Source organism: Streptomyces sp., assembly GCF_036566765.1.
In the GTDB taxonomy this organism is placed as follows: domain Bacteria; phylum Actinomycetota; class Actinomycetes; order Streptomycetales; family Streptomycetaceae; genus Streptomyces.
Genome location: NZ_DATCVQ010000709.1, coordinates 1 through 55,150 on the forward strand (window position 1 = coordinate 1; position 55,150 = coordinate 55,150).

Sequence of the window (55,150 nt, forward strand, 5' to 3'; positions counted from 1 at the left end):
GATGTGTCGGGGCACCGGTTCACGCCGAAGTGGCGGAATCTTTTCAGTCTTTCGGCCGGATGGCCGGGAGTCGTCCGCGGGCGGTCAGCCGTTGGGGCGCTGCAGCCGGGCAACGAACTTGTACCGGTCGCCGCGGTACACCGAGCGCACCCACTCGACGGGCTCGCCCTGGGCGTCCAGCGAGTGGCGGGACAGCATCAGCATGGGCAGACCCACGTCGGTGCCGAGCAGGCCGGCCTCGCGCGGGGTGGCGAGCGAGGTCTCGATGGTCTCCTCGGCCTCGGCGAGGTGGACGTCGTAGACCTCCGCCAGCGCCGTGTACAGCGAGGTGTACTTCACCAGCGAGCGGCGCAGCGCCGGGAAGCGCTTGGCCGACAGGTGGGTCGTCTCGATCGCCATCGGCTCGCCGCTGGCCAGCCGGAGCCGCTCGATCCGCAGCACCCGGCCGCCGGTGGAGATGTCGAGCAGGCCGGCGAGGGTGTCGTCGGCCGTGACGTACCCGATGTCGAGGAGCTGCGAGGTGGGCTCCAGGCCCTGGGCCCGCATGTCCTCGGTGTACGAGGTGAGCTGAAGGGCCTGCGAGACCTTGGGCTTGGCCACGAACGTGCCCTTGCCCTGGATCCGCTCCAAGCGGCCCTCGACGACCAGTTCCTGCAGGGCCTGGCGCACCGTGGTGCGCGAGGTGTCGAACTCCGCGGCGAGCGTGCGCTCGGGCGGGACCGGCGTGCCGGGCGCCTGGGTCTCCGTCATCTCGAGCAAGTGTCGCTTGAGCCGGTAGTACTTGGGCACGCGCGCGGTCCGGGTGGCGGCGCCGCCCTCTGTCTCCGTACTGCCCCCGTCCGTGGCCATGGCCCGCCTTCCCGACTCCTGTGCTGCTGCCGTCACCGGCTCCTCCGTCTGTCGCGGCTCACATGGTGGCACGGACCGGTCACGGGTCGTCGCCCTGCCTCAGGTGTCGGTCCGATAACGGAGCCGACAGCCCTTCTTATACACCCTTGACACCCCTAAAGGTCTAGGCCAAGCTCCCGGTACTGGTCTAAACCATTAAAGACCAGGTCCCAGCCCCACGAGCATGACTCGTCGTACGACTTCGCGCGGTGGGCAGGGGTTGCAGGCATCCCTGAGGAGGGTGGCGTGAAGCGCAAGCTCATCGCGGCGGTCGGTGTCGCGGGCATGGTGGTCTCGGTCGCGGCATGTGGTTCCGACAGCGACAAGGGTGGGAAGACGGACGCGTCCGGCAACAAGACGCTGACCGTCTGGGTCATGGACGGGTCGGCCCCGGACGCCTGGATGGCCGAGGTCAACAAGGCCTTCGAGGCCAAGCACAAGGGCGTCAAGGTCAAGGTCGAGAAGCAGCAGTGGAACGGCATCCAGGAGAAGGTCACCACGGCCCTCTCGGAGGACACCCCGCCGGACGTGCTGGAGCTCGGCAACACCCAGACCGCCGGCTACGCGGTCACCGGCGGTCTCGCCGACCTGAGCGGTGACAAGGCCACGCTCGGCTACGACGGCTGGAACAAGGGCATGCTCGCCTCCAACGAGCTGGACGGCAAGCTCTACTCCGCCCCGTGGTACGCCGCCAACCGCGTCGTGGTCTACGACAAGGCCGCCTACAAGAAGGCCGGCATCTCCGCCCCGAAGACCCGCGCCGAGTGGATCGACGGTCTGAAGAAGCTCAAGGCCGCCGACCCGAAGTCGCAGCCGATCTACCTGCCCGGCCAGAGCTGGTACGTCTACGCCGGCTTCCTGTGGGACGAGGGCAGCGACCTCGCGCTCAAGGACGGCGACAAGTGGAAGGGCAACCTGTCCTCCGCCCAGGCCGTCAGCGCCATGAACTTCTACAAGGAGCTGCAGTCCTACTCGACCGCTCCGAAGGACAAGGACGAGGCGACCCCGCAGCAGTCCACCGACGTCGTGCCCAAGGGCGGCGTGGCGTCCTGGATCGGCCTCGGCTGGGAGGCCGGCGGCGCGATCGACGCCATGAAGAAGGCCGGCAAGACCGCCGACTTCGGCTACTTCCCGATCCCGGGCAAGACCGCCGACAAGCCCGGCTCCGTCTTCTTCGGCGGCTCCAACCTCGCCGTCTCCGAGCGCTCCCAGAACAAGGAGCTCGCCAAGGAGTGGCTGGCCCTGGCCGCCGGCAAGGACCACATGACGAAGTACGCCGCCGCCACCGAGGGCGCGCTGCTTCCGAACAACGACGCCGCGCAGTTCAAGCCGGCCGCGGGCTCGTTCGCCGAGGCGATGGCCCTGGCCGCGCCCGTCGGCAAGATCACTCCGGTGACCCCGGGCTGGGCGAACGTCGAGACCGCCCCGAACCCGATCAAGGACTACATGACCAAGGTCCTGAAGGGTGAGGACGCCAAGGCGGCCGGCGAGGCGGCCGACAAGGTCATCAACGAGCGCATCAACCAGAAGTAGGCCGTGGCCACCCGGTGGTGCGGCCGGTCCCGAACCGGCCGCACCACCGGGTCACAGCAGTGATCTGCGGCCCGCGCCGAAGCGGGCCGCGCCCCGGTGGGCGCGGGAGCCCCAGAACCGCGAGGAATAAGACCATGACCGTGGACTCCCAGGGGGCGGCGACGGCCGTTCCTCAGGACGCGCCCGGGAGGGCGGCAGGGAAGTCTCAGACTCCGCCACCCCCTTCCGGCCCGAAGGAAGTCCTCCAGCCTCCGCGCGGCAGACGTTCCCTGCCCAGCGGGCTGCTGCCGTATCTGCTCGTCGCGCCCGCCCTGCTCTCCATGGCGGTGCTGCTGCTCTACCCGCTGATCCGCAATGTGATCCTCTCCTTCCAGCAGCTCGACAGGAAGGAGTTCATCACCCGCGAGACCGTCTGGATCGGCTTCGACAACTACACGGAACTCCTCGGCGACTCCGACTTCTGGGGCGTCGTCGTCCGAAGCCTCGTCTTCACCGCGGCCAATGTCGCCCTCATCATGGCCATCGGCACCGGCATCGGTCTGCTGCTCAACCGGCTCGGCAAGTGGATGCGCCTCGTCCTCTCGCTGGCGCTGATGCTCGCCTGGGCCATGCCGATCATCGCCTCCGTCACCGTCTTCAAGTGGCTCTTCGACGAGCAGTTCGGCGTCGTCAACTGGGCGATGCGGACACTCGGCTTCGACGGCTACGAGCAGCACAACTGGTTCGAGTCCGGCTTCTCCACGCTGGTCATCATCATGGTCCTGCTCGTCTGGGGCTCGATCCCGTTCGTCGCGCTCAACATGTACGCCGGTCTGACCACCATCGGGTCCGAGCTGTACGAGGCCGCCCGGATGGACGGCGCGAGCGGCTGGCGCATCTTCTGGGCCGTGGTCTTCCCGAACCTCAAGGCCTTCTTCATGATCACCACGTTTCTGGAGATCATCTGGATCTTCAAGGCCTTCGCCCAGGTGTACGCCATGAACGCCGGCGGCCCCGACCGCGCCTCCGAGACCCTGCCGGTCTTCGCCTACGTCGAGGGCGTGGGGCAGTTCCACTACGGACTCGCCGCGGCCATCTCCGTACTGACGATCGTGATGCTCGTCGCGGTCATGTCCTTCTACTTCCGCCTGATCCTGAAGCAGGAGGAGGAGCAGTGAGCACCACCGCCCAGACCCCGCAGAAGCTGCGCACCAGGAAGCCGCTGCGCGTCGGCACGGTCGTCAAGAACCTCACCGCGCTCGTCCTCGCCGCGGTGTTCGTCTTCCCGGTCTACTGGATGTTCTCGTCCTCGCTGAAGCCGCAGCACCAGATCATGACCAAGGATCCGGTCTTCGTCTTCGCCCCGACCTTCGAGAACTACTCGACCGCCACCGGCGTCGACCTGTTCTGGACGTATGTGACGAACAGCCTCGTCGTCACGGTCGGCGCCGTCCTCCTCGCCCTGCTGGTCGCCCTCGCGGCGAGCTTCGCGATCGCCCGGATGAAGTTCAAGGGCCGCAAGGGCATCGTCCTGATCGTGATGATGGCTCAGATGGCCCCCTGGGAGGTCATGGTCATCGCGATGTACATGATCGCCCGCGAGAACGACATGCTGAACAGCATCCCGCTGCTCACGCTCATCTACTTCGTGATGGTGCTGCCCTTCACCGTCTGGACCCTGCGCGGCTTCATCGCCGCCGTCCCGGTGGAGCTGGAGGAGGCCGCCCAGATCGACGGCTGCACCCGCGGCCAGGCCTTCCGCAAGGTGATCTTCCCGCTGCTCGCGCCCGGCCTGATGTCGACCTCGCTCTTCGGCTTCATCACCGCCTGGAACGAGTTCGCGATGATCCTGATGCTCAACAAGGACAAGGAGTCGCAGACCCTGACGCTCTGGCTGACCCAGTTCCAGACGGCGTTCGGCAGCGACTGGGGGGCGACCATGGCCGCCTCCACGCTCTTCGCGCTCCCCGTGCTCATCGTCTTCCTCTTCCTCCAGCGCAAGGCCGTCGGCGGGATGACCGCCGGCGCGGTGAAGGGATAACGGCTCCTCATGACGACTCTTCTGACCGGGTCGGACACGCTGACCCGCGACGCCCTGACCGTCCTGCAGCCCGGCTTCCTCGGGACTGCCGCGCCCGACTGGCTGCTCCGGCGCATCGGCGAGGGGCTCTCCTCGGTGGGGCTCTTCGGCCGCAACATCACCGACCCCGAGCAGCTCGCCGCGCTCACCGCGCGGCTGCGGGCCGAGCGGGACGACGTCCTCGTCGCGATCGACGAGGAGGGCGGCGACGTCACGCGCCTGGAGGTGCGCCAGGGCTCCTCGTTCCCCGGCAACTACGCGCTCGGCTCGGTCGACGACGTGGACCTCACCCGGGCCGTGGCCCGCGAGCTGGGCCGCCGGCTCGTCGAGTGCGGCGTGGACCTCAACTGGGCCCCGTCCGCCGACATCAACTCCAACCCGAACAATCCGGTCATCGGCGTCCGGTCCTTCGGTTCCGACCCGGAGCTCGTCGCGCGGCACACCGTCGCGTATGTCGAGGGGCTCCAGTCGGTGGGCGTCGCCGCGTGCACGAAGCACTTCCCAGGACACGGCGACACGAACGTCGACTCGCACCACGCGATGCCCCGCATCGATGTGGATCTGGACACACTGCACGCCCGTGAGCTGGTGCCTTTCCGCGCGGCCGTCGCAGCGGGTTCCAAAGCGGTGATGAGCGCGCATATCCTGCTGCCCGCGCTCGACGCCGATCGTCCGGCCACCCTGAGCCCGCGGATCCTCACCGGTCTGCTGCGCCGGGAGCTGGGCTACGACGGCCTGATCGTCACGGACGGCATGGAGATGCAGGCCATCTCCTCCGTCCACGGAATCGAGCGCGGCTCCGTCCTGGCCATCGCCGCCGGAGCCGACGCGATCTGCGTCGGCGGCGGCCTGGCCGATGAGGAGACCGTACTGCGGCTGCGCGACGCGCTGGTGACGGCGGTACGGTCCGGCGAACTGCCCGAGGAGCGGCTGGCCGACGCGGCGGCGCGGGTACGCGCCCTCGCGTCCTGGACCCAGGCGCATCGGGTCAGGGGGGCTGTATCGGGGCCGGGCGCGGCAGTGCAGGAGGGGACCGCGCCCGGCACCGACATCGGACTGGTGGCGGCCCGCCGCGCCGTGCGGGTCACGGCGGGGGAGCGGCCCTTCGAGCCGATCACCGAGGCCCCGTACGTCGCGTCCTTCACGCCCGAGGCCAACATCGCGGTCGGCGACGAGACGCCCTGGGGCGTCGCGCCGGAGCTGGACCGGCTGCTGCCGGGCACGGCGGCGGGCTCGTACGCCGAACCCGCCGTGGACGCCGTCCTGGCCGCCGCGGGGGAGCAGCGGATCGTCGCGGTCGTCCGGGACGCGCACCGGCACGCGTGGATGACCGAGGCCCTGGACGGCCTGCTGGCCGCCCGCCCGGACACCGTCGTGGTCGAGATGGGCCTGTCCGAGTCGGAGCCCCGCGGGGCGCTGCACATCGCCACGCACGGCGCGGCCCGGGTCTGTGGCCGGGCGGCCGCGGAGCGGATCGCCGGCGTCTGAGCACGGATCTGAGCGCGGACACGAGGAACGGCCCGGCACCTGGACTCAGGTACCGGGCCGTTCCGCGTACCGGGTCAGATGCCCTGCCAGGAGGGCTTGTTCGCGTAGGTGTGCCGGAAGTAGTCGGCGAGCTTCAGCTTGGACGCGGCGGCCTCGTCCACGACCACCGTGGCGTGCGGGTGCAGCTGGAGCGCCGAGGCCGGCACCAGCGCGGCGACCGGGCCCTCCACCGTCGCGGCGACGGCGTCTGCCTTGCCCTCGCCGGTGGCCAGGAGCACGAGGTGCCGGGCCTCCAGGATGGTGCCGATGCCCTGGGTGATGACGTGGTGCGGCACCTGGTCGATGTCGTCGTCGAAGAAGCGGGCGTTGTCCACCCGGGTCTGCTCGGTGAGCGTCTTGATCCGGGTGCGGGAGGCGAGCGAGGAGCAGGGCTCGTTGAAGCCGATGTGACCGTCGGTGCCGATGCCGAGGATCTGCAGGTCGACCCCGCCGGCCGCGGCCAGTGCCTGGTCGTACGCCACGCAGGCCGCCTGGACGTCCTCGGCGGAGCCGTCCGGCCCCATGAAGGCGTCCGCGGAGAGCCCGAGCGGCTCGACGACCTGGCGCAGCACCGTCGAGCGGTACGACTCCGGGTGCCCGGCGGGCAGCCCGACGTACTCGTCCAGCTGGGCTATGCGGGCGCGCGAGGCGTCCACCGAGCCGGCCTGGACCTGGGCGATCAGAGCTTCGTAGATGGGCAGCGGAGTCGAACCGGTGGCCACGCCGAGCAGCGCGTCGGGCTTGCGCCGCAGCAGGTCCGCGATGCCCTCCGCGATGAGCGCGCCGCCTGACCTGGCGTCCGGGACGATGACAACTTCCACGCTGTGCCTGCCGATCTGATGAGGGGCTGGTGTCGGTCTGGTGGTATAGACCAATTGAGCCCAATCTAGCAGAGCGGACCCCTCCCGCTCAGGCTCTTCCAGCCGCCGGACAGGGCTCTCCCATCGTCGGCCGGAAACCCTGCCCCAGCCACCCGGATCAGGCCAGCGAACCCCCCGTCGCGTCGATCCAGTGACCCGTCACCCAGCGCGCGTCGGGCGAGGCCAGGAAGGCCACCACGTCGGCTATGTCCGCCGGCTCGCCGACCCGGCCCAGCGTCGACAGGGCCTCCGCGCCCGCCCATGCCTCCGCGTTCCCGCGCAGCCAGGCCGCGTTGATGTCCGTGTCGACGATGCCCGGCGCCACCGCGTTCACCGTGATGCCCCGCGCGCCCAGCACCTTGGACAGATAGCGGGTGAACACGTCCAGCGCGCCCTTCGACATCGCGTAGGCGATCGTGTCCGGCATCATCGCCGCCTTGCTCAGGCCCGTGGAGACGTTCACGATCCGGCCCCCGTCCCGCAGTCGCTCCGCGCCCAGCTGGGCCAGGAAGAACGGCGCCTTCGTATTGACCGCGAAGATCCGGTCGTACTCCTCCTCCTCGATCGTCGCGAACGGCCGCGACGCCCCGATGCCCGCGTTGTTCACCAGGATGTCCAGCCCGTCCGCCCGCGCGTCGAAGGCCGCCCACAGAGCCGCCGCGTCCCCCGGCGTCCCCAGCTCCTGCCCGATCGCGAACGCCTCTCCGCCCGCGGCCTCGATCGCCGCGACCGTCTCCTTCGCCGCGACCTCGTTGCCCCCGTAATGCACGGCCACCCGCGCCCCGTCCCGCCCGAGCCGCTCCGCGATCCCCCGCCCGATGCCCCGGCTGCCGCCCGTGACCAGTGCCGTCTTCCCTGCGAGCACGCCCATGACGACGCCCCCCTCTTTTCCTAGCGGTCGTTACAGAAAGAACCGTACCACGTTCTTTAACGACCGCTATAGAATTGACGCCATGACGACGAGACAGCGCGGCCGGCCCCGCTCCTTCGACCGCCCGACGGCGCTGGAGCAGGCCACCATGGCCTTCTGGGAGCACGGCTACGAGACGACGTCCGTCGCCGATCTGACCCGGGTCATGGGCATCAGCGCGCCGAGCCTCTACGCGGCGTTCGGCGACAAGAAGACGCTGTTCGAGGAAGTCGTCGAGGTCTACGCGGGCTCGTACGGCGCGTTCGGCGGCCGGGCCTTCGCGGAGGAGCCGACCGCCCGGGGCGCGTTCGGCCGGCTGCTGCGGGAGGCGGCGAGCGAGTACACGGGGAGCGGGCACCCGCCCGGCTGCCTGATGATCTCGGCCGCGGTGAACTGCTCGACCCCGGAGGTCGAGGAGGCGATGCGGGCCCGCCGGAACCGCAATCTGACCGCGTTCGAGGCCCGGATCCGGCGCGGCGTCGAGGAGCGCGAGCTCCCGGCGGACACGGACGCCACGGCCCTCGCCCGCTTCGTCGGCGCGGTGATGCAGGGGATGTCCCAGCAGGCCAGGGACGGCGCGACCCGCGAGGAGCTGGAGGCGGTGGCCGAGGCGGCGATGACCGCGTGGCCGACGGACGCGTAGGCGGCGCGCCCGGGACAGCCGCAAAAAAGGCCCGGAAACACCCGCGGGCCGCGGCGCCTGACGGGACCCTCAACCCGTCCGGCACCGCAGCCCGGAGTCGCCCGGCCGGGGGTGTGCGGTCCCTCGGCCGTGTGGGAGGCCTCGGCGCAGTCAGGGCAGAGAGCGCCGGGTGCCTCGTCCATCCTCCTGTGCGGGGAGGACGGAGGCTCTGTACCTGCATTGTGGACTAGACCATTCTTGTCTGTCCATCCATGGGAGCAGGCCGGTCCCTGGCCCATCCTCCAACACGGAGGCCCGGAGATCCAGGTTCACCGGGTGTCAATTCCGCAGGTACGCTCGCAGACGTGCCCTCCATGAACGACCTCGTACGCCAGCACACCGCTCTGAGCGAGTCCGACCTCGAGTGGCTGCACCTGCTGGTCTCGGAGTGGCAGCTGCTCTCCGACCTGTCCTTCGCCGACCTGGTCCTGTGGGTGCCCACCCTGGACGGCACCCGGTACGTGTCCGTGGCGCAGATGCGCCCCAACACCGGACCCACCTCCTATCAGGACGACATGGTCGGCCATCTCGTTCCCCGCGGCCGCCGCCCATTGCTCGACGCCGCCCTCGACGAGGGACGGATCGTGCGCGAGGGCGACCCCGAGTGGCGTGAGGAGGTCCCGGTCCGGGTCGAGTCCATCCCTGTGCGCCGCGAGGGCCGGGTCCTCGGCGTCATCGCCCGCAACACCAACCTGCTCACCGTCCGGACCCCGTCGCGCCTGGAGCTCACGTACCTCCAGTCCGCCTCCGACCTGGCCCAGATGATCGCCGCCGGCTCCTTCCCCTTCCCCGGGGAGGCGGTCGACATGGACTCCTCGCCGCGCGCCGGCGACGGCCTGATCCGGCTCGACGCCGACGGCATCGTCCAGTACGCCTCGCCCAACGCGCTCTCCGCGTACCACCGGCTCGGCCTCGCCGCCGACCTCGTCGGCCAGCACCTCGGCCAGATCACCGCCGAACTCGCCCCCTCCCGCGGCCCGGTCGACGAGGCCCTGGTCAAGCTGGCCTCCGGCTACGCGCCGCGCGAGGCCGAGGTCGAGGGCAACGGCTGCGTGATCCAGCTGCGGGCCATCCCGCTGAAGCCGAAGGGCAATCGGATCGGCTCGCTCGTGCTCCTCCGCGACGTCACCGAACTGCGCCGCCGCGAGCGAGAGTTGATCACCAAGGACGCCACCATCCGGGAGATCCACCACCGGGTGAAGAACAACCTCCAGACGGTCGCGGCCCTGTTGCGACTGCAGGCGCGGCGGATGGACTCCGACCGCGGACGCGAGGCGCTCAACGAGGCCGTCCGCCGGGTGGGCTCGATCGCGATCGTGCACGAGACGCTCTCCCAGAACCTGGACGAGCGCGTGGAGTTCGACGAGATCGCCGACCGGGTCATCGCGATGGTGGCGGAGATCTCACCGGGCAAGGTGACCTGCCGGCGCAACGGCCGCTTCGGCATCCTCGACGCGGAGGTCGCCACCCCGCTCTCCATGGTGCTCACCGAGATCCTGCAGAACGCCCTGGAACACGCCTTCGCACCGGGGGAGACCGGCACGGTCGACGTCACCGCCGTCCGCGGCGAACCCCGCGCCGACGCCCGGCTGCTGATCACCGTCACCGACGACGGCCGCGGACTGCCCGAGGGCTTCGACCCGCAGCGCGCCGGCAACCTCGGCCTGCAGATCGTCCGGACCCTGGTGGAAGGGGAGTTGGGCGGATCCTTCGACATGCTGCCGGGCGCCGAACGCGGCACCCGCGTCGTCCTCGACATCCCCGTCCAGCCCCAGAAGTAACGACCCTTCACCCCGCTCGTCCGCGGCAGCACAGCAGCGAGCCCCGGGCCGAAGTGAATCGGCCCGGGGCTCGAATGCTGTGGGTTACTGCTGCGCGCTGCGGCTCGGGGGCGGTGATTGCGTACGCGATGTACGCGCCGCTTGCCTCAGGCTTGTCAGGGTGTTCAGGCGCTCGCGTTGCGCGCCCGGTTGCGAGCGGCACGGCGCTTCATCGCGCGGCGCTCGTCCTCGCTGAGGCCACCCCAGACGCCGGAGTCCTGGCCGGACTCGAGCGCCCACTGCAGGCACTGCTCCATGACGGGGCAGCGGCGGCAGACGGCCTTGGCTTCCTCGATCTGCAGCAGCGCAGGACCGGTGTTGCCGATGGGGAAGAACAGCTCGGGGTCTTCCTCACGACAAACGGCGTTGTGACGCCAGTCCATGGCTGCTACCTCTCTTGGTGCGGGTTGCTTGTGAATGTGAACGCTTTCACGAATCCCCCCGCAAGTGAAGGGCCGACTGCCAGATGAACTGGTGTGGTCCTTGAATGAGGAGGGGTTCTGGCTCTCAGTGGAGGCCGGTGTTGCGGGCCGTCCCGATCGCCATGTAGAGATTCGCAAACCTCGGCGGCGGATACAACCCCTTCCGGAAAGTTTTTTTTGATTCCTCGGTGTCGGCTAGGTCACAGCCGTACTTCTAGGGGGTGGATGGCAGCCTAAACGTTCGAGTGGAAGGACTTTCGGTCCTTCTGGTCACACAATCACACGCAGTGCACGGCGTACGCCTGTGAACGTCACGCTCGTACGCAGACCGAGGTGGTCTCCGTCCATCTGGAGGGGGAGGGGAACCTTCGAATGCAAGGTGAAGTCGGTCAGATCGTGCAGAGTCAGCGCATGCTTGCCATGCGGTCCGCGCTCGGGCGTCGAAGTGAGCAGTTGAGTCGCGTACCGGGCCACCGCGGGGGCCGAGAGCCGGCTCAGTCCGAGCACGTCGAGGGCCGTCTCGAAGGACGCCTCCGGAGACGCGTACACCGGGCGATTGCCCAGGTAGGTCCAGGGGGAGGTGTTGCAGATTATCGACAGGACCAGACCCTCGACGGGGGCCTCGCCCGGGCGCTCCACGGTGATCGTGCCGTGCCGCCGGTGCGGCTCCTCCAGGTACTGGCGGAACACCTGGCGCAGATAGAGCGCATGGGTGGATCGCTTTCCGCGTTCGCGCTGCTGTTCGACACGGCCGATCACGCTCGCGTCGAACCCCAAGCCGGCGCAGAAGGTGAACCAGCGGGCCGGCACCGCCTCGTCGTCCGTGCCCGGGGTCCCGGACGCGAGCCCGAGGCTCACTGTCCGTGTACGGCGCTCACGCACCGCGTCCAGCAGGGCCCCCGTCGCCTCGACCGCGTCGTTCGGCAGGCCGAGGGCGCGTGCGAAGACGTTCGTCGAACCGCCCGGGACCACGGCGAGGCCGGGCAGCCGTTCCGGATCCGGCCCGTCGTGCAGGAGCCCGTTGACCACCTCGTTGACCGTGCCGTCGCCGCCGAGTGCCACGACCAGGTCGATCTCCCCGCCCTCGGCGGCCTGCCGAGCCAGGTCGCGGGCGTGCCCGCGGTACTCGGTGGTCACCGCCTCCAGCTTCATCTCGCTGGCCAGCGCGCGGCTCAGGACGTCACGGGTGCGCGCACTGGTGGTGGTGGCTGCCGGATTGACCACGAGAAGTGCGCGCATGGCCGCCAGGGTACCTACCGATCGGTACCCGGCCCAGTCGGGTCCGGAGGCCGGGACGCGACCGGACCGGACGCGACCGGCAGCCGCGGCCCGGACCGCCGTCGGTACCCTGCTGGGGTGAGCCGTACCGAACAGAACCCCGCCGCGCCCGCCGAGCCGCGCCCCGCCCGTCTGACCGCCGCGGCCGCCGTGGTCGGCCTGGAGGCCCTGGCGCTGTTCGCCGGCGGCGTGTACATGGTCGTGACCGCGCTCACGGGCGATCCCGACGGCCTCACCCAGGCGGTGACCGGCGGCGCGACGCTGATCGCGCTCGGCCTCATCCCGCTCGCCGCCGCCCGCGGCCTGCTGCTGCGCCGCAGCTGGAGCCGGGGTCCCGCGATCATCACGCAGATCATGGCGCTGCCGGTCGCCTGGACGCTGCTCCAGGCCACCAGCGCGATGATCCCGGCGGGCATCGCGCTGGCCGCCGCCGCGGTGACCGGCCTGGTCCTGCTGGTGAACCCGGCGACCACGGCGGCCCTGGGCATCAAGCGCCCCGGCGCGGACGCGTAACGCTCCGGCCGGGGCCCGTACGACGTCGTACGACGTACGACTACTCCTCGACGAGGAGCTTCTCCCGCAGCTGCGCCAGCGTGCGGGCCAGCAGCCGGGAGACGTGCATCTGTGAGATGCCGACCTCCTGCGCGATCTGCGACTGGGTCATGTTCCCGAAGAACCGCAGCAGCAGGATCCGCTTCTCCCGCGGCGGCAGGTCCTCCAGGAGCGGCTTCAGGGACTCGCGGTACTCGACGCCTTCCAGCGCCTCGTCCTCCGCGCCCAGCGTGTCCGCCACCGCCGGGGACTCGTCGTCGGTGTCCGGGACGTCCAGCGAGAGCGTCGAGTACGCGTTCGCGGACTCCAGGCCCTCCAGGACCTCCTCCTCCGAGATGCCGAGCCGCTCGGCCAGCTCGTGCACCGTGGGGGAGCGGCCGTGCTGCTGGGACAGCTCCGCCGTGGCCGTCGTCAGGGAGAGCCGCAGCTCCTGGAGCCGCCGGGGCACCCGTACCGCCCAGCCCTTGTCGCGGAAGTGGCGCTTGATCTCGCCGACGACCGTGGGCGTCGCGTACGTCGAGAACTCGACGCCGCGCTCCGGGTCGAAGCGGTCCACCGACTTGATCAGACCGATGGTGGCGACCTGCGTCAGGTCGTCCAGCGGCTCGCCGCGGTTGCGGAAGCGGCGCGCCAGGTGCTCCACCAGCGGCAGGTGCATCCGCACCAGCTGGTTGCGCAGCTCCGCCTTCTCCGCAGAGCCCTCCGGGAGATTGCGCAGCTCGACGAACATCGCCTTCGCCCCGCTCCGGTCGTGCGGATCGGGGGCCTCCTGCGGCTCAGGGGCCTCGTGCTGCTTCTCTTCCTGCTGCTTCTGTTCCTGCTGCTCGTGCTCGCTCATATGGACCGCCCTCCCCCAGGGCTCCGCCTGGGAGGTACCCCCAACCTGCGCCTGCTCCGTCGCTTGCTGTTCAGGGATGCCCGCCGTGGCGCGCAGCTCGTCGCTCACGCCGGGCCTGGTCCGGCGCCGCGCTGTTTGTACAGGTTGATGGAGACCGTACGGTCCTCCGCGACGGAGGACTCGACCTTGCCGGCCAGTGCGGAGAGCACCGTCCAGGCGAAGGTGTCCCGCTCCGGCGCCCGGCCGTCGGTGGTCGGGGCCGAGACCGTCACGTCGAGGGAGTCGTCGACGAGGCGGAACACACAGCTGAGGACGGAGCCGGGCACGGCCTGCTGGAGCAGGATCGCGCAGGCCTCGTCGACCGCGATGCGCAAATCCTCGATCTCGTCGAGGGTGAAGTCCAAGCGCGCGGCCAGACCCGCCGTGGCCGTACGCAGCACGGACAGGTAGGCACCCGCAGCGGGCAGCCGGACTTCCACGAAGTCCTGGGTCCCGGGCTCGCCTGCGATCTGGGACACCCTCACCTCCAAGGTGGCACAAGCTCATTCGGGGCCCGGGGGAGCGAGATCCCCCGAACCGCGCGGTACGCAGTCGGTCACTGAGTCCGCCGTGAAACTATCGCGATCCATGGTGCCGTGTCGCCGTGGGCCCCGGTCAGACCGCTGCCGCAACGACTGTCACTCATGGTAAGTCCACGAGCACGGACAGTGGCTAGAGGTCTGCGACGCCCAATTACGAGGAAGCGGCAGTCGTTTGACCGGGGTGACGTACCCAAGGGTCAGACGATCGAACCGTCCACGAAGCACCACCGCCAGCTCTCGTTGGGTTCGAAGGTTCGCATCACCGCGTGTCCGCTGGTCGTGAAGTGCCCGGTCGCGTGCCGTCCGGCCGAGGAGTCGCAGCAGCCCACGTGCCCGCACTGCAGGCAGAGCCGCAGCTGTACCGGGTGGGCCCCGTCGGCCAGGCACTCCGGGCAGGTCGGGCTGAGGGGCGCCGGCTCGGGGCGCGGCAGTTCTGCAACGTGGGGGCACTCGCTCATGATGGCCAGGTTACGTGGCACGTGGGACAGCGGGGACGGGAGAGATGGACGCACTGGAGTTGGTGGCACTGGTCGCGGTGAGCGCCGCGGTGGCGGGGGCGGCGGGCAGGACGCCGGTGGCCGCACCGCTGCTCCTCGTCGCGGCGGGGCTGGCCGCCTCGTACATCCCCGGGGTGCCGGACTACACCCTGGACCCGCACATCGTGCTGCCGCTGATCCTGCCGCCGCTGCTGTACACGGCCGCGGTGGACGCCTCGTACCTCGATCTGCGGGCGAACATCAGACCGGTCGCCCTGCTGTCGGTGGGGTACGTGCTCTTCGCGACCTTCGCGGTCGGCTGGCTGGCCTACGTGCTGGTGCCGGACCTGCCGCTGACCGCGGCGCTGGTCCTGGGCGCGGTGGTCGCGCCGCCGGACGCGGTGGCGGCCACCGCCATCGCGCGCCGGCTCGGGCTGCCGAACCGGATCACCACGATCCTGCAGGGCGAGTCCCTGGTGAACGACGCCACCGCGATCACCGCGTACAAGGTCGCGCTTGCGGCGGCCGTCGGCGAGGGGGTGAGCTGGGCCGGCGGGATCGGCGAGTTCGCGCTCGCGGCGCTCGGCGGCATCGGCGTCGGGCTCGTGCTGATGGCGCCGATCCACTGGCTGCGCCGCAAGCTCCCCGACGCGCTGCTGCAGAACGTCCTCTCCCTGCTGATCCCTTTCGTCGCCTACGCGGCCGCGGAGGAGGTCGGCGCGTCCGGCGTCCTCGCGGTCGTCGTGGTCGCTCTCTATCTCGGGCACCGCGCCTGGCAGGTCGACTTCGCGACCCGGCTCCAGGAGGCGGCGGTGTGGAAGATGGTCGCCTTCGTCCTGGAGTCCACCGTCTTCGCGCTGATCGGGCTCCAGCTCCCGTACGTCGTCCAGGGCCTGGGCCCGTACGGAGTCGGCGAGGCGATCGGGTACGCGCTCGGGGTCTTCGTCGCGGTCGTGGTGGTGCGGTTCGTCTGGGTGTACCCGGCGACCTTCCTCCCGCGCCGGCTCTCGCGGCGGATCCGGGAGCGGGAGCCGGGGGTGAACTGGAAGGCGCCGCTGATCGTCGGCTGGGCCGGGATGCGCGGGGTGGTCTCGCTCGCGATCGCGTTCTCGATCCCGGTGGCCACCGACGGCGAGCCGTTCCCGGCCCGCAACCTGGTCCTCTTCCTCACCTTCACCACGGTGATCGGCACGCTGGTGGTGCAGGGGCTCACCCTGCCGCCGCTCATCCGGCTCCTGAAGCTGCCCGGCCGCGATGTGCAGGCCGAGACGCTGGCCGAGGCGCAGGCGCAGAGCGAGGCGTCGCGGGCCGCGGAGGCGCGGCTCGACGCGCTGCTGGCCGACGAGCGCAACGCGCTGCCGCAGCCCCTGGAAGACCGGCTGCGCGCGGTCCTGGAGCGGCGCAGGAACGCGGTGTGGGAGCGGCTCGGCTCGGTCAACGAGGTCACCGGGGAGAGCGTGGACGACACCTATCGGCGGCTGTCCGGGGAGGTGATCGACGCCGAGCGGGAGGTCTTCGTCCGGCTGCGGGACGAGCGCCGGATCGACGACGAGATGATGCGGACCCTGCTGCGCCGGCTGGACCTGGAGGAGGCGGCGGCCTACCGGGAGGAGTCCGCCGACTGATCCGCCCCCGGGGTGGGCGTACGCAGGTTCGAGCCATCCTCTGAACCGGTGATCACGGCGGCGAGCCGGGTCCCGGACGGGAACGCGCCCTCCTCGGTGAGGGTCAGAAGTCCGTCCAACATTTTGGCGACATACAGACGCTCGATGGCGAGTCCATGCCGCGCCTCGAAGTCCTGTGCGAACGCGTCGAGGGCGGGGGTCGTACGGGCGTAGCCGCCGCCGTGGAAGCGCTCGTCCAGGCCCCAGTCGCCGGTGCGGCCGCCGAACGCCTCCTCCTGGAGCGCCGTCACGGCCTCGCCGAGGAAGCCGCCCTTGAGGACGGGTATGCCGAGCGCGCGCTGCCCGGGGCCGAGACCGGCGGCCAGGCCGGCCAGGGTGCCGCCGGTGCCGCAGGCCACGGCGACGACGTCGGCCGCCCCCGCCATCTCCCGGCCCAGCTCCACGCAGCCCCGGACGGCCGCGGCGTTGCTGCCGCCCTCGGGGACCACGTACGCGTCCGGGGGCGCGTCCCGCAGGATCTCCGCCAGTACGACGGGGTCGTCCTTGGCGCGGTACGTCGTCCGGTCCACGAAGACCAGCCGCATGCCGTCGGCCGCGCAGCGGGCGAGCGAGGGGTTCAGGGGGCGGCCGGCCAGCTCGTCGCCCCGGACCACGCCGATCGTCGGGAAGCCGAGCAGCCGGCCGGCGGCGGCGGTCGCCCGCAGGTGGTTGGAGTACGCCCCGCCGAAGGTGAGCACCGGCCGCCCGGCGGCGGCCCGCAGATTGAGCGCGAGCTTGCGCCACTTGTTGCCCGGCAGATCCGGGTGGATCAGGTCGTCCCGTTTGAGCAGCAGCCGCACGCCGTGCCGTGCGAAGCGCTCGTCCGCCACCTCCTCGAGGGGCGAGGGGAGACGGAGTCGCAGCTGGGACGGGTCGAACAGGCTCACCCGACCATTGTCGGGTGCGGGCCCGTCGAGCGGTGCAGGCCCGTCCAGCCGGTGCGGGCCCGTCCAGGCGGTGCGGCCGGCCCGCAGGCCGGCCGCACCGAGCGCGTCAGCGCAGGCGGTCGGCGATGCGCTCCCGCATCGAGGCCATCGTGAAGCCGCGCGGGTCGATCTTGCCCGGCTGCCACTCCAGGTGGCCGATCACCGAGCGGTGGGTCCAGCCGTGGACCCGGCAGACCGCCGCCGCGGCCTTCTCGATCGCCTCCAGCTGGACCTTGGGCCAGGGGTCCTTGCCGTCGCCGAGGTTCTCGCACTCGAAGCCGTAGAAGTGCCGGTTGCCGTCCGTCGTGGCCTCGTTGTCCGGGGGCAGCCTCTGCTCGGCGATCACCGCGCGCAGGACGTCGTCGTCCCCGGAGCCCGCGTGGTTGGCGCGGCCGTAGCCGACCAGATGGACGGTGCCGTCCTTGGCGATCACGCCGTGGCACAGCGGGCCGGGCAGCGCGCTGTGGCCGTCGCGGCAGATCCGGACGGTGTTCGCGGTGCCCCGGGTGACCGTGTGGTGGATCATTACGCCGTGCACCGGGCCCCAGGGGCCCTTGTGGTTGCGGTTGTGGGTGCGCCAGTCGCCGACCTCGACGACCTTCAGGCCCTCGTCGCGCAGCGCGTCGAGGAACCTGCTCGCGGACATGGGTGGGGCCATGGCCGACTCCTTACTCGTGGTTCGCGTACTGCCGGATGTCTTCCTGGATGTACCGGAGTACGGGAAACGGAGGCGCTGCGTTCGGACGCTGTGCGAGCCGATCCGGACACCCTCCGCGGGCGCTCCGGCGGACCCTCGCCAACGGCTGCGCCGATCGAGTGGAAACCGAGTGTCATGCCCCGTGGTGCACGGATCATGCCCACTCATTTGTGTAATGGCGGGCGTACTCAGCGTGCTGAAAGCTTCCTCTCGCAGGTCTACATGATCGAGAGGGAGATCCATGTCGGTTGGTTCGGTTGGCGACGAGGTCCGCGCGGAGCAGGCGCCCCCGCAGCAGAGTCTCGGTACCGCCGCCGCGCGGAACCTGGCGACCACCACGAAGTCGGCACCGCAGATGCAGGAGATCACCTCTCGGTGGCTGCTGCGGATGCTGCCGTGGGTGCAGGTGCAGGGCGGTACCTACCGGGTGAACCGGAGGCTCAGCTATTCCGTGGGTGACGGCCGTGTCACCTTCGTCCAGACCGGGGAGCGGGTCGCCGTCATCCCGGCCGAGCTCGGTGAGCTCCCCGCGCTGCGCGGCTACGAGGACGAGGAGGCCCTCACGGAACTGGCGGCCCGCTGCCGGCAGCGCGAGTTCGCGGCCGGTGAGGTGATCGCCGTCTCCGGCGAGGCCACCGACCGGGTCTACCTGCTCGCGCACGGCAGGGTCGAGCAGATCGGCGAAGGCCCGTACGGCGACGAGGCGGTGCTCGGAGTCCTCGCCGACGGCGCGTACTTCGGCGACGGCGCGCTCATCGACCCCGAGGCCACCTGGGAGTGGACCGCCCGCGCGGCCACCTCCTGCACCGTCCTCGAACTCACCCGGGACGACGTGCGCAACCTGGCGGACCGGGCGGTCTCGCTCGCCGCGCACCTCGCGACCGTGGCCGCGCTGCCCCATCAGCGCACCAACAAGTACGGCGAGGCCGAGATCGACCTGTCCGCCGGCCATGTCGGCGAGGCGGTCGTCCCGCACACCTACGTCGACTACGACGCCTCGCCCCGCGAGTACGAGCTGAGCGTCGCCCAGACCGTTCTCAAGGTGCACAGCCGGGTCGCCGACCTCTACAACCAGCCGATGAACCAGACCGAGCAGCAGTTGCGGCTCACGGTCGAGGCGCTGCGCGAGCGCCAGGAGCACGAGCTGATCAACAACAGGGAGTTCGGCCTGCTGGCCAACTGCGACTACGGGCAGCGCCTGCAGCCGCACGACGGCGCGCCCAGCCCGGACGACATGGACGAGCTGCTGTCCCGGCGGCGTGGCTCCAAGCTCTTCCTCGCCCACCCGCGCGCCATCGCCGCCTTCGGGCGCGAGTGCAACAAGCGGGGCCTGGTGCCCGAGTCGATCGAGGTCAACGGCAACCGGATCCCGACCTGGCGCGGGGTGCCGATCTTCCCGTGCAACAAGATCCCGGTCTCGGACGCCCGGACCACGTCGATCATCTGCATGCGTACCGGCGAGTCCGACCAGGGCGTGATCGGTCTGCACCAGACCGGCCTGCCGGACGAGATCGAGCCCAGCCTCTCGGTCCGCTTCATGGGCATCGACGAGCAGGCGATCATCTCGTACCTGGTCACGGCCTACTACTCGGCCGCCGTCCTGGTGCCGGACGCGCTCGGCGTGCTGGAGAACGTCGAGGTCAGCCGCTGGCGCTGACCCGGTGAGGGCGGCGGGGGCGCCGGGCCGAGTGCCCGCGCCCCCGCCGCCCGCGCCGCCGTACCGGCCCGTCGTGAAGGAAGTGACCGTGACCATGACCAGCGCCCATGCCACGACCGACGGTCAGGGGGCCGTGGCACTCCTGGACCAGACCCGGACCGTCGTCAATCCCCAGCTCCGCTCCACCGTCGAGTCCCTGCCCGGATCCATACGGCGGGTCGCGATGTACCACTTCGGCTGGGAGCAGGCCGACGGCACCCCGGCCGCCGGGCAGGCCGGCAAGGCGATCCGCCCCGCCCTCGTACTGGCCGCGACCCGGGCCCTCGGCGGCGACCCGGACCCGGCCGTGCGGGCGGCCGCGGCGGTGGAACTGGCGCACAACTTCACGCTGCTCCACGACGACATCGTCGACGAGGACCCGACGCGCCGTCACCGTCCCACCGCCTGGACGGTGTTCGGCATCCCGGACGCGTTGATCGCGGGCGACGCCATGCTGGCGCTGGCCCTGCGGCTGCTCGCGGAGGACGGCCATCCGGCGTCCGCCGCGGCCTCGGCCCGGCTCGCCGCCTGCGTCATCGAGCTGTGCGCCGGGCAGCAGGCGGACTGCGCGTTCGAGCGGCGGCCGCCGCACGAGGTCTCGCTGGACGAGTGCCTCGCGATGGCCACCGCCAAGACGGGCGCGCTGCTGGGCTGCGCCTGCGCGCTGGGCGCGCTGTACGCGGGCGCGGGGGAGCGCGAGGTCGCGGCGATGGACGCGTTCGGCCGGGAGGCCGGGCTCGCCTTCCAGCTGATCGACGACCTGATCGGGATCTGGGGCGACCCGGACCGGACCGGCAAGCCGGCCGGCGCGGACCTGGCCGCCCACAAGAAGTCCCTGCCGGTGGTGGCCGCGCTCACCTCGGGCACGGCCGCGGGCGCGGAGCTGGCGGGTCTGTACGGGGAGCCGGTGCTCGACCCGGCGGCGGTACGGGCGGCGGCGGACGCGGTCGAGCGGGCCGGCGGCCGGGACTGGGCGCAGGCCGAGGCGGCCGACCGGATGTCCCGGGCGGTGCACCAGCTCTCGCTGGCGGTGCCGGACCTGGCGGCGGCGGGCGACCTGCTGTCCCTCGCCGAGTTCGTAACGCGCCGGACGAAGTGAGGGGCGGCGCAGGAGCCGGGCGTCAGGCTTCCGGCACGATCCGGGTGACCGCGGTCTCGATGAGGGCGTCCAGGTCCCGGTCGGCGTGCAGGCCCGGGACCGTGAAGTGGTCGAGGAACAGGCCGGTGAGGGCCATGTACAGCAGCCGGACCGTTTCCGCGTCGCCCGGCAGCCCGGCGGCCAGGTGCCCCTGGATGTTCTGGTCGAGGACGGCGCGGAACACCTTGGTGAGCTGGGTGCGCAGCTCCGGGCGGCGGGTGGCCTCAAGTCGGAGTTCGAAGAGCCCCAGATAACAGCTGCGCTCGGCCGCCATCCGCCGGGCGAGCCACTTCATCAGCTCGACGACCAGCGCCCGGCTCGGCTCGGGGCTCAGGGCGACCGCCAAGGAGTCGTCCTCGGGCGTCAGCCGTACGTAGATCCGGTCCGCGACCTGCGAGAGCAGCTGGTCGCGGTCGGTGAAGTAATTGGACGAGGTGCCCGTGGGCACACCCGCCCGGGCGTCGACGGCCCGGAACGTCAGCCCGCGGGCGCCCTCGTCCGCCAGTACCTCGATCGCCGCGTCCAGCAGCGCCGCCCTGCGCTCGGGATTCCTCGCCACCTGCGGACCTCCTCATTCCACTTCTTCTCGGAAAATAGCTCTTGCGTAACCACTACAGGTGAAGCACTATAACCGTCGTGGTTGCGATCGCAGCCGCTTCCTGAAGAAGAAGAGGACCGGTTTGCGCAAGCTCACCTACTACGTGGCGTGCTCCCTCGACGGGTTCATCGGCGACCCGAAGGGCGATGCCACGTCCATGTTCAGCTTCCTGGACCCCGAGTACATCGGGTTCATGGCGACGGAGTACCCGGAGACCCTCCCCAGCCCCGGGCGCGAGCAGCTCGGTATCGACGCGCCCAACAAGCACTTCGACACCGTCATCCAGGGCCTGAGCAGCTACCGGCTCGCCCTGGACATCGGCGTCACCAGCCCGTACGGCCACCTGCGCGAGTACGTGGCGACCCGCTCGCTCGCCGAGTCGCCGGACCCGAACGTCGAGCTGATCGCCGACGATCTGGTCGGCCGGATCCGCGAACTCAAGGCCGAGGACAGCCCGCTCGGGATCTGGCTCTGCGGCGGCTCGACCGTCGCCGGCGAGCTGATCGAGGAGATCGACGAGCTGATCATCAAGACGTACCCGCAGGTGTACGGCTCCGGAATGCCGATGTTCGGCGCGGGCTTCGAGCCCCGCGACTTCGAGCTCGGCGAGGTCCGCACCTTCGGCAACGGCGTGCTCGTCCGCACGTACACCAGGAAGCGGTGACCCCGGGCGCCGCCTACCCTTGAGGTATGGGCAGCGAAGGACGCCGTACCGTCCGGGTCCCGCGGGCCGTGCCGGTGTGCCCGGCCTGCGGTCAGACCGTCGGCACAGTCATCGAGCGTCACAAGGTGCTGGGCGCGTGGGTCCCCGTCTGGGTGGCGCGCCCGTGCCACAACCCGAAGTGCGAGCTGTTCGAGCAGCCGCCCGAGGGACACCTGGGCGAGGCGCACGAGGACGAGGTCCAGGACGAGGTGCAGGGGGAGGCCCAGGGTGACGCCCAGGGTGAGCCCGACACCCCGTCGTCACCTGGCACAACGGACAAGACCGGGAGAAGTCCGGCCGACGGGTGACCGGCCGAGCGGCGGAGCCGGTCATACCGCTACAGTCCGCGCATGTCATCGGAGTCGACGGAAGTCTGGACCGGCTGGTACCGGGACCGACGTGGTGCGGAAGCGATCGTGATCACGGCGGGCGGGGGCCAAGTGGCCGCCCGCATCAGGGGAATCGAGTACACGGGCGCGAGCTTCGCGACCCTGCGCGCGGACGGCGGCGCCGGGGAGGCGCTGACCGGCTGCGTACTGGAGTGGGACCTGCCGCTCCCCGTCGTCAGCGAAGGAACCTCGCAACAGGCCACACTCAGCTGCCTGCTGACGCTCGGTGAGCGGACCGATCTGAGCCTCACCCTGCATTACGGCGGCGCGGCCTACGAGTCCGGCATCACCGGGGCCGACTTCGAGGAGGCCCTGGACCGCGTGCGCCGCCAGCTCCCGCCGGGCGCCGAGTTCGGCCCCCGGGTGCCGGCGGCGGCGTAACGCGGGGCCGCCCGCCGGGCCCATGGGCCCTCGGGCCCATGGGTCTCACGACACGTCAGGCGTGACCGCCCCAGCCCCACCGGGGGGTAGGGCCGGGGTCGCCGAGATCGGTGCCCGGCGCCGAGGCCGAGACGTCCTTGGCGATCCGGGTCCCCCACTCGAAGTACTCCAGCACCCGGCGGCGCAGCAGCGCGTCGTCCGGGAGCTCCTTCTCGACCGCCGCGGTCATCAGCTCCATCCAGCGCTGCCGCTGCTCCTCGGTGATCCCGAGACCGAGATGCGCGCGCAACAGGGCCTGATGGCCGCCCAGTTTCGCGGTGAACTCCGCCGGTCCCGAGAACACCTCGGCCAGCCATACGGCGACGTGCTGCACGTGCGTCGCGGTGAAGTTCACGAAGACCGGGGCGAGTAACGGGTCGGCGAGCACCGCCTCGTAGAAGGTGTCGGACAGCCGGCGCAGGGCGTCGGCCCCGCCCACGGCTTCGTAGAGCGTCGTGTCGTGTCCGGTGGATTCGGTGGACATGGAGGCCCCCTGGACGGATCGTCGGGCGTGGTGTAGATCGGTCGGCCCCAGTCATTCACACCACCCGCCCCGCCGCCAAGGGCCCAGGGGTGGTGTCAGTCGGACCGGTCATCATGGGTCCATGACCGACCCAGCCCCCCGAGTGCGCCACGCCCGCCCCGCCGACCTGCCCCGCGTGGCCGAACTCGCCGCCGAGCACGCCGCGTACGAGAAGGCGACCCCACCGTCCCCCGGCCTCGCCGCCCGCCTCGACCGCCTGCTCTTCGGCCCCCACCCGCCCCGGCTGCGCTGCCTGGTCGCCGAACTCCCCGACGGGAGCCTCGCGGGCTACGCCACCTGCGCCCCCGAACTCTCCACCTGGGACGGCGTGGAGTACCTCCACATGGACTGCCTCTACCTCTCCGCCGCCCACCGCGGCCTGGGCCTCGGCCCCCTCCTGATGGCCGCCGTCGAGGCAGAGGCCCGCACCCTGGGCCTCGCGGAGGTCCAGTGGCAGACCCCGACGTGGAACGAGGGCGCGATCCGCTTCTACGACCGCCTGGGCGCCCACGCGAAGCAGAAGCTCCGCTACTCCCTGCCGGTGTCCCCGGCCTGAGGCCGAGCCCCCGGACACGACGAACGGCCCGCCGGTCAGGTGCCGGCGGGCCGTTCGCGAGGAGGTGAGGAAGGTCAGGCCTTCTTCGTCTCCTAGTAATGGGGCGGGTCGGTGACCTGTGGGGATCTTCCCTGCGGGTCGCTGGCCTGGCCTTTTACCGATGGTTGGAGATGGGGTGCGTCGGTCCTGATCGGATGCCCTGCGGACTGTGCGCGGACTGACCAGCCAAACAGCACCAGGCAGCAATGCTGGGTCAGCGCCTCGCGGCCATCAACGTCATCGTGATGTTGCAGGCAAGAGCCAGAGTCGTCCCGAACGCTGCGGCCGCCCGAAAGCCAGTCGCCGGGTGAGTGGCCTCGTCTCGACGTGCCAGAAGTGCAGCAGCAGCCGCGACGAGGCCGGCAAGCAGCACGGCCACAGCGCAACCCAGGGCAACGGTAATGGCATGGTCAGACACGATCGTCTCCTGTCGATGGGGCAATCTGTGACGCCGAGTCTCAGGAAGCGGTCGTTCGCCGTTGTTCGTGGCGGTAGAACTGGTCGAAGACGAACGGGGCCGAGCATCGAAGGGTAGGAGTGGCCTTGGAAGAGGGTGCCGTGTCCGAAGTGGCTCTTGAGGAGCTTCGCACCCTCTTGGAGTGCGGGCTGGTAGAGCAAGGTGTGACGAAGACGGCCCTGGCACGACGTGCCGGGCTGGGACGCACGGCGGTGAGCGAAGCGTTCAATAGAGCCGCTTCGGTTCCATCCGCGAGAGTTGTCGGGGAACTGGGCCGGGCGCTCCGACTTGATGTGCCGGCACTTTTGGAACTTCGAGCTGCAGCTGCTGGAATTCGCCGTGCGGCCTTAGCGCGAGATGCCGTTACACCGTCACCTGGCATCGGCCTTCCTATTGCGCACTTTGACCCACACGACCTGGAAGTTCATCCCGCCATTGACGTGGCTTTCGATGGGGATTCTGGGGCCGGAGCGCAGCGCCGCCGACTACCTCAGTATGTGCGTCGTCAGCATGATCGAGAACTGGACCAAGTTGTCGAGGATGCGATCGAAGGCCATAGCGGTATGACTGTTCTCGTCGGGCCGTCCTCGACGGGAAAGACACGCGCTTGTTGGGAGGCGATTCAGCCTTTGGCCTCCTTGGGGTGGCATCTCTGGCACCCTCTTGGACCAACGCGAGCCGAGGCCGTGCTGAGCGATCTACAGCATGTAGGGCCACACACCGTGGTGTGGCTCAACGAAGCTCAACATTACTTTGACTTAAGCCGAGATATTGCGGAGCAGGTTGCTGCTTCCTTTCGCGCTCTCCTCGCCGACCGACAGACTCAACCTGTGCTGGTGCTGGGAACGTTGTGGAACGAATACGCTACTACTTATACGGCTCTTCCCTCGCCAATCAGCAAGGATCTTTACCCGCAAGTTAGGGAGTTGCTTGCAGGTCGATTACTTATGGTCCCCGAGCGTTTTGACGCGCCGGCCCTCCGAGAGGCCCGGATATTGGCAATTGAGGGTGATCGTCAGCTCTCCCATGCGCTGAAGTATTCAAAGGAAGGCCTTCTCGCTCAGTATCTCGCGGGCGCCCCTGCCTTGCTTGAGCGGTATCGGATGGCTAGTCCCCCTGTGCGGGCGTTGATCCAATGCGTCATGGACGCGCGACGCTTTGGTGTCGGGAGCAATGTGCCCGTAGATTTTATTTCCCATGCCGTCGAGGATTACCTGACGGATGGCGAATATGCGGCACTCAGTGGGGATTGGTTAGCTGAATCATTTCGCGAAGCCGGGAGGTCGGTCCACGGGAACTTGGCGCCTCTCACTACAATCCGTCACCGTAAATCATCTCCTCCTGATGGAGGTACCCCTGAAGCCAGGGTTAGGTTGGCTGACTCGCTGGAGCAATTTGGGCGGGTTGACCGGAGTCCGTATTGCCCACCTCAATCTTTTTGGTCGGCGGCTTGCGAGCTACTGGAATCTGCTGAGGTGCTTGCGAAGCTTGCTGAAGCTGCCATTGATCGGCACAGGCTCTATTGGGCCCGCCGCTTAACCGAGCGGGTTGTGGAGCGGCGGGTTGATGCCTCCGTGTTGACTGAGTTGGCACACGCCTGGGTTGAGAGCGACCCAGGCGAAGCTGAACGTCTATTTCTGAAATCTACTGAACTGGGTGACGCTGGTGCTATGGGTAGCCTAGGTTACCGCTGCGAGGAGCGGGGGGAATGGGAAAGGGCGAAAGAGTGGTTCCGTAGGGGTGCAGAGTCTGGTGACGGATTTTCCGCTTGCGAATTGGGTAGAATTTATTCAGAATTGGGTGACCTGGAATCATCTGAACGGTTCTACCGTAGAGCGATAGAGCTGGGCGAAACTGAATCTCTCGGGGGGCTGGCTCGCGTGCTAGTCGAAAAGGGGGGAGATATAGATGAGGCTTTGACTCTGCTCCAGCGATCGATCTGCACGATGGTGCGCCAGACTGCGCGGGTTTCGATGGTGAGTCTGGAAGATGATGCGGGTATCCAGCGGTCCGGTGTTACCCCTTGGTCGTCAAGAGGGGAATCTGCGGGCTCGGCTCGACGGATCGATGAGGTGGGCGATGTCGGAGACTGCGCGAAGTTTTTGGAGGCCGTTACCGCTGCCGCGAATGACGGTGATGCATACGGGATGCGATGCCTCTATTATTTGTTGAGGTCGACAGATGAAGTAGCGGCTGATGAATTTCTTGCATCCGCTGCGCGGGGCGGAAATTCTTTTGCTGTGGTTGAGCTGGCTAGAGAGCTGAAGAGTCGTGGTGATTTGACTCGGGCCGAGTCTCTCTATCGGCAATCTATTGGTTCGGGTGATAATAAATCTTTGGTCGCCCTTGCTGGCTTGATGGAGGAGGCTAAAAACTTCGAAGAAGCCGAATCGCTTTATTGGCAGGCGATCGACTCGGGGGAAATTTATGCCGCGCATCGGCTTAGTCGGCTGAAAGAAGAGCGTGGGGATCGGGACGGGGCTGAAGAAGTCGCTCTCCTGGCTGCGGATGCGGGACACGGCGCTGCCGCTCGAGCTTTGTCTGAGGTGAGGGTGAGGCGTGGAGAGGATGGGGGGTTGTGGCTTTATGGCCTGAATCCTGACGGCACCCCGTCATCCAATATTTGATAGCTATCAAGAATCAGGTAATACGCCTTTGCTGGGGTGTGGATCGGGTTGGAGGGGATGTCTGTTCGGATCGAATGGGTGAGGCGTCGAGGTAGAGCTCCCGGACCGCGGTTTCGGTGATGGACTCGCGCGGCTCTCTCTTATCGACGGGGAGGGTCCGCCGGGATTCTGATTGCTGACGATGGGGCGCACGGTCTTGATCGCGTGTGCTTCGGACTGCTGCGCGGTGCTCCGCCGCTGGAGTGACGAGGGGCCTACTGTCGGAGCGAATTGTTGGTCCAGAAGGAGCGGGCCTTCTTCAGAAGCTTCTCGGCGGCGTCGCCGTACGATGCCGCACTGCTCAGAGCGGCGAAGGCTTTGTTGTAGAGGTCGAGTTCGCTCTGTTCCGTGATGTCCACGGAGGAGGAGACGAGTTCGACGTGGGCCCGGTCGCTGTCGCCGTAGATGTTGAACGCGTGGACGGGGAACAGGTCCACCCGTGCGGTGGAGGGAAGGATCCCGAGGGTGAGGGAGGCCAGGCCGAGCTCTCGCAGGAGGCGCTCGATCTGTTGTCGCATGACCTCGGGCCCGCCGATGTTCGTGTAGAGAGCCTGCTCTCCGAGGACGACGTCGTAGTGGTGCTCGCCGTCGTAGAGCACTTGCTGTCGCTGCATGCGCTTGGCGACGCCCGCCGGCACGTCGTTCGGGATGCCGAGGAAGTCGACGACCTGGCCGAGGATCACGGTGGCGTATGCCTCGGTCTGGAGCGTGCCCCAGACCATCGTGGGCACGTACGCCTTGCCTTCGCGCGTGCTCTGGTACCAGCGCACCACGTCGTCCTGAGTCGCTTCCGTACCGGTGGACAGACGATCCGTCCAGGGAACTGAACTGGTCACCGCATCCCCTCCTGCGTGGTGCCGCCGGGGCGGCTTCGATGGGCGTTGCCGCTCCGGCCGAGAATGGCTCCGAGTGTCCGATCTTGTAAGAGCGGGAATCGGTCAGGCCATGCGCTTCATCTCGATGGCGAGGGCTCCGAGGGCTTCCTTCTCGGGGCCGTAGATGGTGCGGATGTTGGCGAGCTGCTGGTCGCGGGTGGCGGTCGGGTTGACGTTGGACGGGCCCTCGCTGTCGAGGAGGGCCTCGAAGTCGGGGTACTCGGTGACTCGGAGGACTTCGACATCGCAGGTCTCGTCCGTGCCCTTGATGCGGAAGCGGATGGTGTCGCCGGCGGCGAGGTCCGCGAGGTGCGGGTACTTGACCCGCACCTCGATGGTCTTGGTGCCTGCGGCGACGAGCTCGAAGTACTGGCGGTAGAGGTTGAGCTCGCGGACGCGGGCGGTGCGGCCGGTCATCGGGAAGGAACGCTCCTGGGGGACGGTGCGGTGATCAGGCGGCCGATCTCGGCAGCCGAGTACGAGCGGAAGAAGTGGCGGGGGTCGGAGAGCAGGGTCTCGGCCATGGCAAGCAGCTGGTCGGCGTACTTAGTGACGGTGCCGGGCCACTGCCGGGTGTCGAGCATCCAGGGGGCGGCTCCCTCGGGCAAGGGGGCACGGCCTTCTCGTATGAGGGATTTCGACAGCTTGGCGCCGGTGTCGGTGACGACCTGGGGGCAGAACAGGCGGGCCGGCAGCTGGGCGCGGGTGAGGCCCACGGCCTGGAGGGCCTCGTCGACGAGGTGGGAGCCGAAGACCCAGTCGCCGCCCTTGACCATGACGTGCAGGGTGCCCTGGGGGCTGGCCAGGGCGAGTTCCTTGACCAGGTTGCGGTAGAGGGTGGCCAGGTCCAGGTAGCCGCCGGCGGTGGGCGTGATGGTGGCCTCGTAGGGGCCGTGGTGGAGGCAGACGGCGGAGACCACCGCCGACTCGGGCCCGGTGAGGCGGACCCGGGTGCGTTCGGCGTGCTTCTCCGCCCAGCCGCAGTCGGGGTGCGGGCAGGGGACTCGGACGTCGACTTCAAGGCCGGCGCCATCCGCGTCGAGCGGCAGCGGCTCCAGTTTGGGAAGATCGGCCCGCCGAAGACCGCCAAGTCCCGGCGTACGGTTCCGGTCGGCGATGTCGTCACCGACGCGCTCCTCGCGCATCTTGCCGCACGTCCGTCCAGGGAGTGGCTGTTCACGATGGAGGAGGGCGAGCCGCTCAACTACCGGCGGTGGAAGACCGAATGGAACGGGGCTCGCAAGGCGCTCCAGGCGGCCGAGAACGGGGCCGCCGAGCGGGAAGGCCGCAAGCCCGTCGAGCTGCCGCACATGGTCACCCACGACCTGCGGCACTTCTACGCCTCCGCGCTCATCGCCGGCGGAGCGAGCGTCAAGCAGGTTCAGCTGGTCCTCGGGCACGCGTCCGCCGTCATCACGCTGCGGATCTATGCGCACTTGTGGCCCGGGGAAGAAGACCGCACCCGGGCCGTCATGGACGCCGTGCTCGGCGGCCTGCGGACCGGGTGCGGACAGCTAAACGGCCTGACCCGCGACAGTGCAGGTCAGGCCGCCTAGAGGGAGATCAAGCCTTCTTCGTCTCCCAGAAGATGCGGTCGAGCTCGGCGATGAGTTCCAGCGCCTTCTCGCCCGTCTTCGGGTCGTTCGACGCCTTGGCGGCCGAGAGGGCCTTCAGGGTGTCGTTGACCAGCTGGTGGAGCTGGGGGAACTTCTCGAAGTGCGGGGGCTTGAAGTAGTCGCTCCACAGCACCGAGACGTGGTGCTTGGCGAGCTCGGCGCGCTGCTCCTTGATGATCAGGGCACGGGTGCGGAAGTCCGCGTCCTCGTTGGCCTGGTACTTCTCCTGCACGGCCTTGACCGACTCCGCCTCGATGCGGGCCTGGGCCGGGTCGTACACGCCACAGGGCAGGTCGCAGTGGGCGCTGACCTTCACCTTGGGGGCAAACAGGCGGGAAAGCATGGAGCTGTCCTTCCTCGTGATCGTCTTCTCAAGTGGGAGATTACTCGGTGAGAAGGTTGTTTTCGCGAGGGGGCCCTAGTGCTTAGGACAAAAGTCCAGGGTCACCATGGGACTCGTGGACGATCGGACCGGGAGGTGCCGGATGACGGATTCGGGGCGGGAATCGTTGGTGCCGTTCGGGATCGCCGAGGTGACGGGGTTGTCGATGGTGCCCACGCTGCTCCACGGCGACCAGCTGCTGGTGCACTACGGGGGGCCGCTGCGGCCCGGTGACGTGGCCGTGCTGCGTCATCCGCTGCAGCAGGATCTGCTCATCGTCAAACGGCTGATCGAGCGACAGGACGCCGGCTGGTGGGTGCTCGGCGACAATCCGGCCGCCGAGGGGGACAGCCGGGTGTTCGGCGCCGTGCCGGTGGAGCTCGTGCTCGGGCGTGTACGGGCCCGGTACCGGCCGGTCACGCCCGGGCGTCAGCGGTCGGCGGGCGTGGTGCTCTCCTGGCTGTTCTCGGCCGTCCGGCCGGTGTTCTCGGACCGCTCGGCTTCCAGGGCCTCCTGGCGCTTGCGGGCCCGGTAGGCGGCCACGTTGGCGCGCGTCGCGCAGCGGTCGGAGCAGTAGCGGCGCGAGCGGTTCGTCGAGGTGTCGAGGTACGCGTTGCGGCACGGCGAGGCCTGGCAGAGGCCGAGCCGGTCGGCGCCGAACTCCGTCAGGTGGAAGGCGAGCCCCATCGCGGCGATGGCCGCGTAGCCCGCAGTCGCGTTCGAAGGGTGGTCCGCGAGATGCATGTGCCACCGCGGCCGGCCCTCCTCGTCGAGGTAGTCGTGGCCGGAGATCTGCGGGCTCACCGGGAACTCCAGGAGCAGTGAGTTCAGCAGGTCCACGGCCGTCGTCTGGTCGCCCTCGTCCGCGGCGGTGAAGACCGCGCGCAGCCGGCCGCGGACCGAGCGGAAGCGGGTGACGTCCGCGTCGGTCGCCCGGCGGGCCATCTGGGACGCCTTGCCGAAGAGTTCGCGGACCGCCTCGACCGTGGTCAGGGAGTCCTTGTTACGGGCTGGCTCCTCGGTGTTGACCAGACGCACGGCGTAGTCCGAGTAATAGGCCAGTTCCACTTGTAGTCCTTACTGCGACGGTCTAGGGTCGGTGGAGCGAGGGGTAAGAGACGTTTGCCCTTCGAGGGTATTACGAATTGTCGAGGTTCGAGGAGCGGAAGTCATGACGGATGCAACCGTGGCCGGAACCGACTGGCAGGCCTGGCAGGAGAGCTGGGACCGCCAGCAGGAGTGGTACATGCCGGACCGCGAGGAGCGGTTCCGGGTGATGCTGGACATGGTCGAGGCCGTGGTGGGGCCGGAGCCCCGGGTCCTCGACCTCGCGTGCGGTACGGGAAGTATCACGAACCGGCTCCTGCGGAGGTTCCCGGGCGCGACCAGCGTCGGCGTCGACCTCGACCCCGCGCTGCTCGCCATCGCCCGCGGCTCCTTCGCCGGCGACGAGAGGGTCGCCTTCGTGACCGCGGACCTCAAGGACCCGGCCTGGACCGAGGCGCTGCCGCACGACTCGTACGACGCCGTGCTCACCGCCACCGCCCTGCACTGGCTGCACAGCGGACCGCTGACCGCGCTGTACGGGCAGCTCGCCGGGCTCGTCCGGGCGGGCGGCGTCTTCATGAACGCCGACCACATGATCGACGAGACCACCCCGCGCATCAACGCCGCCGAGCGCGCCCAGCGGCACGCCCGCATGGACCAGGAGAAGGCCGCCGGCGTCCTCGACTGGGCCGACTGGTGGGCCCTCGCCGCCAAGGACCCGGTCCTCGCCGAGCCCACCGCCCGCCGCTTCGAGATCTACGGCGAGCACGCCGACGGCGACACGCCCTCCGCCCGCTGGCACGCCGAAACCCTTCGCACCGCCGGCTTCGCCGAATCCCGCGTCGTCTGGTCCTCGCCTTCGGACGCGCTGGTGCTGGCCGTCAAGTAGCCGCGGACGCGGAAGGGGCGGTACGGGTCGCCCGTACCGCCCCTTCCGCTGTGCGTCGCTACAGCACCTTCGACAGGAACGCCTTCGTCCGGTCGTGCTGCGGGTTGCCCAGGACATCGCGCGGGTGGCCGGACTCGACCACGACGCCGCCGTCCATGAACACGAGGTTGTCGCCCACCTCGCGGGCGAAGCCCATCTCGTGGGTGACGACGATCATCGTCATGCCGGACTCGGCGAGGTCGCGCATGACGTCCAGGACGTCGCCGACCAGCTCCGGGTCGAGAGCCGACGTCGGCTCGTCGAAGAGCATCAGCTTCGGCTCCATCGCCAGGGCACGGGCGATGGCGACGCGCTGCTGCTGGCCGCCGGAGAGCTCGCCGGGACGCTGGGCCGCGTGGTCGGCGAGGCCGACCAGGGCGAGCAGCAGCGCCACCCGCTCCTCGCGCTCCTTCGGGTCCGCCCTGCGCAGCCGCATCGGCACGCCCACGTTCTCCGCGGCGGAGAGGATCGGTATCAGTCCGAAGGACTGGAAGATGAAGCCGATGCGGTCCCGGCGCAGCTCCAGGAGCCCGTCCTCGCCGAGCTCCGAGAGGTCCGTCCCGCCGACCGTGATCCGGCCGCCGTCCGGCGTGTCCAGGCCGCCGACCAGGTTGAGCAGCGTGGTCTTGCCGGAGCCGGAGCGGCCCTTGAGGGCGACCAGCTCGCCGCGCGGTATCTCGAAGGAGACCCCGCGCAGGGCGTGCACGGCCGCCGCGCCCGTACCGTACGAGCGGCGCAGGCCCTCGACCCGGACCATCGGCCCGTCGGCCCGGTCCGCCACCGCCGTCGCGCCGGACGGTGCGCCGGTGCTCTCGCTCATGTCGTGTCCCCCCTTGATCCCCTTGCCCGCCAGTATGTGCGTTCGATGCCGTACGAGGCCAGGGATCGGGCCGGACTGGCGAGTGGACGGAACGGCCGGTGGGCCGCCTCCCGAGTGCGGGGGGCGGCCCACCGGCCGTACAGGGCGCGAGGTCGGCGGACCTCGGTGATCCCGGGGTCAGCGGACCTCGGTGATCTCCGGTCCGCGCTGGAGCTGGCCCATGCCGCCGGAGAACCGCGAGGTCTCCTGCTCCTCCTGCTGGACGCCCTCGGGCACCATCTGCGCGTCGTCGGGCAGCTTCAGGACGATCGGGTCGCGCGGGGCCATCGGCCCGTCGCCGCGCAGCACGACCGTGTCGCGGACGATCTGCTCCAGCAGGCCCGCGGCCTCGGGCTGCACCGCGCCCTGCCCGGAGATCACGCCGCGCAGGAACCAGCGGGGCCCGTCGACGCCGACGAAGCGCACCAGCTGCACGCCGCTGTTGCCGTCCGGCAGCTGGACCGGGACCTGGGCCCGCAGCTCCCAGCCCAGGGGGCCCTCGACCTCGTCGATGACACCGCCCTGCTGGGTGATGCCGGAGGCGATCTCCTCGCGGACCTCGCCCCAGATGCCTTCCTTCTTGGGCGCGGCGAACGCCTGCAGTTGCACGGCGCTGTCACGCAGTACGACGGTGGCCGCGACGATCGCGTCGCCCGCCACCTCCACCCGCAGCTCCATGCCCTCGACTCCGGGCACGAAGATGCCGCCGAGGTCCACGCGGCCCTCCTCGGGCCGGGTGACCTCGGAAATGTCCCAGGGACCGTCGGGCCGGGGCGCCGGCGGAAGGTTCACCCGGCGCGGCTTGTCAGCCGCGTCGTCAGTGTCGACCTCGTCGACGACCTGCTCGGCCTCGCCCGCTGCGTCCTCAGCGGCACCGCTCTTCTTGCGACGTCCGAACACGTCACTGTCCTTCCCGGTCGGATACGACCGAAGCGTATCGATTCCCACCCGATGTGCCGTCCACGGCGGCATGACCGCCGGTGGAACCGAAGCCCCCCTCGGCCCGCGCCGAACCGGGAAGCTCCGCCACCTCGTGGAAGCGCACCTTCTCGACCTGCTGGACGACCAGTTGGGCAATCCGGTCGAACCTTTCGAATCGCACGCTCTCGCGCGGATCCAGATTGACCACGATCACCTTGATCTCCCCACGGTACCCGGCATCCACCGTCCCCGGGGCATTCACAAGGGCCAGACCGCAGCGGGCGGCCAGACCGGAGCGGGGGTGCACGAAGGCCGCGTAGCCGTCGGGCAGCGCGATGGAGACGCCGGTGGGCAGCACGGTCCGCTCGCCGGGGGCCAGCTCGGCGGCCTCGGTGGTGACCAGGTCGACGCCGGCGTCGCCCGGGTGCCCGTAGGCCGGGATCGGGACCTCGGGGTCCACGCGGCGGATGAGTACGTCCACAGGGTTGCGCATCAGGGGTTCACCTCGAAGGCGCGGGCGCGCCGGACCTGGTCGGGGTCGGACATGGCGGCCTGGATCTCCTCCGGGCGGCCGTTGTCGATGAAGTGCTCCACCTTGACCTCTATGAACAGGGCGTAGCCACGGACGGCGACGGGGCCGTCGGGCCCGCCGATCCGGCCGGTGGCGGTGGAGTAGATCTTGCGGCCGCGGACGGCGGTGACCTCGGCCTGCAGGTGCAGCACGGTGCCGACCGGCACGGGGCGCACGAAGTCGGTCTCCAGGCGGCCGGTGACGGCGATGACCCGGAGCAGCCAGTTCAGCGAGCCGAGCGTCTCGTCGAGCGCGGTGGCCAGGACGCCGCCGTGGGCGAGGCCCGGGGCTCCCTGGTGGTCCGCGGTCACGGTGAACTCGGCGGTGACGGTGACGCCCTCTCCGGCCCGTGCCTCCAGGTGCAGCCCGTGGGGCTGGCCGCCGCCGCAGCCGAAGCACTGCGCGTAGTGCGAGCCGAGCAGCTCGCCGGGCGCGGGCGCCTCGGGGTGGCGTACCGGCGGTACGGCGTCGGCCGGCGGGGTGAGTGCGGCAGATGTTCCAGTCACAGCCGCAGACCTTACCCGCGCGGGTACCCGCAGGTCGCGCCGTGCCAAGCTTGTTCGCATGCAGCCTTCCGCCCCGTCCTACGACGAACGTCTGACCGCTCCCGGCTCCTGGTGGGTGATCGCCGCCCTGCTGGGCCTGTCCGGCGGTCTGGTGATGTTCCCGCTCGGCAATGTGCCGATGCTCGCCGGCGTGATCGTCGCGGGCGCGCTCGCGGCGATCGGCGTCTCGTCGTACGGCTCCGCGCGCATCCGCGTGGTGGCCGGCTCGCTGGTCGCGGGCGAGGCCCGGATCCCGGTGGCGGCGCTCGGGGCGCCGGAGGTGCTGGACGCCGAGGAGGCGCGCGCCTGGCGCTCGTACAAGGCCGATCCGCGCGCCTTCATGGTGATGCGCGGCTACGTCCCGCAGGCCGTGCGGGTCGAGGTGACGGACCCGGCGGACCCGACGCCGTACGTGTACCTGTCCTCGCGCGACCCGAAGGCGCTGGCGGCGGCCCTGGAGGCGGTACGGGCCGAGGCGCAGTAGCCCACGGGCGGCGGCCCTAGTAGCCGAGCTCCTTGGGGTTCTCCGGCTGCTCCAGCGGCGGCAGCGCGGGCAGTGCGTTCCAGGGGATCTGGCGGCGGCGGAGGTCCGCGCGAACGTGGTCGGCGAGCTTCCTGGTGTCGCGGCGGTTCATCACCGCGCCCACGGCGGCGCCGATCATGAACGGCATCAGGTTGGGCAGGTTGCGCACCATGCGCTTCATGATCTGCTGGCGCAGCTCGCGCTTGAGCTGGCCGCCGAGCGCCGCGTTGACGGTCGTCGGCTTGGCGGGGTCGATGCCCCGCTCCTCCGTCCAGGAGGTCAGGTACGCGGTGGAGCGCTGGGCGAGCGTGCCGGGCGGCCGCAGTCCGTAGACCTCGTGCAGCTCGGCGACGAGCTTCAGCTCGATCGCGGCGACGCCGGTGATCTCCGCGGCCAGTTCGGCCGGGAGGGCGGGGGGCACGGGCAGCATGGCGGCGGCGCCGATGCCCGCGCCGACGGTGGAGCTCGCGTTGGCAGCGCCCTGGATGAGTTTGTCGGCGATCTGCTCGGGTCCGAGGCCCGGGAACTGTCTGCGCAGCGTCGCCAGGTCCCGTACGGGGACCCGCGGCGCGATCTCGATGATCCGGTCGGCGAGGTAGCCGATGCCGGCCCGGGCGCTTGCGCCCGTCTTCTGCACGCCCCGCTTGACCGCGTCGTAGCGGACGCCGCGTTTGACCGCGTCGTAGCGGACGCCGCGCCGAAGGGCGTCAAGACGCCGGGGCCAGCGCTCCTGCTCGACGGGCACGGGGCCCGGCGACGCTGCTTCGAGCGAGGCCGGGAGGCCTCGCTCGTCGTCACGTGCACCGGTGGACGGCAGGAGAGCGGAGTGCTCGGCTTGAGGGGCCTCCATGGCGCCCTCGGCCGTGCCTGAGCCGCCCTGATGCGTGTCCGGCGTCCTGGGGAGCCGGAAACGCCGCTTCCGAGACGGGGTATCGCCTGCCACGGCCGACCGGACCTCAGTCGCAGTCGCGGCAGATCGGCTGACCGTTCTTCTCGCGCGCCAGCTGGCTGCGGTGGTGCACGAGGAAGCAGCTCATACAGGTGAATTCGTCGGCCTGCTTGGGCAGCACGCGGACGGCCAACTCCTCGTTCGAGAGGTCGGCGCCGGGCAGCTCCAGGCCCTCGGCGGCCTCGAACTCGTCGACGTCGACGGTCGAGGTCGACTTGTCGTTCCGGCGGGCCTTCAGTTCTTCAAGGCTGTCCGAGTCGACGTCGTCGTCGGTCTTGCGTGGGGTGTCGTAATCCGTTGCCATGTCGCTCTCCCCCTCTGGGTGGTTGCGGTGTCTCCAGCGCACGTAACGCGTGAGAGGCCGGACTTGTGCCCGACCTGAGGCGGAGATTTTGCCTCACATCAAGGTCTGTTACTCAATCGACACCCAACGGGACCCCTCACGAGTGATCGGGTTTGGGTGGCGAACGGGACCGTACACGGTCCACCTGCCGTCCTTCACGGGCGCCACCCCGTGTACTTCCCGTGATTCAGGCCCCCGGAAACCCGGACTTTTCCTGGTTTTCCGGCGGATTCGACGATCACGGAGAGTAGATGGCCGGAGACCCGCCCCTGTGATCGATCACACACGGTCTCTTCGGGAACAGGTCCCGAAAATTCAGCGTAAAGCGAACACCAGGGCGAACTTCCTGCCGGCTCGAGCTGCGTGTCAGATCGGCAGAGTGACACGCATCACGAGGCCACCGCCCTCGCGGGGCTCCGCGATGATACGGCCCCCGTGGGCCCGGGCGACGGATCGGACGATCGACAGGCCGAGTCCGACCCCCTTGTCGCTGCCCGTGCGCTCCTGACGGAGCCTGCGGAACGGCTCGAAGAGGTTGTCGATCTCGTACGCGGGGACCACGGGCCCCGTGTTCGTGACCACGAGGACCGCCTGTCCGTGCTGGGTCTCGGTGGTGACCTCCGCCCAGCCATTCTCGGCAATGTTGTACCGCACCGCGTTCTGGATCAGGTTCAACGCGATCCGTTCGAGCAGCACGCCGTTGCCCTGGACGAGCGCCGGGGCCTGTTCGCCGCGGAACTCCACGCCCTTCGCGTCGGCCTCCGCCCGCACCTGGTCGATGGCCCGGGAGGCCACCTCGGCCAGGTCGACGGGCTTGCGCTCGACGATCTGGTTGTCACTGCGGGCGAGCAGCAGCAGGCCTTCGACCAACTGCTCGCTGCGCTCGTTGGTGGCGAGGAGCGTCTTCCCGAGCTGCTGGAGCTCGACCGGCGCCCCGGGGTCGGAGAGGTGCACCTCCAGGAGGGTGCGGTTGATCGCCAGCGGGGTGCGCAGCTCGTGCGAGGCGTTCGCCACGAAGCGCTGCTGGGCGGTGAAGGCCCGCTCCAGCCGCTCCAGCATCTCGTCGAAGGTGTCCGCGAGCTCCTTGAGCTCGTCGTCCGGGCCGTCCAGCTCGATGCGCCGGGCCAGGTCGGATCCGGCCACCTGGCGGGCGGTCCGGGTGATCCGGCCGAGCGGCGACAGGACCCGGCCGGCCATCGCGTAGCCGAAGGCGAAGGCGATGATGCTGAGGCCCAGCAGGGCGAAGAGCGAGCGGCGCAGCACGTCGTCCAGGGCCAGGTCCGTCTGGTGCCGCAGACAGATCGCCATGGCGTCGTTGAGCTCTTCGGTCGTGGGGAGGGCGGGGAGCCGGCACCAGGCCGCGGTGGTCTCCACCCTGCCGCTGACGACCTTGAAGGGCAGCTGGGCGGTGCTGTCGCTCACCGCCTGGGCGGTGAACAGGTAGATGATCGCCAGCAGCAGGATGCCGGCGATCAGGAACATGCCGCCGTACAGCAGCGTGAGCCTTATCCGGATCGTCGGACGCAGCAGCGGGCGCACCGGGTCCCGGGGGTCCCAGGTGGGTTTCGGAGGCGCCTGGGGCGGCGCGGGGGTCGAGGCCATCGGTCAGATCCGGTAGCCGGAGCCGGGCACCGTGACGATGACGGGGGGCTCGCCCAGCTTGCGGCGCAGAGTCATGACGGTGACGCGGACGACGTTGGTGAACGGGTCCGTGTTCTCGTCCCAGGCCTTCTCCAGGAGCTGCTCGGCGGAGACCACCGCGCCCTCGCTGCGCATCAGGACCTCCAGGACCGCGAACTCCTTGGGGGCGAGCTGGACCTCCTTGCCGTCGCGGAAGACCTCGCGGCGGTTCGGGTCGAGCTTGATGCCGGCGCGCTCCAGGACGGGCGGCAGCGGCACGGTGGTGCGGCGGCCGAGCGCCCGGACGCGGGCGGTGAGCTCGCTGAAGGCGAAGGGCTTGGGGAGGTAGTCGTCGGCGCCGAGCTCCAGGCCCTCCACGCGGTCGCTGACGTCGCCGGACGCGGTCAGCATCAGGACCCGGGTGGCCATGCCCAGCTCGACGATCTTGCGGCAGACGTCGTCGCCGTGGACCAGCGGCAGGTCCCGGTCGAGGACGACCACGTCGTAGTCGTTGACCCCGATGCGCTCCAGCGCCGCGGCGCCGTCGTACACGACGTCGACGGCCATGGCCTCCCGGCGCAGTCCGGTGGCCACCGCATCGGCGAGCAGCTGCTCGTCCTCGACGACGAGTACGCGCACGTCGTATTTCCTTCCTCCGAGCCCTGCGCACCCCTCGACGGGGACCGGGCGGTCCTGAGCACTGACTGTGCGTATCCATCCTGCCCCCAACGTGCGTAAACCGGCTGTAAGACGGAGTGCACGCGGGGTGTGCGCGGCGGCGGGCGGGCCGCCGGGCGCCGAGAATTCACCTGATTCCCGGGCCAGTTGAGGTTTCTCTGAGGAAAGGGCTGGGGAGGACGTCTGCACACCCCGTGATCACGCCCTGTATGTGGCGCGCCACCTACCGCTCTGTCCCCCAGAGGTAGCAGTGCGTGATCCACCCGGACCCTCGGCACACCCCCGTGCCACCGACCCATGACGAGGGGGCGCACGATGGACGCTTTCACCGCAGGGCTGCTGCAGCGCATCAGGACCACGCAGTCCGACCTCACACGGGCTCGCGAGACGGGCGACGACTTCCTGGCGGAGGTCGAGCAGGCTGAGCTCGAAGACCTGCGTCGCCTGGCCGCCGAACACGGTGTGGAGGTCGGCGCCGCCAGCGCCTGACCTCGACCGGCAGCATGCCGAGGGCCCCGGAGTCGATCGACTCCGGGGCCCTCGGTCTGTCCTGGGGGCGGTCGCACGCCCTTCTCAGTCGTGCCAGGCCCCGTACTCCTCAAGGAGCGCCTGGAGCGGCTCGAAGACGCCCGGGGAGGCCGCAAGGGTCAGCTCGCCCGACGGCGCCCGGCCCGGCCGGCCGCCGGTCAGCGCGCCCGCCTCGCGGGCGATCAGGTCGCCCGCGGCCAGGTCCCAGGGGCTGAGCCCGCGCTCGTAGTAGCCGTCCAGGCGGCCCGCGGCGACGTCGCTGAGGTCGATGGCGGCGGAGCCGCTGCGGCGGATGTCGCGCAGCCGCGGGATCAGCCGCTGGGCCACGTCCGCCTGGTGGGCGCGCACGGTCTGGACGTAGTTGAAGCCGGTCGAGACGAGCGCCTGGTCGAGCGGCGGGGCCGGGCGGGCGGCCAGCCGCCGCCACTCGCCCTGCCCGCCGGCCCGGAGGTATGCGCCGCCGCCGCGCACGGCCCGGTACGTCTCCGAGCGCATCGGGGCCTCCACGACGCCGACGACCGTCTCGCCGTCCCGTTCGGCGGCGATGGAGACGGCCCAGGTGGGCAGCCCGTACAGGTAGTTGACCGTGCCGTCGAGCGGGTCGACGACCCAGCGGACGCCGCTGGTGCCGGCGCTGGACGCGCCCTCCTCGCCGAGGAAGCCGTCGTCGGGGCGGTGCTCGGCCAGGAAGCCGGTGATCAGCTTCTCGGCGGCGATGTCCATCTCGGTGACCACGTCGATCGGGCTCGACTTGGTCCTGGCCACGGACAGGTCCTGGGGCCGCCCGTCGCGCAGCAGGACGCCCGCCCGGCGTCCGGCCTCCAGGGCGAGGTCCAGCAGCTCTGCGAGGAGCGGGTCGGTCGGGACGGTGGTGTCGGTCATGGCGTCTCCCTACGCGTACGGGCTGTCGGCGCCGGCCGCCGCGGGCCGGTCGGCCCGGGCCGGGCAGCAGCCGATGGGGCAGAGGTCGTGCGAGGCGCCGAGGGTGCCCAGGGCGCACCGCTCGACGACGGCGCCGCCCTCGGTGGCCGCGCGCTCCAGGACGAGGCCGCGGACGGCCGCGGCGAACCGGGGGTCGTCGCCGACCGTCGCCGAGCGGCGCACCGGCAGGCCGAGTTCGGCGGCCTTGGCGGCAGCCTCGGTGTCGAGGTCGTACAGGACCTCCATGTGGTCCGAGACGAAGCCGATCGGCACCATGACGGCGGCCGGGACGCCGGCGCCGTGCAGCTCCTCCAGGTGGTCACAGATGTCCGGTTCCAGCCACGGGATGTGCGGGGCGCCGCTGCGGGACTGGTAGACGAGCCGCCAGGGGTACTCGACCCCGGTGGCCTCGCGGACCGCGTCGACGATCACCTGGGCCACGTCCAGGTGCTCCTTCACGTAGGCGCCGCCCGCGCCGTGCTCCTCGACCGGGCCGGAGGAGTCGGCGGCCGAGTCCGGGATGGAGTGGGTGGTGAAGGCGAGGTGGGCCCCGGCCCGGACGGACTCGTCGAGCTCGGCCAGGGAGGCGAGGACGCCGTCGACCATGGGCTCGACGAAGCCCGGGTGGTTGAAGTAGTGCCGAAGCTTGTCGACCCGGGGCAGCGGCAGCCCCTCCGCCTCCAGCGCCGAGAGCGCGTCGGCGAGGTTCTCGCGGTACTGGCGGCAGCCCGAGTAGGAGGCGTACGCGCTGGTGGTGAGGACGGCGATGTGCCGCCGGCCGTCCGTGACCATCTCCCGCAGGGCGTCGGCGAGATACGGCGCCCAGTTCCGGTTGCCCCAGTAGACCGGCAGGTCGAGCCCGGCCTGCGCGAAGTCCTCGCGCAGCGCGGCGAGCAGCGCGCGGTTCTGGTCGTTGATGGGGCTGACGCCGCCGAAGAGGAAGTAGTGCTGCCCCACTTCCTTGAGCCGCTCCGTGGGGATGCCTCGGCCGCGGGTCACGTTCTCCAGGAACGGGACCACGTCGTCCGGTCCTTCCGGACCGCCGAAGGAGAGCAGCAGCAGGGCGTCGTACGGGGCTGGATCGCGCTGATCGGACATGGCACCGATCCTGCCACCCGGCGCCGACAGCGCATGGTCCGGCCCGTCTGCGTGTGGGACGGGCGTCCGGAAAAGTTCGTGACCCATTCGCTTCGAAGCCGTAGGCTTTAGCTATTAATTACACGTGTTGACCAACTGACACACGCTGAGCCGACGTCCGGAGATCCACTTGCCCAGTCCCTATCGCGCGATCTTCGAGGCCCCGGGCACCCGGGCCTTCTCGGTCGCCGGCTTCGTCGGCCGGATGCCGCTGTCCATGATGGGCATCGGCATCGTGACCATGATTTCCCAGGTCACCGGACGGTACGGACTCGCCGGCGCGCTCTCTGCGGCGCTCGCGCTCTCCGCGGCGGTGCTCGGCCCCCAGGTCTCGCGGTACGTGGACCGGTACGGGCAGCGCCGGGTGCTGCGGCCCGTGACGCTCGTCGCGGTGGCGGCGGGTGCCGGACTGCTGCTCTGCGTCACGTTCGAGGCGCCGGACTGGACGCTCTTCGCCTTCACCGCCGTCATCGGCTGCGTGCCGAGCCTCGGCGCCATGACCCGCGCACGCTGGGCGTCGATCTACCGGGGCCAGGGCAGCATGCTGCACACCGCGTACGCCTGGGAGTCGATCGTCGACGAAGTGTGCTTCATCTTCGGTCCGATCATCTCCATCGGCCTGTCGACGATCTGGTTCCCGGAGGCCGGCCCGTTGCTCGCGGGCGTCTTCCTGGCGATCGGCGTCTTCTGGCTGACCGCCCAGCGGGCCACGGAGCCGAAGGCCCACCCGCGCGAGGAGCACAGCGGCGGCTCGGCCCTGCGCTCCCCCGGTCTTCAGGTCCTCGCCCTCACCTTCGTCGCCGTGGGCTCCGTCTTCGGCGCGGTGGACGTGGTGACGGTCGCCTTCGCCGAGGAGCGCGGCTCGAAGGCGGCGGCCAGCCTGGTCCTCGCCGTGTACGCGCTGGGCTCCTGCCTGGCGGGCGCGGTCTTCGGGACGCTGCGCCTCAAGGGCGATCCGTCGCGCCGGTGGCTGCTGGGCGTGACCACGATGGCCGTGAGTATGATCCCCCTCCTACTGGCCGGGAACCTGCCGTTGCTGGCCGTGGCGCTCTTTGTCGCGGGTATGTCCATCGCGCCGACGATGGTGACCACCATGGCCCTCGTCGAAGCGCACGTACCGCGCTCCAAGCTCACCGAGGGCATGACCTGGACAGGGACCGGGCTCGCGATCGGTGTGGCGCTCGGCTCGTCGGCCGCCGGCTGGGTGGTCGACGCCTCGGGGGCGGCCGCGGGGTACGTGGTGCCCGTCGTCTCGGGCGCGGTCGCGGTCGTGGTGGGCCTCCTGGGCTACCGCCGGCTGGGCAGGCCGGCGCCGACGCGGGAGGGGCAGCGTGAGCGAGACGCAGAAATCGCTGAGGAGCACGAGGACGGGGAGCAGCAGCCCGTGGCGTAACTGGGCGGGCACGGTGGAGTCCCGGCCGGCCCGGGAGGCCGGCCCGGCCTCCGCCGAGGAGCTCGCCGACGAGGTGCGCCGGGCCGCCGAGGACGGGCTGCGGGTCAAGACGGTCGGCACCGGGCACTCGTTCACCTCGATCGCCGCCACGGACGGGCTGCTGATCCGTCCGGACCTGCTCACCGGCATCCGCCGGATCGACCGCGATTCGATGACCGTCACCGTGGAGTCCGGCACCCCGCTGAAGCGGCTGAACGTGGCGCTGGCCCGGGAGGGTCTGTCGCTCACGAACATGGGCGACATCATGGAGCAGACGGTCGCCGGGGCCACCTCCACCGGCACCCACGGCACGGGACGGGACTCGGCCTCGATCGCCGCGCAGATCCGCTCCCTTGAGCTGGTGACGGCCGACGGGGAGCTGCTGACCTGCTCCGAGAAGGAGAACCCCGAGGTCTTCGCCGCGGCCCGGATCGGGCTCGGCGCACTGGGCGTCATCACGGCGATCACCTTCGCCGTGGAGCCCCTCTTCCTGCTCACCGCGCGCGAGGAGCCGATGAGCTTCGACCGGGTCACCTCGGAGTTCGACGCGCTGCACGCGGAGAACGAGCACTTCGAGTTCTACTGGTTCCCGCACACCGACAACTGCAACACCAAGCGCAACAACCGCAGCGCTGGCCCCGAGGCGCCGCTGGGCCGGCTGAGCGCCTGGGTCGACGACGAGCTGCTCTCCAACGGCGTGTTCCAGCTGGCCTGTTCGCTCGGGCGCGCGGTGCCGCCGGTCGTCCCGTCGATCGCCAAGCTCTCCAGCCGCGCGCTGTCGGCCCGTACGTACACCGACATCCCGTACAAGGTGTTCACCTCGCCGCGGCGGGTCCGGTTCGTGGAGATGGAGTACGCGCTGCCGCGCGAGGCGGCGGTGGCCGCGCTGCGCGAGCTGAAGGCGATGATCGAGAGCTCCCCGCTGAAGATCAGCTTCCCGGTGGAGGTGCGGACCGCGCCGGCGGACGACATCGCGCTCTCCACCGCCTCGGACCGGGAGACGGCGTACATCGCCGTGCACGTCTACAAGGGCACTCCGTACCGCGGGTACTTCAACGCGGTGGAGCGCATCATGACGGCGCACGGCGGGCGGCCGCACTGGGGCAAGGTGCACACCCGGGATGCCGCGTACCTCTCCGAGGCCTATCCACGCTTCGGCGAGTTCATCGCCCTTCGCGACCGCCTGGACCCGGACCGGCGGTTCGGCAACGACTACTTGCGCCGGGTGCTGGGCGACTGACGGGCCGTCCGGCGAGGCGATTGGTTGCATTTCGGCCCATTCCGTGAAGAACGCCCCGTGTCACGGGAGTTCACGCAGACTCAACTCCCGTACCGGCGCAGAACTTCGGCGGCGCGGCGGTCCACCCAGGTGGCCCGAATGGAGTACTGTGGCGAACCCGGGGCCGTGCTCCCTCGCGGGTTCACGGAACACCGGGTGGGGGCCGAAAGCGGCACTCGAACCGGCGGCGCCGCTGCACCGCACGGCGCCCTGCTGCACAGCGTGACCGACCGGTCACTCTGCGTTGCAAATAGGTAACCGTGCCATAACGGCGTTCCAGGGTCCAGGCCCGACACGCCGGGCAACTCGGCAAGGTTGTGGCAGGCTGCACCCGGGCAGGCCACACTCGACTAGCGGAAGCAGCGACGCACGTGACGTCGGCAGGCACCACCCGGGAGGTCCCCATGCCCGAACTGCGTGTCGTGGCCGTCTCCAACGACGGCACACGACTGGTGCTGAAGGCTGCTGACAGCACGGAGTACACGCTTCCGATCGACGAGCGGCTCCGCGCCGCCGTGCGCAACGACCGCGCACGCCTCGGCCAGATCGAGATCGAGGTGGAGAGCCACCTCCGGCCCCGCGACATCCAGGCGCGCATACGCGCCGGTGCCTCCGCGGAGGAGGTCGCCCAGCTCGCCGGCATCCCCGTCGACCGCGTCCGCCGTTTCGAGGGCCCCGTGCTCGCGGAGCGGGCGTTCATGGCCGAGCGGGCCCGCAAGACGCCGGTGCGCCGGCCCGGCGAGAACACCGGACCCCAGCTCGGCGAGGCGGTCCAGGAGCGGCTGCTGCTGCGCGGCGCGGAGAAGGACGCCGTGCAGTGGGACTCCTGGCGGCGTGACGACGGCACCTGGGAGGTGCTGCTCGTCTACCGGGTGGCCGGCGAGGTGCACAGCGCGAGCTGGACGTACGACCCGCCGCGCCGGCTCGTGCAGGCGGTGGACGACGAGGCGCGCTCGCTGATCGGCGAGACCGACGACACGATCACGGCCCCGGAGCCGAGCTTCCCGTTCGTGCCCCGGATCGCCCGACTGCCCCGGGACCGGCCGCTGGACCGCGCCCTGGACCGCCAGATGGAGCGGCAGCAGCCTCCGGCGCCGCCCGTCGAGGAGGAGAGCGAGCGGGACTCGCTCACCAGCCTCCTGGAGGCGGTGCCGAGCTTCCGCGGCGACATGGTCGTACCGGACCGGTCCGACGAGGCTCCGGCCACGGAGCCGGACCACGAGCCCGAGGCGGAGGAGCCGCCGGCCCCGGCGGCCTCGGCCGGCGCGGGCTCGGCGTACGCCGACGTGCTCATGCCGCGCGCGGTGTCGGGCCACCGGGACCGTCTGATCGGGACCACTGACCGGCAGGCGGAGGCGGACGGCGTCCGTCCGGGCCGCCGGGCGGCGGTGCCGAGCTGGGACGAGATCGTGTTCGGCACGCGCCGGAAGAAGCAGGATTAGCGGGACTGAAGCGTCAAAGGGAGGGGCCGGTACCCGAGTCGGGTACCGGCCCTTCTTGTCGTGCCGCTCCGTGTCCGACTACGGGTTCGGGCCCGTGGCCACCGGCCGGTTCGGGTCGCTGACCCACTCGGACCAGGAGCCCGCGTACAGGGCCGCCGGAATGCCCGCGATCTCCAGCGCCACGAGCTGCTGGGCGGCGGAGACGCCGGAGCCGCAGTAGACGCCCACCTCCGGCGCGTCCGCCGCGCCGAGCGCCTTGAAGCGGGCGGTCAGCGTCTCGGCGGGCAGGTACCGGCCGTCCGCGTCGACGTTCTCCATGGTGGGCGCCGACACCGCGCCCGGGATGTGGCCGGCGACCGGGTCGATCGGCTCCGTCTCGCCCCGGTACCGCTCCCCCGCCCGCGCGTCCAGCAGGAGTCCGGTACGCGCAAGGGCCGCCGCCTCCTGCGCGTCCAGGAGCCGCAGCGCGCCCGGCTCGGGGGCGAAGTCGCCCTCCTGCGGGGACGGGGCCTCGGTGGACAGCGGTCCGGTCCAGGCGGGCAGACCGCCGTCGAGGATCCGTACGTCCGGGTGGCCCGTCCAGCGCAGCATCCACCACGCGCGGGCCGCGGCCCAGCCCTGCCCGCCGTCGTACACGACCACGGGGGCGTCGGCCCGGACGCCGGCCCGGCGCATCACGGCGCCGAAGGCCGCCACGTCCGGCAGCGGGTGCCGGCCGCGGCCGCCGCCGGGCGGGTCCGCGAGCTCCGCCTCCAGGTCGACGTAGACCGCGCCGGGGAGATGCCCGGCCTCGTACGCGGGACGTCCCGGCGGGCCGCCCATCTGATAGCGGACGTCGAGCAGCACAGGCGGACGCGACCCGGCATATTCGCTCGCGAGTTCGGATGCGGAGATGATGGGTGTCATGGGAGCCATCCTCGCGCAGTCGCGGCCGGCCCTGCCGTGACCGTGTCGAGCAGGAATTCAGGCAGGGAGCGACAAACCAGACATCCTCTCGCGGGATCGCGCCGTAATCGGCGCGGTCGGGGCGCGCGACACGCCAGGTGGTGCGAGCATCGGCACGGGACACGCGACACCACGCCGCCTCGGGCCTGATCCAGGAGGACGGGCCCGGGCCCTCGACGGCCGGTCGCGTACGCCCCTGTCCCCCCGCACGGCCACCGGCGATGGTCCGAGGAGAGAGTGACGATGACCGAGGCGACTCGGCGCACACCCGGTACACCCTGTTGGGTGAGCCTCATGGTGCACGGGCTCGACACCACCCAGGAGTTCTACGGCGCACTGTTCGACTGGGAGTTCCAACCGGGCCCGCAGCAGCTCGGCCCGTACTCCCGCGCCCTGCTCGACGGCAAGGAGGTGGCGGGCATCGGCCAGCTGCCCCCCGACCGTCATCTGCCGATCGCCTGGACCACCTATCTCGCCACCGACGACGCGGACGAGACCGCCGAGCTGATCCGCTGCTGCGGCGGCACGGTCGCGGTCGGGCCCCTGGACGCCGAGGACGCCGGCCGGCTGGCGATCTGCTCCGACCCGACGGGCGCGGTGTTCGGCATCTGGCAGGCCGCGGCGCACCACGGCACCGCCATGGCGGGACCGCCCGGCACGCCGGTCTGGAACGAGCTGCTGACGCACGAGACCTCGACGGTCGGCAAGTTCTACCAGACGGTCTTCGGGTACGAGATCGAGCCGGTCGTCTCGGCCGACTTCGACTATCTGACGCTGCACCTGGACGGCCGCCCGGTGGCGTCCCTGCACGGCGTCGGCAACGCGCTGCCGCGCACCCGGGGCGCGCACTGGATGACGTACTTCGAGGTCGCCGACACCGACGGCGCGGCCCGGCTGATCACCGAGCTGGGCGGCCAGGTGCTGCGGCCGCCCCGGGAGGGCACGGCGGGCCGGCTGGCCCTGGTGACCGACCCGGAGGGCGCGGTGTTCACGATCGTCTGCTCGGCGGAGCAGGGCTGAGGGCCGCGCGAGCCCTGTGACCTACGCGTCAGCCCTCAGCGGCCCGCGCGGACGAGGCCGCGGCGCAGCCGGGACCGCTGGCGCGGCACCGTCCCGCCCTGGAGCCCCAGCTCGGTCAGCCGCTCGCGCGGGAAGCAGTGCGCGGTGCGCTCGTCGCGGGCGAGGTCGAGGAGGAGCCCGGCGACCTCGTCGCGCAGGGCGGGGTGGCTCGTCGGCCGCATGCAGTACCCGACCGCGCGGACCAGCGGCGCCAGCGTGTCGGGAGCGGCCCCGGGCACGGCGGGCGTCTCGCCGCCCTCCAGGTCCGGGACCAGATGGTCGACGACGGTCAGCGGCACCCGGTTGCTGTTCTCGTACGGGGTGAGCCGCTCCAGGACCGTGCGGGTGCCGACCCGGGCGACCGGGACCTCGTAGTACACCGACGCGGTGAGCATGGCGGTGGAGAAGCAGCCCACGACGAGCTTGGGTCGGCAGCGCTCGTAGAAGGTCTCGGCGAGCAGCGGCCCGTCCAGGACGGTCAGCCGCACCCCGGCGGCCTCGGCCGCCTCGTTCAGGGCCAGCGAGTAGCGGGCCGGGGCGGTGGGGTGCGGCTTGAAGACCACCGAGTCGTGGCCGGCCTCGGCTGCGGAGCGCAGCATCCGGACATGCAGCTCTTCCTCCTCGTCGGCGGTGAGGATGCCGAGCGCGGCGAGGTACTGGCCGAGCAGCAGGGCGGTCGGCGCGGCCGCGACGGCGCGCTCGACCTGGGGGTCGCCCTCCGCGGCGGCGGCGATCTCGGAGAGGACCCGGCGGAAGGCCGCGTCGGGGACCAGCTCGGCCTCGACGCCGTACTCGGTCAGCAGCATCGGGCGCAGCCCGGGCACCAGGTCGAGGTGGAGGAGCCGGTGGATGCGGCAGGCGATTGACTGGGGCAGGTCGTCGCGGGTGGGGCCGTAGCTCATGAGGCCGTCCGCGTACACCTGGATGGAGCTCTCGGCGAAGGCTGCGGCGAGCGCGCGGGCCGGGTTGACCTGGATGGACTCGACGATCAGCTCGACCGGGGCGTCGTCGAGGTCCCAGGCGGTCCGGAAGACCCGCTGCCACAGCGGGGCCTCCTCGGGGCGCGGGCTCCAGGTGCCGGGGTGGTGCGGCCGGATCGCGTCGTTCCAGTCGATCACGCCGTCGAAGCGGGCAGCGATCGCGTCGTAGCCGGTCATCTCCGCGAGACGCAGCGCGGTCTCGGGGATCTCGGCGTTGTTGGAGACGAGCAGCAGGCGGCGGGCGTGGTCGCGCGGGCCGAACTGCCCGGCGTCCAGGGCGGCGGCGAGGGTGGCCGCTCCGTAGAGCGTGGACACCTGGAAGAGCTGTGTGCGCATGGGGGGTTCGGGCTTCCTGCGGGGTTCGGGCGTCATGGCGGTTCAGGCGGCCCTTCGGGCGCCGCGCAGGCGCTGGAGCAGCGTGCTGCGGGTCGTGTCCATCGTCGCGAGCGTCTCGTCGAGGACCCCCTGCGGCATGCGGGCGAGCGCGTCGGTCACGTCGCGCCTGAGCCGCTTGGCCACGGCGGGCTCGTACTGGTCGGCCTTGGCCATGTGGAAGGCGATCATGGCGCAGTAGGTGCGGACCGCCTTGGGCAGGAAGCGGTCGGCATCCGGGTCCTGCGAGACCTCGTCCAGGAGCAGGTCGTACGACGGAATGAAGTCGAGCTGCCGGTTGTCGGTGATCTGGGTGAGCGAGGTGGTGACGCCCCGCCGGTAGAACACGCCGTGCAGCGAGAGCGCCGCGTACGTGGTGGCCTTGAGGTGCAGCCGCCAGACCCAGAGCCGGTCCTCGGCCGTGCGCAGCTTCGTCTCGAAGCGCGACTCGCCGTCGCGGAAGAGGCGGCCGCTGTAGATCCCGAAGGGGACGAACGGGTAGTCCACCATCGTGACCATGCTGGCCGGGGCGATCCCGTCGCGCGGGTTCATCACCGTGTCGCGCGACTTGGCCGGGGCGTACCGGATCTGGCGGTTCCGGCCGTTCGACTGGACGTGGTCGGTGCGGGCGAAGTCGCAGCCGAGGGCCTCGACGCGGTCCACCATGGCGCGCAGGTGGCCCGGGGCGTACCAGTCGTCGCCGTCGAGGAACGTGATGTAGTCCCCGGTCGCCGCGTCGATGCCGGTGTTGCGGGCCTGGGCGACGCCCTGGTTGGCGGCGTGCCGGATCACGGTGGCGTTGGGGACGCGGCCGCTCCAGTGGTCGAGCACGTACGGGGTGTCGTCCGTCGAGCAGTCGTCGATCAGCAGGAACTCGAAATCCGGGTCCGCGTTGTTCGCGAGGCTGCGCATGGTGTCGGGGGCGTACGGCCCGACATTGTGGAACGGTACGACGACGGACAGCTTCGGCACACGGATTCCCCACACTCGAACGGCACTCCGCGCGGCACGCTAGCCGTCCCCGATTCCGGCGGAACGAGCCTGAGTGGCACGGCCGGTGAACTCTTGCCGTCGTACGGAGAAACCGCGCCCGGGCGGTCGTACGGAATGACCGCGCCGACGCCGGTGCAGCAGTCCGACGGCGGCCAGGGCGAGCAGCGCCGTCGCGCCGACCGCGCCGCCGAGCCGCAGCCCCGGCGGCCGGAACACGCAGGTGACGGAGTCCGCGCCGGTGCCGAGCGGGACGGCGAGCAGGCCGAGGTGGCGGGCGGCGGGGGCGGGCTCGGCGTCGTCCGCGGCGCAGCGCCAGCCGGAGATCCGCGGCGCGGCGACGACGGCGGTCCCGGTGCTGCTGGGCGGCAGTTGGGCGGTGAGCGTGTGGCCGGTGACCCGTACGTTCGTGGCGCCGGTCGTCGTCAGCGCCCGTACGGCGCGGTCCAGGCGGTCCTGGACCAGGCAGCCGACGGGCTGCCGCGGGAGAGCGGGGTCGGCGGCCTTCGCGGCCTGGAGGGCGATCCGTACGGCGCCGGAGGACGGGACGGCGCCGAGCGACTGCATCGGGCCGCGGACGGAGGGCGGCTTGCCGGCGAAGTCGACCGGCGGCCGTCCGTCGAGGGCGGCGGTGCCGGTGTACTCGGGCGCCCAGAACCACACCTCGGAGCCCGCGGGGCAGGTGCCGGTCAGGGTGACCGCGCCCTTGCCCGTCGCCGTACGGCGCGGGTCGCCGGGCGCGGCGTACACCTCGGAACCGAGCAGCAACTCCTGGTTCACGAAGGCGGAGTCGCCGAAGCGGGCGGGTGAGTCCACCCGACCGGTCCGGACGGTGACCAGGGGCGGGGCGGGCCGCTCGACGGTGCTGACGGTGGCTTCGGGGAGGGTGTCCTCGTCGAGCGGGGCGGTGGGCTTCGAGCGCATCCGCGCGCCGATGGAGAAGATCGCGTCGGTGACCGGGTTGTCGAGGCTGACCGGGTGCCGTCCCTTGGCGTAGTAGCCGAAGCCGAGGGCCGACAGGGTCTCCGAGTACACCTGGGAGGTCAGGCTGCTGTAGTAGTCGGCACCCTGTCCGCCGACCACCAGGACGTCGTTGCCGCCCGGGGTCTCCCCGGGGTCCGTGCGCCGGCTCGGCCAGGCGTCCGCGCGGGCGGCCGCCCGCGCGACCTCTTCGTGCCAGGGGCCGAACCGCGGGGCCCAGGACACCTTGCTCAGCTGCTCCCGCTCGATGCGCGCCCCGGTGACGGCGGCTTCGCCGGCCTGCGCGGCGACGAGCAGGGCGACGGCGAGCACGGGCAGGGCGCGGGCCACGGAGGGCCGGGACGCGAGGGGCCCCCTAGGGCCTGTCCGACCCTGATCCGCCGGACAGGCCCTGGGCGCAAGGGCGGCGCAGCCCGCGGCGAGCACCGCGAGAGCGGCGGCCGCCCCCAGCGCGGGGAAGGTCCACCGGTCGACGTCCACGCTGTCCCGGGCGGCGAAGGCCAGTACGGCGAGCAGCACCCCACCGCCGAGCAGCGCCGGGAGCCGCGGCAGGCCCTGGGCCGTGGAGAGCCAGGCGGCGACGAGCAAGAGACCGCACAGGACGAAGGTCTGGCGGTACGGGATCCCGTTCGGCGAGGCCCCGGCGTGCCAGAGCAGATGGGTCGGCTCCCACTGGAGGGAGAGGGCCACCAGGATGATCGCCGCCGTCCAGACGATCCGGTCCCGGCGCGACACGGCCGTGTTGAACGGCAGGGTGAGCGCCAGCGCAAGCGCCGCGGTGCCGATGTACAGGGCGGGTGTCGCCACGCTGGCCGTGGCGGGCAGCAGCCGGGCGAACACCTCGGTCCATGGGACGGCCGCGAAGGAGGTCGGGGGCGTCGGGTCGGCGACCCGGGTGGCGAAGAAGACGACGGCGACGAGCGGTGCGGCAAGCCCGAGGCCGAGCAGCACGCTCCGGGACGCCCGCAGCAGCCCGGCGAGGCGGCGGCGCGTGCCGTCGTCGGCTGTGGCCAGCCGGACGATCAGGACGACGGCCGCGCCGATGGTCGCCATGTACGCGGTGTAGAAGTTCGCGATCCAGGCCAGGGCCACGACGAGCGGCCCGAGAACCGGCCTGCGCCCGGCCCGCGCCCACTCCCCGACCAGGCACAGCAGCGGGAAGGCGACGAGGCCGTCCAGCCACATCGGCACCGTGGCCCCGTAGTTGAAGGTCCAGCCGGAGAGCGCGTACGCGGCGCCGAGCACGGCGGCCACCGGCCAGGGGCCGCGCCGCAGCGTCAGCAGCAGGCACGCCATGGCGGCGCCGGCCGCGGTGATCTTGGCGGCGGTGACGACGTAGAGGGCGAGCTCGATCCGGTCGGCCGGGAAGAGCACCACCAGGAGGTCGAACGGGCTGCTCAGATACGTGCCGAAGTCGCCGAGGAAGTTCGACCCGAAGCCGGAGCTCCAGTTCACGAACAGATCCCCGTCCGCCTCCCCGTGCAGGAACCTCCGCCAGTACGCGTGGAACGGCAGGTACTGCTGCCCCAGGTCGACGATGTTGCGCGTGGTCGGCCCGAACGGATACGTCCCGGCCAACAGCCCCGCGAGGCACAGCACGACACAGGTCAGCCCGCCGGCCGCCGCCGCGGCCCGGAGCCGTATGCGCGCCCCCTGCCGCCGCGGCGGGCCCCCGTCGTCGGCTGCGGGGACGGTCCGGTCAAACAGGGTCTGGGCGGCAGTCGGCACCCGGCCATTACCCCCGGGCCGGGCGACCCGCGCCCGATCACCAGGCGAGGTCCGGGCGCACCGAAGATGAACTCCGGGTGCGTCGCAGCGGCCTCGGTGGCCTCAGCGGCCTCTGCGGTCGATGTGCTGCGCGACCGGCCGTGTCGGGTCAGCTTCGCCTTCTGCCGATGGCGTAGGCGAGGCCCCAGGCCGCTGCCGCGGCGACCACGAGGCCCAACAGGGAGAGCAATTCCGTACCGCTCTGGCTGCCCCACCACGCCTTGGCCGGGAAGAAGGGGTCGGCTGTCAACATGTCGCCGACGAAGGCGGGCGTTTCGCGCTCGGCGATCACGAGCGGAATCGCGTTGGTGTAGCCGAAGAAGGCGCCGAGCGGGGCGACGATCGCCGCGGCGATCCGGGCGCCGTTGCTGCTGCGGCCCACCAGGCCGACCAGGGCGCCGACAGTCACTCCGTTGAGCAGGGCATGGAGTATGTAAAGGGTGTGCGACTGGCTCTCCGACTGGTCCTTGTACGTGGCCAGGGTGATGCCGGTGTAGAGCAGAGAGACGACGAACGAGGCGAGAAGCCCGAGAAAGACCGCCCCGACCGGGTGGCCGGGCTTCGGCCGCTGTCCGGCGGGCGCGGGGTGGGGGTACGGCTGGCCGGGTTGCTGCATCGGCCAACCCGGCTGGCCCGGCGCCTGCCCCGGCATGGGCGGCGGGGCGCCGTACCCCAAGGGCTGCTGGGATGCGGCGGGTTGGTTGTACGGGTTGTGCTGCGGCGGCTGATGCTGGCTCATGATCCCTCGCTGAACGAAGAAGGCAGGGGGAAGCAAGCTATCAACCAGGTCAGCAAGGCCGAGGAGGGCGGTCAGGCGTGGCTGACCGGAAGGACGTCCGGCGAGAGGGCGCTCGCGTGGGCCGAGGCCGAAGTCATCCGCTTGCGGTGGTGGCGGCGGCAGAGGACCTCGTAGCCGATCTCCTCCGCCGGGCGGTTGACGTCGCCGACCACGACCTGGGCGCCTTCCACGACCATTTCGCCGCCCACCGTACGGGCGTTGTGCGTGGCGCGGGCGCCGCACCAGCACAGGGCCTCGACCTGGAGCTGTTCCAGGCGGTCCGCCAGCTCGATCAACCGCTGCGAGCCCGGGAAGAGTTTGGTGCGGAAATCCGTGGTGATGCCGAAGGCGAAGACGTCGAGGCCGAGGTCGTCCACGATCCGGGCCAGCTGGTCGATCTGGGCAGGGGCCAGGAACTGCGCCTCGTCCACGATCACGTAGTCCGCCTTGCCGCCCTTGGACAGCTGCTCGACCAGGTACGCGTACAGGTCCATGCCCTCCGGCGCCTCGACCGCCTCCGTCACCAGGCCCAGGCGGGAGGACAGCTTGCCCTCCCCCGCCCGGTCGTCACGGGTGAAGATCACGCCCTGGAGCCCCCGCGCATCGCGGTTGTGGGCGATCTGGAGAGCCAGAGTGCTCTTTCCGCAGTCCATCGTTCCGGAGAAGAACACCAATTCGGACATGGGGAGGTGACGGCCTTTCAGGTCTCGGGCAGCGCGGTGGAGGCGCTCCGCGGCGGGGTGGGGCGGACGCTCAGGAGCGGACTTCGAGGAGGGGGACGAGCTGCTCGGCCGGGGTCATCGAGCCGTGCATCCCGACCATGGCCGACTCGTTCGGCTCGTTGACGGAGGCGGTGATCACGACGTCGTCGTGGGCGGCCGCGACCACGTCGCCGATCCTGCCGAGCACGCGCTCGTCGCAGCTGCCGGGCGGACCGAACCAGCCCGCGGCCAGCGCCTCCTCCCGGCTCGCCACCCAGAACTGCTCGCCGAGCACCTCGCGCCAGCAGGTCAGTACGTCGGCCTCGGCGCCCGGTACCGCGTAGACGTGGCGGGCCCGGCCCTCGCCGCCCAGCAGGGCGACTCCGGCGCGCAGCTCCCAGTCCTCGTCGAAGTCGATGCGGTGCTGCTCGTCGAAGGGGATGTCGACCATGCCGTGGTCGGCGGTGACGTACAGCGCGGAACGCGGCGGGAGCTGCTCGGCGAGCCGCTGCACGAGCCGGTCGACGAACATCAGCTGGCCGCGCCAGGCGTCGGAGTCCACGCCGAAGCGATGCCCGGCGCCGTCGAGTTCGCTGTAGTACGTGTAGACCAGCGAGCGGTCGCCGGCGGCGAGCTGCTCGGCGGCGGTGTCCATGCGCTCCTCGCCGGAGAGCCGTCCGAAAAACGTTCCGCCGCTCAGCGCGACCTTGGTGAGCGGGGTGTCCTGGAAGGCCGGTGCGGAGACCTGCGCGGTGCGCACGCCGGCCTCGTGGGCGAGCTGGAAGACGGTCGGGTACGGCTGCCAGACACGCGGCGAGGTCCACGGCTTCCAGCGGAGCTGGTTCATCAGCTCGCCGGTCTCGGGGTTGCGGACGGTGTAGCCGGGCAGGCCGTGCGCCGCGGGGACCTGTCCGGTGCCGACCGAGGCGAGCGAGGTCGCGGTGGTCGCGGGGAAGCCGGCCGTGACCGGGCGGCCGGTGCCGCCACGCGAGCTGCCGAGCAGCGAGGTCAGGTACGGGGCCTCGTCGGGATGCGCCTTGATCTGCTCCCAGCCGAGGCCGTCGATCAGAAAGACACAGGTGC

Annotated in this window: 57 protein-coding genes and 2 pseudogenes (1 of these 59 cut by a window edge); 24 read left to right on the top strand and 35 right to left on the bottom strand. The window is 70.7% G+C overall.

Annotated features, from left to right (window positions below; all coding sequences use genetic code 11):
* Positions 1-84: 84 nt before the first annotated feature.
* Complete coding sequence (locus VIU94_RS40840; protein ID WP_331920203.1) at positions 85-849, bottom strand: GntR family transcriptional regulator; 765 nt, start codon at positions 847-849, stop codon at positions 85-87.
* A 285-nt stretch (positions 850-1,134) separates the two neighbouring features.
* On the opposite strand from VIU94_RS40840, the gene VIU94_RS40845 reads away from it, so the two are divergent.
* The 4 genes from VIU94_RS40845 to VIU94_RS40860 all read left to right on the top strand — a co-directional run bounded on the left by VIU94_RS40845 (position 1,135) and on the right by VIU94_RS40860 (position 5,968).
* Entirely contained in the window at positions 1,135-2,421 is a 1,287-nt protein-coding gene (locus tag VIU94_RS40845) for an extracellular solute-binding protein (RefSeq protein ID WP_331920077.1), read from the top strand.
* A gap of 134 nt (positions 2,422-2,555) precedes the next feature.
* On the top strand, positions 2,556-3,578 hold the full coding sequence (locus VIU94_RS40850) for a carbohydrate ABC transporter permease (RefSeq protein WP_331920079.1): 1,023 nt from the start codon (positions 2,556-2,558) through the stop codon (positions 3,576-3,578).
* The gene (locus VIU94_RS40855; RefSeq protein ID WP_414721098.1) at positions 3,575-4,441 is read left to right on the top strand and encodes a carbohydrate ABC transporter permease; all 867 of its coding nucleotides are present in this window, start codon (positions 3,575-3,577) and stop codon (positions 4,439-4,441) included. Before VIU94_RS40850 ends, VIU94_RS40855 begins: the two co-directional genes overlap by 4 nt.
* A 9-nt stretch (positions 4,442-4,450) precedes the next feature.
* Entirely contained in the window at positions 4,451-5,968 is a 1,518-nt protein-coding gene (locus VIU94_RS40860) for a glycoside hydrolase family 3 protein (RefSeq protein WP_331920081.1), read from the top strand.
* 74 nt (positions 5,969-6,042) lie between these two features.
* Here the strand turns inward: VIU94_RS40860 and nagB are convergent, their stop codons facing one another.
* Together nagB and VIU94_RS40870 are read right to left on the bottom strand one after the other, a co-directional pair.
* The gene (gene nagB / locus VIU94_RS40865; RefSeq protein WP_331920083.1) at positions 6,043-6,828 is read right to left on the bottom strand and encodes a glucosamine-6-phosphate deaminase; all 786 of its coding nucleotides are present in this window, start codon (positions 6,826-6,828) and stop codon (positions 6,043-6,045) included.
* A gap of 157 nt (positions 6,829-6,985) precedes the next feature.
* Complete coding sequence (locus VIU94_RS40870) at positions 6,986-7,738, bottom strand: SDR family oxidoreductase (RefSeq protein WP_331920085.1); 753 nt, start codon at positions 7,736-7,738, stop codon at positions 6,986-6,988.
* Positions 7,739-7,820: 82 nt separating this feature from the next.
* Here VIU94_RS40870 and VIU94_RS40875 point away from each other — a divergent pair, with 82 nt between their 5' ends.
* Positions 7,821-8,420 carry a TetR/AcrR family transcriptional regulator gene (locus VIU94_RS40875; RefSeq protein ID WP_331920087.1) on the top strand — a complete coding sequence of 200 codons (600 nt, stop codon included), beginning with the start codon at positions 7,821-7,823 and terminating at the stop codon, positions 8,418-8,420.
* Between the two features lie 353 nt (positions 8,421-8,773).
* The gene (locus VIU94_RS40880; protein WP_331920207.1) at positions 8,774-10,240 is read left to right on the top strand and encodes a sensor histidine kinase; all 1,467 of its coding nucleotides are present in this window, start codon (positions 8,774-8,776) and stop codon (positions 10,238-10,240) included.
* A 164-nt stretch (positions 10,241-10,404) separates the two neighbouring features.
* On the opposite strand, the gene VIU94_RS40885 is transcribed toward VIU94_RS40880, so the two are convergent.
* The gene (locus tag VIU94_RS40885; RefSeq protein ID WP_003953983.1) at positions 10,405-10,662 is read right to left on the bottom strand and encodes a WhiB family transcriptional regulator; all 258 of its coding nucleotides are present in this window, start codon (positions 10,660-10,662) and stop codon (positions 10,405-10,407) included.
* 309 nt (positions 10,663-10,971) lie between these two features.
* The gene (locus VIU94_RS40890; protein WP_331920089.1) at positions 10,972-11,940 is read right to left on the bottom strand and encodes a diacylglycerol/lipid kinase family protein; all 969 of its coding nucleotides are present in this window, start codon (positions 11,938-11,940) and stop codon (positions 10,972-10,974) included.
* A gap of 117 nt (positions 11,941-12,057) precedes the next feature.
* Between VIU94_RS40890 and VIU94_RS40895 the strand changes: the two genes are divergently transcribed.
* Positions 12,058-12,492, top strand: a complete 435-nt coding sequence (locus VIU94_RS40895; RefSeq protein ID WP_331920091.1) for a hypothetical protein — start codon at positions 12,058-12,060, stop codon at positions 12,490-12,492.
* Between the two features lie 40 nt (positions 12,493-12,532).
* Here the strand turns inward: VIU94_RS40895 and VIU94_RS40900 are convergent, their stop codons facing one another.
* The 3 genes from VIU94_RS40900 to VIU94_RS40910 all read right to left on the bottom strand — a co-directional run bounded on the left by VIU94_RS40900 (position 12,533) and on the right by VIU94_RS40910 (position 14,408).
* On the bottom strand, positions 12,533-13,447 hold the full coding sequence (locus VIU94_RS40900) for an RNA polymerase sigma factor SigF (RefSeq protein WP_414721100.1): 915 nt from the start codon (positions 13,445-13,447) through the stop codon (positions 12,533-12,535).
* A 26-nt stretch (positions 13,448-13,473) separates the two neighbouring features.
* Positions 13,474-13,887: an ATP-binding protein gene (locus VIU94_RS40905; protein ID WP_331920095.1), complete on the bottom strand. Its 414-nt coding sequence runs from the start codon at positions 13,885-13,887 to the stop codon at positions 13,474-13,476.
* A 260-nt stretch (positions 13,888-14,147) separates the two neighbouring features.
* Positions 14,148-14,408: a UBP-type zinc finger domain-containing protein gene (locus VIU94_RS40910; protein ID WP_331920097.1), complete on the bottom strand. Its 261-nt coding sequence runs from the start codon at positions 14,406-14,408 to the stop codon at positions 14,148-14,150.
* A gap of 44 nt (positions 14,409-14,452) precedes the next feature.
* Here VIU94_RS40910 and VIU94_RS40915 point away from each other — a divergent pair, with 44 nt between their 5' ends.
* Complete coding sequence (locus tag VIU94_RS40915) at positions 14,453-16,051, top strand: Na+/H+ antiporter (protein ID WP_331920099.1); 1,599 nt, start codon at positions 14,453-14,455, stop codon at positions 16,049-16,051.
* On the opposite strand, the gene VIU94_RS40920 is transcribed toward VIU94_RS40915, so the two are convergent.
* The gene (locus VIU94_RS40920) at positions 16,027-16,977 is read right to left on the bottom strand and encodes a 1-aminocyclopropane-1-carboxylate deaminase/D-cysteine desulfhydrase (protein WP_331920101.1); all 951 of its coding nucleotides are present in this window, start codon (positions 16,975-16,977) and stop codon (positions 16,027-16,029) included. The genes VIU94_RS40915 and VIU94_RS40920 overlap by 25 nt on opposite strands.
* A gap of 106 nt (positions 16,978-17,083) precedes the next feature.
* Positions 17,084-17,674, bottom strand: coding sequence for an N-acetylmuramoyl-L-alanine amidase (locus VIU94_RS40925; RefSeq protein ID WP_331920103.1), 591 nt, complete (start codon positions 17,672-17,674; stop codon positions 17,084-17,086).
* 280 nt (positions 17,675-17,954) lie between these two features.
* Between VIU94_RS40925 and VIU94_RS40930 the strand changes: the two genes are divergently transcribed.
* Positions 17,955-19,370, top strand: coding sequence for a family 2B encapsulin nanocompartment shell protein (locus tag VIU94_RS40930; RefSeq protein ID WP_331920105.1), 1,416 nt, complete (start codon positions 17,955-17,957; stop codon positions 19,368-19,370).
* A gap of 94 nt (positions 19,371-19,464) precedes the next feature.
* Entirely contained in the window at positions 19,465-20,508 is a 1,044-nt protein-coding gene (locus tag VIU94_RS40935; protein WP_331920209.1) for a family 2 encapsulin nanocompartment cargo protein polyprenyl transferase, read from the top strand.
* Between the two features lie 22 nt (positions 20,509-20,530).
* Here the strand turns inward: VIU94_RS40935 and VIU94_RS40940 are convergent, their stop codons facing one another.
* Positions 20,531-21,106, bottom strand: coding sequence for a TetR/AcrR family transcriptional regulator (locus VIU94_RS40940; RefSeq protein ID WP_331920107.1), 576 nt, complete (start codon positions 21,104-21,106; stop codon positions 20,531-20,533).
* A gap of 121 nt (positions 21,107-21,227) precedes the next feature.
* On the opposite strand from VIU94_RS40940, the gene VIU94_RS40945 reads away from it, so the two are divergent.
* The 3 genes from VIU94_RS40945 to VIU94_RS40955 are packed head-to-tail and all read left to right on the top strand — an operon-like array spanning position 21,228 to position 22,618.
* Positions 21,228-21,809, top strand: coding sequence for a dihydrofolate reductase family protein (locus VIU94_RS40945; RefSeq protein WP_331920109.1), 582 nt, complete (start codon positions 21,228-21,230; stop codon positions 21,807-21,809).
* 26 nt (positions 21,810-21,835) lie between these two features.
* Positions 21,836-22,156, top strand: a complete 321-nt coding sequence (locus VIU94_RS40950) for a hypothetical protein (RefSeq protein ID WP_331920111.1) — start codon at positions 21,836-21,838, stop codon at positions 22,154-22,156.
* Between the two features lie 42 nt (positions 22,157-22,198).
* The gene (locus tag VIU94_RS40955; RefSeq protein ID WP_331920113.1) at positions 22,199-22,618 is read left to right on the top strand and encodes a DUF6304 family protein; all 420 of its coding nucleotides are present in this window, start codon (positions 22,199-22,201) and stop codon (positions 22,616-22,618) included.
* A gap of 55 nt (positions 22,619-22,673) precedes the next feature.
* On the opposite strand, the gene VIU94_RS40960 is transcribed toward VIU94_RS40955, so the two are convergent.
* Positions 22,674-23,141 (bottom strand): group II truncated hemoglobin, encoded by a 468-nt coding sequence (locus VIU94_RS40960; RefSeq protein WP_331920115.1) that lies wholly within the window; start codon positions 23,139-23,141, stop codon positions 22,674-22,676.
* Between the two features lie 121 nt (positions 23,142-23,262).
* On the opposite strand from VIU94_RS40960, the gene VIU94_RS40965 reads away from it, so the two are divergent.
* Positions 23,263-23,736, top strand: a complete 474-nt coding sequence (locus VIU94_RS40965) for a GNAT family N-acetyltransferase (RefSeq protein WP_331920117.1) — start codon at positions 23,263-23,265, stop codon at positions 23,734-23,736.
* Positions 23,737-23,989: 253 nt separating this feature from the next.
* On the opposite strand, the gene VIU94_RS40970 is transcribed toward VIU94_RS40965, so the two are convergent.
* On the bottom strand, positions 23,990-24,193 hold the full coding sequence (locus VIU94_RS40970) for a hypothetical protein (protein ID WP_331920119.1): 204 nt from the start codon (positions 24,191-24,193) through the stop codon (positions 23,990-23,992).
* 761 nt (positions 24,194-24,954) lie between these two features.
* Here VIU94_RS40970 and VIU94_RS40975 point away from each other — a divergent pair.
* A complete protein-coding gene (locus tag VIU94_RS40975) occupies positions 24,955-26,859 on the top strand; it encodes an SEL1-like repeat protein (RefSeq protein WP_331920121.1) in 1,905 nt (634 codons plus the stop codon).
* Positions 26,860-27,113: 254 nt separating this feature from the next.
* On the opposite strand, the gene VIU94_RS40980 is transcribed toward VIU94_RS40975, so the two are convergent.
* The 3 genes and pseudogenes from VIU94_RS40980 to VIU94_RS40990 form a co-directional block, all read right to left on the bottom strand.
* Positions 27,114-27,734, bottom strand: coding sequence for a DUF5753 domain-containing protein (locus tag VIU94_RS40980; RefSeq protein ID WP_331920122.1), 621 nt, complete (start codon positions 27,732-27,734; stop codon positions 27,114-27,116).
* A gap of 102 nt (positions 27,735-27,836) precedes the next feature.
* A complete protein-coding gene (locus VIU94_RS40985; RefSeq protein WP_331920124.1) occupies positions 27,837-28,190 on the bottom strand; it encodes an ASCH domain-containing protein in 354 nt (117 codons plus the stop codon).
* Positions 28,187-28,783: pseudogene (locus tag VIU94_RS40990) on the bottom strand (hypothetical protein); the annotation flags it as partial. The gene VIU94_RS40985 and the pseudogene VIU94_RS40990, both read right to left, overlap by 4 nt.
* Between VIU94_RS40990 and VIU94_RS40995 the strand changes: the two are divergent.
* Positions 28,751-29,329 (top strand): annotated as a pseudogene (locus VIU94_RS40995) (site-specific integrase); the annotation flags it as partial. The pseudogenes VIU94_RS40990 and VIU94_RS40995 overlap by 33 nt on opposite strands.
* Positions 29,330-29,336: 7 nt before the next feature.
* Here the strand turns inward: VIU94_RS40995 and sodN are convergent.
* Complete coding sequence (sodN, locus tag VIU94_RS41000) at positions 29,337-29,732, bottom strand: superoxide dismutase, Ni (RefSeq protein ID WP_331920126.1); 396 nt, start codon at positions 29,730-29,732, stop codon at positions 29,337-29,339.
* 142 nt (positions 29,733-29,874) lie between these two features.
* Here sodN and sodX point away from each other — a divergent pair, with 142 nt between their 5' ends.
* A complete protein-coding gene (gene sodX, locus VIU94_RS41005) occupies positions 29,875-30,306 on the top strand; it encodes a nickel-type superoxide dismutase maturation protease (protein ID WP_331920128.1) in 432 nt (143 codons plus the stop codon).
* On the opposite strand, the gene VIU94_RS41010 is transcribed toward sodX, so the two are convergent.
* Positions 30,201-30,839 carry a CGNR zinc finger domain-containing protein gene (locus tag VIU94_RS41010; RefSeq protein WP_331920130.1) on the bottom strand — a complete coding sequence of 213 codons (639 nt, stop codon included), beginning with the start codon at positions 30,837-30,839 and terminating at the stop codon, positions 30,201-30,203. The two genes, sodX and VIU94_RS41010, sit on opposite strands and share 106 nt — an antisense overlap.
* A 103-nt stretch (positions 30,840-30,942) precedes the next feature.
* On the opposite strand from VIU94_RS41010, the gene VIU94_RS41015 reads away from it, so the two are divergent.
* Positions 30,943-31,707, top strand: a complete 765-nt coding sequence (locus tag VIU94_RS41015) for a class I SAM-dependent methyltransferase (protein ID WP_331920132.1) — start codon at positions 30,943-30,945, stop codon at positions 31,705-31,707.
* Between the two features lie 58 nt (positions 31,708-31,765).
* Here VIU94_RS41015 and VIU94_RS41020 read toward each other — a convergent pair whose 3' ends face one another.
* The 4 genes from VIU94_RS41020 to VIU94_RS41035 all read right to left on the bottom strand — a co-directional run bounded on the left by VIU94_RS41020 (position 31,766) and on the right by VIU94_RS41035 (position 34,603).
* Positions 31,766-32,566 (bottom strand): amino acid ABC transporter ATP-binding protein, encoded by an 801-nt coding sequence (locus VIU94_RS41020; RefSeq protein WP_414721099.1) that lies wholly within the window; start codon positions 32,564-32,566, stop codon positions 31,766-31,768.
* Positions 32,567-32,743: 177 nt separating this feature from the next.
* Positions 32,744-33,505, bottom strand: coding sequence for a DUF3710 domain-containing protein (locus VIU94_RS41025; protein ID WP_331920134.1), 762 nt, complete (start codon positions 33,503-33,505; stop codon positions 32,744-32,746).
* Between the two features lies 1 nt (position 33,506).
* Complete coding sequence (gene dut / locus VIU94_RS41030) at positions 33,507-34,019, bottom strand: dUTP diphosphatase (protein ID WP_331920136.1); 513 nt, start codon at positions 34,017-34,019, stop codon at positions 33,507-33,509.
* Entirely contained in the window at positions 34,019-34,603 is a 585-nt protein-coding gene (locus tag VIU94_RS41035) for a PaaI family thioesterase (RefSeq protein WP_331920138.1), read from the bottom strand. Before VIU94_RS41035 ends, dut begins: the two co-directional genes overlap by 1 nt.
* Before the next feature lie 58 nt (positions 34,604-34,661).
* Here VIU94_RS41035 and VIU94_RS41040 point away from each other — a divergent pair, with 58 nt between their 5' ends.
* The gene (locus tag VIU94_RS41040) at positions 34,662-35,126 is read left to right on the top strand and encodes a DUF3093 domain-containing protein (protein ID WP_331920140.1); all 465 of its coding nucleotides are present in this window, start codon (positions 34,662-34,664) and stop codon (positions 35,124-35,126) included.
* A gap of 16 nt (positions 35,127-35,142) precedes the next feature.
* Here VIU94_RS41040 and VIU94_RS41045 read toward each other — a convergent pair whose 3' ends face one another.
* The 4 genes from VIU94_RS41045 to VIU94_RS41060 all read right to left on the bottom strand — a co-directional run bounded on the left by VIU94_RS41045 (position 35,143) and on the right by VIU94_RS41060 (position 38,716).
* Positions 35,143-36,108, bottom strand: a complete 966-nt coding sequence (locus VIU94_RS41045) for a hypothetical protein (RefSeq protein WP_331920142.1) — start codon at positions 36,106-36,108, stop codon at positions 35,143-35,145.
* Between the two features lie 13 nt (positions 36,109-36,121).
* A complete protein-coding gene (locus tag VIU94_RS41050) occupies positions 36,122-36,418 on the bottom strand; it encodes a DUF4193 domain-containing protein (RefSeq protein WP_003955561.1) in 297 nt (98 codons plus the stop codon).
* A 405-nt stretch (positions 36,419-36,823) separates the two neighbouring features.
* Positions 36,824-38,059 carry a sensor histidine kinase gene (locus VIU94_RS41055; RefSeq protein ID WP_331920144.1) on the bottom strand — a complete coding sequence of 412 codons (1,236 nt, stop codon included), beginning with the start codon at positions 38,057-38,059 and terminating at the stop codon, positions 36,824-36,826.
* 3 nt (positions 38,060-38,062) lie between these two features.
* Complete coding sequence (locus VIU94_RS41060; protein WP_331920146.1) at positions 38,063-38,716, bottom strand: response regulator transcription factor; 654 nt, start codon at positions 38,714-38,716, stop codon at positions 38,063-38,065.
* Positions 38,717-39,070: 354 nt separating this feature from the next.
* Here VIU94_RS41060 and VIU94_RS41065 point away from each other — a divergent pair, with 354 nt between their 5' ends.
* Positions 39,071-39,244, top strand: a complete 174-nt coding sequence (locus VIU94_RS41065) for a hypothetical protein (protein WP_331920148.1) — start codon at positions 39,071-39,073, stop codon at positions 39,242-39,244.
* An 84-nt stretch (positions 39,245-39,328) separates the two neighbouring features.
* Here VIU94_RS41065 and VIU94_RS41070 read toward each other — a convergent pair whose 3' ends face one another.
* Together VIU94_RS41070 and VIU94_RS41075 are read right to left on the bottom strand one after the other, a co-directional pair.
* Complete coding sequence (locus tag VIU94_RS41070) at positions 39,329-40,165, bottom strand: inositol monophosphatase family protein (RefSeq protein ID WP_331920150.1); 837 nt, start codon at positions 40,163-40,165, stop codon at positions 39,329-39,331.
* A gap of 9 nt (positions 40,166-40,174) precedes the next feature.
* Positions 40,175-41,302: a ferrochelatase gene (locus tag VIU94_RS41075; RefSeq protein ID WP_331920152.1), complete on the bottom strand. Its 1,128-nt coding sequence runs from the start codon at positions 41,300-41,302 to the stop codon at positions 40,175-40,177.
* A gap of 169 nt (positions 41,303-41,471) precedes the next feature.
* Here VIU94_RS41075 and VIU94_RS41080 point away from each other — a divergent pair, with 169 nt between their 5' ends.
* The 3 genes from VIU94_RS41080 to sepH all read left to right on the top strand — a co-directional run bounded on the left by VIU94_RS41080 (position 41,472) and on the right by sepH (position 45,494).
* On the top strand, positions 41,472-42,734 hold the full coding sequence (locus VIU94_RS41080) for an MFS transporter (RefSeq protein ID WP_331920154.1): 1,263 nt from the start codon (positions 41,472-41,474) through the stop codon (positions 42,732-42,734).
* On the top strand, positions 42,694-44,013 hold the full coding sequence (locus tag VIU94_RS41085; protein ID WP_414721101.1) for an FAD-linked oxidoreductase, L-gulonolactone oxidase family: 1,320 nt from the start codon (positions 42,694-42,696) through the stop codon (positions 44,011-44,013). The genes VIU94_RS41080 and VIU94_RS41085 overlap by 41 nt, the downstream gene beginning before the upstream one ends.
* Positions 44,014-44,423: 410 nt before the next feature.
* Complete coding sequence (gene sepH, locus VIU94_RS41090; protein ID WP_331920158.1) at positions 44,424-45,494, top strand: septation protein SepH; 1,071 nt, start codon at positions 44,424-44,426, stop codon at positions 45,492-45,494.
* Between the two features lie 78 nt (positions 45,495-45,572).
* Here sepH and VIU94_RS41095 read toward each other — a convergent pair whose 3' ends face one another.
* A complete protein-coding gene (locus VIU94_RS41095; protein WP_331920160.1) occupies positions 45,573-46,400 on the bottom strand; it encodes a sulfurtransferase in 828 nt (275 codons plus the stop codon).
* Between the two features lie 282 nt (positions 46,401-46,682).
* On the opposite strand from VIU94_RS41095, the gene VIU94_RS41100 reads away from it, so the two are divergent.
* Complete coding sequence (locus VIU94_RS41100; RefSeq protein WP_331920162.1) at positions 46,683-47,459, top strand: VOC family protein; 777 nt, start codon at positions 46,683-46,685, stop codon at positions 47,457-47,459.
* Between the two features lie 35 nt (positions 47,460-47,494).
* Here VIU94_RS41100 and VIU94_RS41105 read toward each other — a convergent pair whose 3' ends face one another.
* The 6 genes from VIU94_RS41105 to VIU94_RS41130 form a co-directional block, all read right to left on the bottom strand.
* On the bottom strand, positions 47,495-48,814 hold the full coding sequence (locus VIU94_RS41105; RefSeq protein ID WP_331920164.1) for a polysialyltransferase family glycosyltransferase: 1,320 nt from the start codon (positions 48,812-48,814) through the stop codon (positions 47,495-47,497).
* A 42-nt stretch (positions 48,815-48,856) separates the two neighbouring features.
* The gene (locus tag VIU94_RS41110; RefSeq protein ID WP_331920166.1) at positions 48,857-49,822 is read right to left on the bottom strand and encodes a glycosyltransferase family 2 protein; all 966 of its coding nucleotides are present in this window, start codon (positions 49,820-49,822) and stop codon (positions 48,857-48,859) included.
* Between the two features lie 39 nt (positions 49,823-49,861).
* Positions 49,862-52,549 (bottom strand): YfhO family protein, encoded by a 2,688-nt coding sequence (locus VIU94_RS41115; protein WP_331920168.1) that lies wholly within the window; start codon positions 52,547-52,549, stop codon positions 49,862-49,864.
* Between the two features lie 148 nt (positions 52,550-52,697).
* Positions 52,698-53,327 carry a hypothetical protein gene (locus VIU94_RS41120; protein ID WP_331920170.1) on the bottom strand — a complete coding sequence of 210 codons (630 nt, stop codon included), beginning with the start codon at positions 53,325-53,327 and terminating at the stop codon, positions 52,698-52,700.
* 71 nt (positions 53,328-53,398) lie between these two features.
* On the bottom strand, positions 53,399-54,049 hold the full coding sequence (locus VIU94_RS41125) for a thymidine kinase (RefSeq protein WP_331920172.1): 651 nt from the start codon (positions 54,047-54,049) through the stop codon (positions 53,399-53,401).
* Positions 54,050-54,119: 70 nt separating this feature from the next.
* Positions 54,120-55,150, bottom strand: partial view of an alkaline phosphatase family protein gene (locus VIU94_RS41130; RefSeq protein WP_331920174.1) — the 3' portion only. The gene runs 181 nt beyond the window's last position; the window shows 1,031 of its 1,212 coding nt (coding positions 182-1,212); its start codon lies off the right edge, out of view — the gene reads right to left on this strand; it ends in the stop codon at positions 54,120-54,122.

Bases quoted from the DNA above. Each gene is read 5' to 3' on its own strand.
- VIU94_RS40840 (WP_331920203.1), bottom strand. From the start codon at position 849: ATGGCCACGGACGGGGGCAGTACGGAGACAGAGGGCGGCGCCGCCACC.
- VIU94_RS40850 (WP_331920079.1), top strand. From the start codon at position 2,556: ATGACCGTGGACTCCCAGGGGGCGGCGACGGCCGTTCCTCAGGACGCG.
- VIU94_RS40860 (WP_331920081.1), top strand. From the start codon at position 4,451: ATGACGACTCTTCTGACCGGGTCGGACACGCTGACCCGCGACGCCCTG.
- VIU94_RS40870 (WP_331920085.1), bottom strand. From the start codon at position 7,738: ATGGGCGTGCTCGCAGGGAAGACGGCACTGGTCACGGGCGGCAGCCGG.
- VIU94_RS40875 (WP_331920087.1), top strand. From the start codon at position 7,821: ATGACGACGAGACAGCGCGGCCGGCCCCGCTCCTTCGACCGCCCGACG.
- VIU94_RS40880 (WP_331920207.1), top strand. From the start codon at position 8,774: ATGAACGACCTCGTACGCCAGCACACCGCTCTGAGCGAGTCCGACCTC.
- VIU94_RS40885 (WP_003953983.1), bottom strand. From the start codon at position 10,662: ATGGACTGGCGTCACAACGCCGTTTGTCGTGAGGAAGACCCCGAGCTG.
- VIU94_RS40890 (WP_331920089.1), bottom strand. From the start codon at position 11,940: ATGCGCGCACTTCTCGTGGTCAATCCGGCAGCCACCACCACCAGTGCG.
- VIU94_RS40910 (WP_331920097.1), bottom strand. From the start codon at position 14,408: ATGAGCGAGTGCCCCCACGTTGCAGAACTGCCGCGCCCCGAGCCGGCG.
- VIU94_RS40915 (WP_331920099.1), top strand. From the start codon at position 14,453: ATGGACGCACTGGAGTTGGTGGCACTGGTCGCGGTGAGCGCCGCGGTG.
- VIU94_RS40925 (WP_331920103.1), bottom strand. From the start codon at position 17,674: ATGGCCCCACCCATGTCCGCGAGCAGGTTCCTCGACGCGCTGCGCGAC.
- VIU94_RS40930 (WP_331920105.1), top strand. From the start codon at position 17,955: ATGTCGGTTGGTTCGGTTGGCGACGAGGTCCGCGCGGAGCAGGCGCCC.
- VIU94_RS40935 (WP_331920209.1), top strand. From the start codon at position 19,465: ATGACCAGCGCCCATGCCACGACCGACGGTCAGGGGGCCGTGGCACTC.
- VIU94_RS40950 (WP_331920111.1), top strand. From the start codon at position 21,836: ATGGGCAGCGAAGGACGCCGTACCGTCCGGGTCCCGCGGGCCGTGCCG.
- VIU94_RS40955 (WP_331920113.1), top strand. From the start codon at position 22,199: ATGTCATCGGAGTCGACGGAAGTCTGGACCGGCTGGTACCGGGACCGA.
- VIU94_RS40960 (WP_331920115.1), bottom strand. From the start codon at position 23,141: ATGTCCACCGAATCCACCGGACACGACACGACGCTCTACGAAGCCGTG.
- VIU94_RS40965 (WP_331920117.1), top strand. From the start codon at position 23,263: ATGACCGACCCAGCCCCCCGAGTGCGCCACGCCCGCCCCGCCGACCTG.
- VIU94_RS40985 (WP_331920124.1), bottom strand. From the start codon at position 28,190: ATGACCGGCCGCACCGCCCGCGTCCGCGAGCTCAACCTCTACCGCCAG.
- sodN (WP_331920126.1), bottom strand. From the start codon at position 29,732: ATGCTTTCCCGCCTGTTTGCCCCCAAGGTGAAGGTCAGCGCCCACTGC.
- sodX (WP_331920128.1), top strand. From the start codon at position 29,875: ATGACGGATTCGGGGCGGGAATCGTTGGTGCCGTTCGGGATCGCCGAG.
- VIU94_RS41015 (WP_331920132.1), top strand. From the start codon at position 30,943: ATGACGGATGCAACCGTGGCCGGAACCGACTGGCAGGCCTGGCAGGAG.
- VIU94_RS41020 (WP_414721099.1), bottom strand. From the start codon at position 32,566: ATGAGCGAGAGCACCGGCGCACCGTCCGGCGCGACGGCGGTGGCGGAC.
- dut (WP_331920136.1), bottom strand. From the start codon at position 34,019: ATGCGCAACCCTGTGGACGTACTCATCCGCCGCGTGGACCCCGAGGTC.
- VIU94_RS41040 (WP_331920140.1), top strand. From the start codon at position 34,662: ATGCAGCCTTCCGCCCCGTCCTACGACGAACGTCTGACCGCTCCCGGC.
- VIU94_RS41050 (WP_003955561.1), bottom strand. From the start codon at position 36,418: ATGGCAACGGATTACGACACCCCACGCAAGACCGACGACGACGTCGAC.
- VIU94_RS41055 (WP_331920144.1), bottom strand. From the start codon at position 38,059: ATGGCCTCGACCCCCGCGCCGCCCCAGGCGCCTCCGAAACCCACCTGG.
- VIU94_RS41065 (WP_331920148.1), top strand. From the start codon at position 39,071: ATGGACGCTTTCACCGCAGGGCTGCTGCAGCGCATCAGGACCACGCAG.
- VIU94_RS41070 (WP_331920150.1), bottom strand. From the start codon at position 40,165: ATGACCGACACCACCGTCCCGACCGACCCGCTCCTCGCAGAGCTGCTG.
- VIU94_RS41075 (WP_331920152.1), bottom strand. From the start codon at position 41,302: ATGTCCGATCAGCGCGATCCAGCCCCGTACGACGCCCTGCTGCTGCTC.
- VIU94_RS41095 (WP_331920160.1), bottom strand. From the start codon at position 46,400: ATGACACCCATCATCTCCGCATCCGAACTCGCGAGCGAATATGCCGGG.
- VIU94_RS41100 (WP_331920162.1), top strand. From the start codon at position 46,683: ATGACCGAGGCGACTCGGCGCACACCCGGTACACCCTGTTGGGTGAGC.
- VIU94_RS41105 (WP_331920164.1), bottom strand. From the start codon at position 48,814: ATGCGCACACAGCTCTTCCAGGTGTCCACGCTCTACGGAGCGGCCACC.
- VIU94_RS41120 (WP_331920170.1), bottom strand. From the start codon at position 53,327: ATGAGCCAGCATCAGCCGCCGCAGCACAACCCGTACAACCAACCCGCC.
- VIU94_RS41125 (WP_331920172.1), bottom strand. From the start codon at position 54,049: ATGTCCGAATTGGTGTTCTTCTCCGGAACGATGGACTGCGGAAAGAGC.